Raw genomic sequence first — 57,671 nt, forward strand, 5'->3', positions numbered from 1 at the left:
ATTTTCTAGACAAGCTACTTCCATGGAACCCACAGGTTCAGGCAGCATGCAAGTCGAAATAATAGATAATAATGGCGGCCATTTGGCCGCCATTATTTATTGGTACATGTTATTAAAAGACGCTTACCATTAAAACAATGGTCCTTGTTATCTTGCAGTATTTATTATTATAAAAAGAAAAGCATACTGCTAATTTACTAGATAAACAGTGTGCTTTGTAAAGTATATATATTTTACTATGGTTTACAAATACCGCAAGGATTAAATCCTCCATTTATTGCTGTGTCTCTTGAAGATAGATTAACAACATTGTCAGGATTCATTTTCTTTATAGCTGAACAACCGGATTTATGAAATTTCTTAGTATTCGCATTGCCAACATAAGAAGCAGTAACTTTGCTATTTGCTTCACCATTATAAGTAGATTTAGGTGGTGCAGATGATGTTGATTTTTTAGTATTTGATGTAGTTGTACTTGGAGCTTTTTTATTCGAAGTAATTGTATTTGTTTTATTTGAAGTAATTGTCTTTGTTGATTGCTTACTTGATGAAGCTTTATTAGTATTGGAGCTTGCTTGCTTTGTTACAGTTGTTTTTTCTGTTTGAATAGGTGAGTTAACAGCTGCAGTTGATGTATTTTCTTTCTTTGGTGTAGATGTAGATTTTTTTTCTTTATTTGTATAATTTTCTTTTTCTTCATATTCAATTGCTTTTTCTTCTTTGTTTTGGGCCTTTTCTTCCTGCTTATCATCTGGTTGTTCTTCACTTTGATTCTTGTTTTCCTGCTTCCCGCTGGGTTGCACTTGGCTAACGGATCCATTAATTTTATCTTGGTTTTTAATGGAACTTTGGGGCAAGGATGAATTAGATTGATCAACTGTATCCGGAGTAATTGAACCTAAGGCAATAAACATTAAAATAGCCGGTGCTATAAAAGCTATTAAAGCCTTAGCAGAAGAAATTGATTTTCGCTTATGGAATGCTAAATTGATAAATGAAAATTACTACAAATGGTCCTACAAAAAGAAATGAGGCTGCTGCTAGATCCCCAAATAGGGATATAAAAGCTAGTAAATAGTAGAATGATGCCAAGATCTTTTTCCACAGGATATTACTCCTAAATCCTGGAATAAACCTAAAGAACTTGTCCAATAATATAACCTCCTTTATATCTTAAATAAACTTTTTATAAACAACCAATGGACTAAAACATATCGTATATTCCCCTATAGTATGAGATAAACCATAAATCCCCTTAAAGTGATCTATTGCTGTTTCAATAAAATTTTCAGTTACCCCCAAGAACTCCGCTAGTTCTGCTCTGTTTTGCACGCCAGCATCAAAAGCATCTATAAAGTCTTCAATCCGTATTAGCTTATCTACCGCCCATCTACGTGCCTTTAATTCTTGCTTTCTGTTTTCGATCTTAGATTGATCTAATATGTCACCCGCAGTAGTATGATAGTGCCCTAGTTCTTCGGCTAAAACACAAGCCTTTTCAGTATATGTATTAATATTTTTATTTATTGCTATTACATTATCGGCATATAAGCCTTTTAAATCCCCTTCTAAAGGAATTTCTATTACTTCAACATCTTTATTTTCTAATAGTTTTAAAAGTGCTTCGTATTTCATATTTCGTCCCCCTTTTATGCCTTATTTATTGTTTTTATTTTTTCTTTTCATTCTCAAAAACTCCTTAAACTCCTTAATAGATTGAAGTTCTTCTTCGGTAAATTCGTCCCCGTCATGATGGGCTGCTATAGTTTCAGGCTCGTAGGGGTTGCGGATGTCGGTTCTGCCCAATAGATAGTCGGTGGAAACATCCAGTACATCAGCAATTTTTCTTATTTCTTCATCCCTTACGGGTCTTTCACCAGACTCAATCCTATTCATAACACTATAATTTATATGAATTTTGTCTGCTAATTCTTTTTGAGTCATATCTTTTTGCTCTCTTAAACTTTGTATTCTTTTTCCCACATTCATTTATATACCTCCAATTCGTATTTCTAAATCAGAAACAATTTAATTATATACTTTTTCTATAATAGAAATAAGTCCTTTTTCTAAAATAGAAATAAATTACTAAAATATGCTTGACATTTCTGTTATAGAAATATACAATAAGCTTAGAAACTTTCTAAAGTAGAAATTTAATTTGAGTTATTACAGGGGGTGTAAAATGAAACAGTTAAATCTGGCTTATATAAAGGAACGACGTATAAAATTGAATCTATCTCAGCAGGAACTAGCTAATAAGTTAGGTTTTAAAAATGCTTCTACTTATTTAAAATATGAAAATGGCGATTATTTGTTTAAGGCAGAAATGCTGCCAGAGCTATCAACGATATTAAAATGCAAAATAACAAATTTTTTTACCAACTAAATTTCTAAAATAGAAATAAAATATTTAAGATTTATAGATGAAACAGTAAAGAAAGAGATTAAAGAAGATATGAGTGAGGTGCCAGCGGAGGATACATTTATAGAGGCTGAAGGGGAAGTACAAGGAGAACAGTAGCAAAAAACAAAATAAGGTGAGCGGTCCCCTAACCATAACTCACCTTATTTATGTATATAAAGCGGTCAAAAGGGGGACTAAAGACCGCTCTAATTATAGTATTACCAAGAATTAATATTTTATACATGAAAAAGTAGGTGAATTAATTGTCCCAAGGCTATATAAAACTTTATAGGCAGATAGTAGAGAGCGATATATACCAGATGCCACCTCTTTATCTTAGGGTTTGCGAAAGACTTATGCTTGAAGCTAATCACCAAGACAATGAAATTCCTTATCAAGGAAAAAAGAAACTTATAAAAAGGGGTGAAAAGCTGACATCAATAAGAAAAATTTCTGAATGGGTAGGTTGGTATGAAAGAGGGATTTTTAAAACCCCAAATCCTAAAACAATCAAGAAAATATTAGATTGGCTGATAGAAAATAAGATGCTAGAAATATATGACGAAGGGAACAGAAGGGAAACACACTATAAGGTGCTAAATTATGAGGTTTACCAAGGATATGACGGGGACGAAAGTAACGCTAAGGTAACAGTAGGTGGGCACAAACAAGAAGGTAAAGAATTATATACTACTACTATTACTACTACTATTACTACTGGCCAACCAGAGGAAAATATTCCTGTCGCCGATATGGATGCCGACTCCGTACAACAGGATCCTGTACTGGACGAAGGTGCTGACCCTTCACCATGTGCAATTGTAGAAAAACATTATGCCGCTAATGTCTTAAATAGAGCTGTGGTAGGCAGTACTGATTTAAAAATCATTTTTGATACCTGCAACCTTTATCCTGTGGATTTTATTCTAGAGACCATGGACATCACTGTAAAGGCAAACAAAGAGCGTAATGGGAAATGCACCATTAAGTCATTTAATTACTTCATGCCTGTTCTTGAGGAAGCATGGGAGAAAAGACAGTTTAAAAGCAAGCCGTTAAAACTAATAAGAGAGAAGGGGAATATCCATGGATTCAATAAACAATCTAATAGAAAGAGTAAATATTCTGAAGAGCAGCTCAGAAAATTCAGAGCCTTCTAAGTTTGAATGCAATAGGTGTAAAGATACTGGCTTTACCATGATTGAAGAAAAAATTGTGGGTTTTTGTGAGTGCAGAAAGTTAAAAGAAGCTAATAACATGTTAGAAAAATCCGGCATAGCCAAGTCCTTTAGAGATAGGACTTTTGAAAACTTTAAACCTATAAACAAGGTATTCTTAAATGCTAAAAAGACCGCCATAGAATACATCCAAAACTTTGAACGAATAGCAGGAGAGAGAAATCATTCTATAGCTTTTTTAGGACAAGTAGGAGCTGGAAAGACCCATTTGTCTATAGCTATAGGTAATCAGCTTATAGAGTCTGGCATACCAGTAATTTACATGGAATACAGAAATGCCATTACAGCACTCAAGCAAAATATGCTAGATGATGTTTACTATAGGGGGCAAATTAGCAAATATCAAAATGCTAAGGTGCTCATCATAGATGATCTATTCAAAGGGCGAATCACAGAATCAGACCTGAATATTATGTTTGAAATTATTAACCATAGGTACTTTAACGGGTTTCCCATAGTGATATCCAGTGAAAAAACAGAGTTGGATCTTCTGGACATAGATGAGGCAATCGGGAGTAGAATCTTAGAGATGTGCAAAGGGAGAATGATAATTTTTGAAGGTCCTGAACTGAATTATAGATTGAGAGGCTAATCAAATCAACCCAAAGGAGGAGAATTAAAATGTTTATGTCGGTGTTGAAAAAAGATGAAAATTTAAGGACTATGTACAATTTCTTACGTAGGGAAGTAACTGAAGTTAAACAAGCGATATTACAGTATATGATTTCAGGGAGTTCAAAGCATAGAAAGAATGATAGAAATAGATATATTGTAAAAAAGAAAACATCCAAAAACAAATATAAAAACAAAAAGACTATGATTGTTGGTATTAACTTTGATAGCAAAATGGAGGACTTTGGACCCTACTGGTAAGCGACTAAATATGCTTAATTTAAACGCGTTAAATAGGAGGTTGAATAGATGTTTAGATATATTTGTGGAGAGTACTCTAGGCAAAAGAAAAAAAGTGAAGGGAGAATTGTATGAGTTATACGCTTAAAGACTACAAAGAGGAAATAAAGATAAGAAAAAACTTAATTAGGTTAGCACAAAAAAGAAGGGATAAACTAGTAAAATTATTAGGACCAAAAGGATATAGTTCAGGAAGATCTTATGTAGATGCAGATAATATTCATGGAGACAAAACAATGGATTTAAATGAAGTTATTGAAAAAATAAGCAGAATTGATAATGAAATATATCTTCATGAATGTGATATTGAGTATAATACTAACAAAATAAAAGAAATAGAAGAATGTATAGGGGGCTTAAAAGGTTTAAAATGCAAAGTAAAGAATATGCAGATGATCGAAGGGAAAACATTAAAGGAAATAGCGGATGAGCTAGGATATAGTTATGATTACATAAGAGAAATTGCAGTGAAAAATAAATAACCCACAATTCCCCCACAGACAAAAGTAATATTTCATGTTTTAATGATAGTAAGGAGATTTATGTTAAGGCACTCTAGCAGATGGAATGAGATTTCATTGCAAAGAGTGTTTTTTCATAATAGGTTTTATTATACTAAACATTGTGAAACTCTGAAGAATGCATTATCTACTCCATTATGGGACCCTAAAGAGATACGACCAGTTAGGTTAGATGATGGGACTAGTGATATAGATACACTAGATGGATTTGAATATAGTTTTGAGAAGTTTACTAAAGTACTACAAAGGTAGGTGATGAAATGGATAAAAAGACAATAAAATTAGTAGAGGATAGGTTAAATGGGCAAGAAACATTCGCCACTGGTGCAAATAATTACAAACTATGGTTAGATATGTATAGGGATGAATCGCCATGGTTAGGATCAGAAACCTTAAGCATAGGGTTACCTGCTTCTATAGCTAGTGAACTAGCAAGATTAACAACAATAGAAATGAAGTCAGAAATTGCTAATGATGAAGAATTAGATGAAGATTATCAAAATGTAGTTGATTATGCTAGAATGTTTACAGAATATGGATTAGCCTTAGGAGGATTGATTCTAAAACCTTATATTGACAGAGGCAAGATAGTTATTGATTATGTGACACCAGATTTATATATTCCAATAAGCTTTAATGGAGCAGGAAATATAGATCATATAGTATTTATAGATGAATATCAAGAAAGGGATACAATCTATAGAAGGATAGAAGAGCATGATCTTACAGGAGGTAGTTATATAATCAATAATGTTGCTTTTAGAACAAAAGTTGAAAGCACATTAGGAAAAAGAATAGAGTTACATTCAGTTGAAAGATGGGCTTCGCTAGCAGAAACTGCAATTATAAATAATGTAGTTAAGCCATTGTTTGGGTACTTTAGGAATCCTCAGGCTAACAACTTAGATTTAACAAGTCCATTAGGGGTTAGTTGCTATTCAAGAGCTACAAGTTTAATTCAGGATGCAGATGAACAGTATTCTAGGATTATATGGGAGTATGAAGGTTCAGAACTAGCTATAGATGCGGATATAACAGCTCTAAAGAATAGTAATGAATTACCCTCGAGAAAAGAAAGGTTATTCAGAAATCTTGGACTAGATCAGAACGATGGATTTTATGAAGTCTTTAATCCACCTATCCGTGATGAGTCTTTATTTAATGGATTAAATAAAATTCTTATGAGAATAGAATTTGCATGTGGATTAGTATATGGAACATTATCAGACATGCAAATAGGTACTAAAACAGCAGAGGAAATAAAGGCTAGTAAACAAAGGTCTTATTCCACTGTCGTAGATATACAAAAAGCCTTAAAGAAAGCTTTAATTGATACGATAGATGCAATGTCGATACTTAGGAATTTCTATTTAAATAAGCCTATTATAGAACCTGAAACAAGCTTTGATTTTGATGATAGCTTGATTGTAGATACCGCAACAGAACAGACAATAAAGATGCAAGAGGTTGCAGTAGGATTAATCAAACCTGAGAAATATTTAGAATGGCGTTATGGTGTTACTGAAAGCGAGGCTTTAGAGATGTTACCTAATCAGAATAATCCAAACTCTAAAGATAATGGAATTGAGTAGGTGATATAGAAGATGGAAGATGATATATGAACAGAACCGAAAACAATAATTATAAACTGCATTGACCTAGATATGTCATTAAAAGGTCTATTTTTAATGCCTAAAATTCGTGTGCTAAGACGATATATTAGCAAATCGAGTCAAAGCAACTGACGTAAATCAGCGTAGATTGAAAGGAGATAGTTATGAAAAGAGAGTTTTTAAAAGAGTTAAGGCTAGAGGAAGAAACAATAAACAAGATTATGGCTGAGAATGGTAAAGATATTGAGAAATACAAGACTTTATCTGAAACGAAAGAAAAAGAAGTAAAAACCTTACAAGGACAATTAGACACAGCCAACAAAGAAATTGAAAGTTATAAAGAGATGGATATTGAATCAATTAAGCAATCGGCAAGGGATTTCCAAAAAAAGCTTGAAGACACTCAAGTTCAAGCTAAGGCAGATATAGAGAAACTCCAGTTTGACCATGCATTAGAAAAGGCTTTAGCAGGTGCTAAGGCTAGGAATGTAAAGGCAGTAAAGGCTTTGCTTGATTTAGAAGGACTTAAGCTTAACAATGGTGAGTTAGTCGGGATCAATGAGCAACTAGAGAAGATAAAACAGGAGAATAATTATTTGTTTGAAATAGAAGAACTAGTTGACAAAACACCAGGCATTACCACTAAGATTAACAAGAATAATTCTGAATGGTGGTGCTAAAATTGCTGGGGGTAGAGGTGAGAAGAAGTGATTATAGAAAAAGTAAGAGAATATTTCTTAAATTGTCCTCTGCTGAATGAAATTGCAAGGCTAAACGTAGACTTTTTAGGAGTGGAACCAACAGAATACACTATTGATAGCCAACCTACCACAGGTATTATTAAAAGATATGTAGATGGCGGGGTTTTGAAACAATATGTATTCGTGTTTGGATCTAGAGAATATTATGGAGCTGATGTTTTACAAAACTTAGAAAATAGTGAGTTTTATGAAGAATTTAGCGATTGGTTAGATGAACAAACAGAAAAGGATAATTTACCACTATTAGAAGGTAATAAAAAAGCTATTGGATTAGAAGCACTAACAACAGGTTATTTATTTGATGTTAGTGAGGATAATGCAAGATATCAAATACAATGTAGGTTAATTTATTATGAAAATTAGGGAGGTTATAAAATGTTTACACCAAGAAATAAGAAAGTTGCTTTTTTAGATGGAGAAGCTGGTACATTTAATAGAATGAAGGGTTTTACGGCTTTATCTACTAACAAAAACCCAAAGGAATATACAAGACAATATATAGATGAAGCTTTTGAAACTACAGATGTAGTCGCAATATCTACTTCAATTGATTTCACATTTGACCAAATGCAGAACGATCCAGTGCACGAAAAACTAGTAGACATTATAGACAAGGAAAAAATCGGTGATGGAGCTATGGTTACTCTTGCAGTAGTAGACCTTACGCAACCGGGAACCACAGAAAATAGCTTTAAAGCAGTAAAAAGAGACTTTGTAGTAGTGCCTGGAACTGAAGGCGATAATGTAGATGCCTATACCTATGGCGGTACATTTAAAGTAAAGGGGTCACGAATAGAAGGGGAAGCCACTTCAACTGATGGCTGGGAAACTTGTACATTCACTAAAGATGATGAAGCAGGAATATAATAAGGAGGTTTAAAGCCTATGGCAAAGAGATTTGAATTTAAGAATAATAATTTAAAACTTGATATATCAGGACATTTATTTGAGTTTGATACAACAAATCCTGAACTCGTAAAAAGAGTGTTGACCTTTTCAGAGGATGCACAAAAACTAAGCAATGAATTGACAAAAAGAGAAGACTATGTTGTAGCTTTAGAGGAGACAATAGAGTTCTGCATTAAAACACTTGATTCCATATTAGGTGAGGGAGCTAGTAAAAAGATATTTGTGGGTAGGGAAGTAGGCTTATTTGACTGCTTAGACATAATAAACTATCTAATGGATGAAGTAAAGGCAGATAGAGATACTAAATTTCAAGCATATTCCCCCAACAGGCCCCAAAGGCGTGCTAAGAAGTAAGAATGAATATCCTGATAGATCTAGTACCAGAAACAGTGGTTATTGATGATATAGAGTATCAACTCAATACAGATTTTAGAATTAGCATACTGTTTGAACTATTAATGCAAGATAATACCCTTGTAGACAATGAAAAAATAGATATAGCTTTAAATCTATATTATCCAAAATTACCCCATGATCCTATACAGGCTATAGAAAAAGTATTGTGGTTTTATAGTTGTGCGAGAGAAAATGATGAAGGTAGTAATGGTGCAAAAGATGAACCAACCAATAAAGTAGAGGTGATATATTCATTTGAGTATGATGATGAGTATATCTATTCTGCTTTTTTAGATCAGTATGGAATAGATTTGCAGGACGTAGAATATCTTCATTGGTGGAAATTTAGGGCTCTATTTAAAAGTTTAAAAGAGGATAATCTTATATCCAAAATTATGGGTTATAGAGCTATTTCAATTGATAATGATATGAGTGAACAGGAAAAGAAATATTATAGAAAAATGAAAAAGATATATGCTCTACCAGACAATAGAACACAAGAAGAGAAGGAAAGAGATTTTAATAGTGCTATATTTAATATGCTTTAACCTTGTGCATTATTTATTTATCTGGTATATTATGGATAAATACTGAATGAGGGGGTATCGTTATGATTTGTCCTAAATGTAAGAGTGAAAATGTTAATGTACAGGCTGTTACACATGTTAAAAATAAAAGGCATGGCATTCTATACTGGATATTCATAGGCTGGTGGTTTGAGCCGGTTATGTGGGTATTTTTAACTCTACCATGGTTAATCATTAAAATATTCAAACCGAATAAAGTAACAAGTAGAACGCATAGTCAAGCAATTTGCCAAAGCTGTGGAAAGAGTTGGAAGGTATAGATTTTAGCATCCTAAGGGATGCTTTTTTAATGCAAGAAATGAGGTGGTTATATTGTTTTAAAAATAAAAGTTGGTTTAAATGTCCCTACTGCGGACAAAAACTATTGATCTATGAAAGTCAGGCTAAAAGCCAAAATATATATATAAAATGCAAAAAATGCAAAAGAGAAGTTGAGATAAAGATTGAATAATTAGTGAGCCTTTGAGCCGTTATTCAACATTCGTGAAAGCGAGGTGGAATAATGGCGTATGATGAAGATTTAATATTTAATATTAAGATGGATCAAAAAGATTTTGAAACAGGGATAAAGAAGCTTGGTAGTGTTGCAGGAAAAGCCTTAAAAACAGTAGAAACAGCCACAGTCTCTGCAGGGACTGCACTTTTAAGAATGGGAATAGCTGCTACTAAAGTAGGAATGGACTTTGAAGCAGGCGCTGGGGAACTGGCTGAAACCCTAAACGATAACTTAAAAGGGAAAATAGAGAGCCTGAAAAGTGCCTTAGAGGAATTGGGAATATCCGTTTATAAAGGCTTTGATAACCCTCTTAAAGATGTTGTAGAAACCCTTACAGGGTACGTGGAGAGATTAACCAATGTTTTGAACTTTAATGAAAACCTACAAGACAGTATGGAAGAATTAGGTGTAAGGGCTGAATACTTTGGTGATGGATTAGAAAGTATTCCTAAAGGGTTTGAAGGTGCAGTACAGGTCCTAGGTGAAATATTTGCAGATATGATATCAAAAGTAGCTGAATATGCCCCCACATTATTGCAAGCAGCAGGCAATATGCTTATGTCCTTTATACAAGGAATAAGGGAAAATCTCCCTAATATAGTGGAATCAGCCTTATCGATTGTGCAAACCTTGATTACAACTGTATTAGAATTGCTACCAGAAATCATTACACTTGGTGCAGAACTTTTGATATCTTTAATTACCGGTATAGCTGAAATATTGCCAGATCTAATCACCCAAATAATAGATGCCGTAATAATGGTAGCAGACATAATTATTGATAATCTACCTTTATTAATAGATGCAGGGATACAATTAATGATGGCATTGGTAGAGGGGATTATAGAGAATCTACCAAAACTAATAGAAGAAGTTCCAAGAATAATAAATGAGTTTTATAATGCCATTTCCGAACAGCTACCACAGATATTAAAGATGGGCATTAAAATCTTATTAGAATTAATAAAGGGATTGATAGATTCTATTCCCACGCTTATAGAAAATATCCCAGCCATAATTATGGCGATAGAAAATGCCTTTACATTGTATGATTGGTGGAACCTAGGAAAAGGTGTTATTACTAAATTAAAAGATGGTTTAGTTAGTATGGTTGAAAACCTAGGAAGTTCAGCCAAGGGACTTGCAGATAATGCAATTCAAGCCATTAAAGATGTGTTTTGGGATGCTCCTAAGATTGGAAAAGGATTGGTAGAACATCTTATTACAGGTGTTCAGATACTAGTAGAATCCTTAGTAACGACTGCAAAAGGTATGGGGATAAAGGTTATAAGCAGTATAAAGGACGTATTTGGTGGTGCTAAAGATATTGGAAATAACCTAGTACAAGGCATTTGGAATGGAATTAACAATGCTAAAGATTGGGTCTTAGGCAAGATAGAAGGTTTTGGAAATTCTATAATGAAGAGCATAAAAAGTATATTTGGAATCAAGTCTCCATCTACTGTAATGAGAGATGAAGTTGGGAAAAACCTTACCCTTGGTATTGGTGTAGGGATTGAAAAGGGTATGCCGGAGCTTGAGAGAGATGTAGACAATGAACTTTCAAAGCTAACTAGAAAAATGAAAGCTATGGTTGATTTTGAATCTAGTAGCATTGGAAATAAAATTATAGCCGGAAGTGAAAAAAATGGGGTTGAAAGAATAGTGGAAAATCATGATGATTCTGATAATAGTACCACTATTACTGGCAATACGTTTGTGATTAGACAGGAAAGTGATATTGAAAAAGTAGCCCAAGAATTAGATAGATTAAGAAAAAGAAAAGGAAGAGGAATGGGGGTAGCGACAATATGATATTCGGTAGTATAGATTTAAGACAGTATTTTAAAATTAAAAATATTAAAAAAGGCATGCTGCCTCCTATAGAAAATATTACACAACAAAGACCAGGGAGAGATGGAGTGACTCTCAGAAGAACAAAAATAAAACCAAGGTCAATATCGGCAGAGATTGAGATAAAAGGATCTAGCAAAGAGAATTTAAATATTATTATAAGACACTTGGCTAATACGCTATATACTCCAAATCTTAATGAATTAAGATTCCCCGATGAGTTAGACAAGTTCTATATGGCCAAATTAGAAGGGGATACGGACTTAGATGAAATATTGTATTATGGAAATACTATGCTTAATTTTATATGTCCTGATCCTATCGCCTATGGTCAACTTAGAAAAATACAATTTGAAAATAGACTAAAAGCATACAATAAGGGTACTTATCAATCCCTTGGTATAATTATCGTTGAAATAATAGAAAATATGGACCATCTAAAAGTAACTCTCCTAAACACAGGGGAGTTTTTATATTTGGAAGATAATTTTATATCGGGAGATATTGTAGTGATTGATTTAGAAGAAGAATATATTGCTAAAAATGGATATTCTCTAATGTCAAGGCTATATCTGGAAAGTGACTTTTTCCCTATACCTGTAGGAGAGTTTGAAATACTAGTATCTAGTGGTAACGTTACCTTGGAATATAGGGAGAGGTGGCTGTGATGAAATTTCTATTATTTAATAAAGAAGAAAAACTAATTGGAACATTAAAAAATATATTAGAAGCCAAACATACAGAGGAAATAAACGGGGAGGATACTCTAGGACTAATTACCTTGGATCAAAATATTCAGAAAGGTTATAAAGTTACCTATAAGGACAAATATGGCAATTGGCAGGAGTTTATCGTCAACGAGATAGAAGAATCACATGCAGAAGTAGGAATAGAAAAGAATTTATTTTGTGAAAGTAGCTTTTACGAAACCCTAGGAGACTATATAGAAGATGAAAGGCTATATAATGTAACTGCTAACGTAGGCCTTCAAGTAGCATTGGAACCTACACGCTGGGAAGTAGGTATTGTTGATGATTTAGGCATAGCGAGTATAAACTTTAATCATATATCTTCCAAAGAAGCAGTGCAAAAGGTGGTAGAAGCTTGGGAAGGTGAAATAAGAACAAGGGTAATAGTTAGCGGAAACAAAATAACCCATAGATATGTGGATTTACTAGCTCAAAGAGGACAGAACTTAGGTAAGAGATTTACTTACACTAAGGACTTAGAGTTTATAACGAAAACAGTTCATAAGGAAGATGTAATAACCGCTCTATACGGCTATGGAAAAGGCGAAGAAGTAGGTGAAGGATATAGTAGAAGGATGGATTTTAGCGAAATTAATAATAACAAGGCATATGTAGAAAACAACGAGGCTAGATTAATTTGGGGAAGACCGAAAGGAAATGGTGCAAAAGCTCATGTTTTTGGCAAAGTAGAGTTTGATGACTGTAAGGATCCTGGGGAGCTTTTAGAGCTTACTAAAAAGAGGTTAGAAGAAGTATCTTATCCTCTTGTGACCTATGAGGTTAAGATAATAGATCTAGGTGGGGCAGAACTAGGGGATAGTGTAGCGGTAATAGATAAAGAATTTACTCCTGAGTTAAGATTAAAGGCTAGAGCAGTGAGGATAGTAAGGGATCTTTTAGAAGAAGAAAACAACGATATAATTCTAAGTAATTTCTTGCCTAATATATCCGATTTTTTAAATAAACAGCAGAAATATATAGATAACTTTAGGGATAGAGCTGGCGTATGGGATAGAGCTCAGGTTATTAATCAAGATGGCACAATCAACGCACAATTTCTAAATGATCTTGTGGATGAACTAAATACTAGAATGAATTCCCAGGGAGGATATGTTTTTATAAGTGAAGAAGGTGGAGGGCTAATCACCTATGATAAGCCTAATCCTGAAGAAGCCACAATGGCTATACAGTTACTAGGTGGAGCATTCAGAATAGCAGGCAGCAAGAAATCGAATGGAGAATTTGATTTTAGAACGTTTGGAGATGGAAAAGGGTTTATAGCAGATGCTTTTGTAGGCGGGTTGCTAAAGGGAGGAAAAGTACACTTTGATCTTACAAATGGTACCCTTTTAATAGGGAATAGTCCTAATGATTATTCCCTGTACTGGAATGGTAGCACTTTAAGCCTTAACGGAGGGAACTTTGTATTAGGCGGTAAAAGTGGTGATACCGCAACTCACACAAACCAATATTCAAGATATAATCATTCTGATGGTAGCTACACGAGAATAAGCAGTGCAGGAATGGAAAGGTATGTGTCAGGCTCAGGAAAAACTTACCACCATTTAATCCACATGGTAGGGTTTGTAGTGGGATCATCTTCTGTTCGCTGGATAGACCTACCAAGTGAGTTTAGAGGAAAGAAATTTACTGTATATGTAGCATTTGCAGATAGTTTGCAAGCACCAGGAGTAAATTGGAACTTGCATAGAGTAGTGGTTACAGGTCATCCAGATTATGTGAATGATTATACTAGAGCTAGAGTGCCTTTGGTTGGATATAAACTATGTGTACATAAAGACAGTAGGAATTTAGAAATGAGTAATGTTCAAGGATTACTTATTGCAATTTATTAGGGAGGTGGATTTATGCAATTTGATAAACTAACACTATTTTACAACAAAAGGACAAGTATAATTAAAGAATTATGTACAGGAGAGCAAGACATGAACTGGTTTGGAGAAGAAAAGCAAGATTACGAGCAGATATTTGACTATATTATAGTAGACTACGATGGCTATATTATGCAAAGTCCCCATCATTTTATAGTAAAAAATGGCAAACTGAACATAAAAGAAGATTTTATTCCTACAAAATATTTATAAGGAGGTGATATAGATGGACTTAAAAGAATTAGGTGGTCTGCAAAAGATTCAGTTTAATATAAATGAACAAATTGGTGTAGTTGAATATTTAATAGGGAAACAAGGGGATTACAAGACTAGAGGGTTAGAGATACAGTTACTATGCAATAATATGGTGGTTGATGCAACTGGCATAGAATGCGAATTTTATGGAAAACATCATAAATCAGAAGATGTATATATGGTAATTGCTACAAATAAAGATGTTGAGCAAGGGATATACGAAATTCTTTATCCTTCAAAGCTAATGGAGCACGAAGGTATACTTAATGCAGAAATAAGATTTACTAAAGATGATAAGATCCTTTCAACTCACATATTCAATGTTGACGTTAAAAAGACTCTGATCACAGATGATATTATTGAGGGGATAAATGAACAACGTCTCATTGATATTTTGATAGATGCCGCAAAAAGTGAGGAAGAGAGAGTACAAAATGAAAAGGTAAGGAAATCTGATGAAATCATTAGAAAAGAAAATGAGGATAATCGGATTGTGGAAGAAAATACTAGAAAATCAAGTGAAAATATCAGAGTTGAAAATGAAGACACTAGAAAGCAGAATGAAGATCTGCGAAAGACAGAAGAACAAGAAAGAAAAAATGCAGAAACGAATAGATTGTCAGAAGAAAATATTAGAAAAACAAATGAACAGTCTAGAGTTTTAAAAGAACAAGAGAGAAATTTTAGTGAAGCTAGTAGGATATCAGAGGAAAATATTAGAATTTCCAATGAAAACACTAGAAAGTCAAATGAGTCAGATAGAAAAAACAATGAGTCTATAAGGATATCAAAAGAACAAGAAAGAGTTTTAGCAGAAGGCGATGAAACAAGTGGTCGAATCAAAGGGGAAATTGATCGAAATAATGCAGAGCAAATTAGAATAACCAATGAAAATACTAGAAAAGATAATGAGATTATAAGACAACAAAATGAAACAGAGAGAGAAAAGTTTAAGCATAATCATGACAATAAGCCCGTGATAGACAATTTGGATGAAAATGAAGAAGGTTTCTTGACATACAATGGGCAAGAGATTTCAGGAGATGTTCGTGTGGCTAATGAGGCAGAAGAAGTTTCTCTCGAGGATAGAATATTTATAGGTGATACTAGGGAAATAGAGAGACAGTTAGAAGAAGATTACGCCACTAAAGAATACGCAAGAAACTATACAGATAGTCAAATTACATTAATTACTGAAACGGGAATACCTAAGCTAAGTGTATTTGAGTATAAATTTAATTCTATACCATCAGGCACTAAAGAGTTTGGCATACCACTAGACACATTTGACAAGCAAACAGATACAGTAAAATTATATATTAATACGGTCTCTAGAGACTCAGATTATTTTACCGTATCAGAAAGTGGACTCATCACTCTTACGAAGGCATTAGAAGTGCAGTCAAGGGTAGTTATTGAAGTTTGGAAGAACATACCTATAGGAGAAGATGGTTCAGTAAGCGGGAAGGTCATTGCTATTGATAGTTTACCGAGTAACAGAGTACAGGGGTTGGGAAGCATAGTAAGTCAAGATTATGAGGAAGGAACTTTTACGCCAGAACTACATTTCGGAGATAGTAAAGAAGGAATAGTTTATGCTGGTACCCAAAATGGTGTATATACAAGGATTGGGAATATTGTTTATTTTAAGATCAGGCTTAGTTTAGCCAGCAAAGGAACAGCAATAGGGTTTGCTACAATTAGGGGCTTGCCTTTTGTGTCTAGTGATTCACCGCTTGTTTATAATAGCGTTAGTCTTGGGAACTATTATCGCTTAAATTATGCTGACAATCAACAGCCTATAGGACTCATTGTAGGTAGTAAAGATGAAATATGGCTAAGACTAAATGTACCAGATTCAAATTATGGTACTTTAACTAATGAAGAATTCAAAGATAATACCCAATTTTATGGTATTGTTGGGTTTTATTATATCTAAAAAATGGCGGTATAAATATGATGAAAAATAACTCTAGAAAAGTAGATCTACCAACAGAACAGTACAAGTGAATGGAGAGGTGATTATATGAGTGACGGAATTACAAGGCAAGAGCTTAGTGAAGAGTTAAAAACATCTATTGCTATGGGTTCAATAGTGGAGAAAGGAAGTAATGATAATGGGGTGTATGTAAAATACGCTGATGGAACTATGTCATGTTATATCAAAAATTTAGAAATTATAGGTGCAGACAATGTCTATGCACAAAACTACTGGACTTTTCCCGCCATTTTTACCTATATTCCTGTTGTGATTCCTGTAGCAACTATCAAACAGATAAATGGTGCTGGTAAAAGTACAACACTACATTCCCTATACGTTGTCAATTTATCACAATCTGGGGGCAATGTAAGGGTTGTAGAAGGGGGAATTTTTGATGATAAAACGTTATACAGGGTTAGTTGTCATGCTATTGGAGAATGGAAATAAAGAGAGGTGATTAGATGCTTAAAAAAATGAGAGGTGCGATAGTTGACTACCTAGAAGATAAGTATGGCAATTATCTTTTCCCCCGTACCATCACAGAAGCAGTTGCAGATAAAGATTCAGGCAAAAATTTGAATCAGATGTTAGATGGCATTGTAAGATGTGCAGGGGATGAAACGGAATATATAGAGGATTTAGAGGAACATACTGGGGAAGTATTGACTAGGCATGATAGAGAGATAAAAAATTTAGAAAGTGCGAAAAATGAGCTAAGGCAAGAAGTTGATGAACATAAGGCAGAAAGTATGACGCAACTTGTTGGGACATCTGTTATTTTAGCTAATATATCATCTGGTTCAAAGACATATATAGGACCTTTCCAAAAACCACCAAAAAGAATATCAATAATGGCACGTATTAATGATACGCCGTCTGCAAATTGGGGGGAAATTATAGAATCAAATGCACAATATCGGATGAGTCAACATTCATCCGGGATAATGACAGGGGGAAGCACTAACTTAATAAGCTTGAGTAATACTACAGGTGGCTCTGTGCTAGCTGTAGGAAGTATTGAGCCAGACGGCAGGTTGGAACTTACATGGCAGAAAACTGGGACAATCACAGAAGCAGCGATAATATATACCACAGCGATGTTCCATGGAGGTGAATAAAAATGATATTAGTATTAATAGATAACCATACAGATAAAGAAGTGATGGCAATGAGTATAACTGAAAATGATAAGGAAAAAATTAAAAAAACTTTGATGGATAATGCGCAAAATCTTGGAATAACCAATTATGAAATTGTAGAAGAAGACAGAGAGCTTTAAGGCGTATTCGAATATTAATGCGTCTTAACCCAATAAAACAGAATCTTCAAAGAGAGGTGATTTAATGGCACTGATAGATACATTTAAAGATAGATTTGGTAGATTTGTCTATCCTAAAACAGTCCCAAAGGCTATCATAGATCCCGACACAGGGGAAAGTTTAGATAAGTTTTTTGATAGAGAATTCTATGAGAAAATAGGTGATCCTTCATTTTTAGAAACAATAGATAAATCAACTTTAGTAAGTGCTATTAATGAATTGAAAACTAAAGACGATTTACATCTGGCAGAAACTATGCAGCAAAGTGGTGGGGTGCATGGACTAGAAATTGAGAGAGGGTCATGGAGTGCCGAGCTGTCTACTACTAATGGAGATGGGGTGGCAGATTACGGAAGTTACGAGAGATTTGGAACTTATGTTAGAATAGGCGATTTAGTCTATATAACATTTAGGATGAATGTTGAATCTTTTACTAACTGTACGGGCTATTATATTATAACTGGACTTCCGTTTTATTCGAGTGGCTCAGATAGGTACAGATATATAGTAGCACCATCTAACCTAGATGGCGCTACTGATTATGCAAGCATTAGGGGTACAGATATACGAGTGCGTTCGTCACCCCAAGCTATTGCACAAGCTGTGCCATTCACAAGTACTAAATATATACATGGTAGTGGTGTTTACCATATAGGATAATTAAGGAGGCGTAAGCATGATAGAAAAAATAACTTTAGATATGCTTAATGAAAATAGTGTAAGTGTTAAAAAACAACAATATATAAATCATGAAGGCATGGAATATCCCATAGGACAGCCCCATAGGAGAGCATATGTAAATAGTGTTAGAGGTAGACAGGAAGTAGAAACAGAATTACCTGAACAGCAAAGAAATGCTATCTTGTCGGTATGGGGGGGGAAGCCAACAGTAGACGAGAGCACTGTAGAATAGAAATAAATGCATCAAAACTCAGCACCTAGAAGGGTGTATTTTTTATGCCCTTCTTTTGAGATATCTTATGAGTCCTCTTTTTTATTATTTGTCACAACATAACCAAAGAAATATTTCTTTAAAATCCCCCTATTAATCGATAAGATATGTGAGTATATTTAACAATAAATATGTAATAATTACCACTTTATGTTATAATCAACATAAAACAAGAATAGGACAAGATATATAAGGGGGAATGAAATTGGCAAAACTAATGACTTTTATGTATGCAAATGAAACTAGAAATGATTTTATTAACGGACAAAATATTCAAACAATTAATACACCTTTACTTTCATTAAAACCAGCCTTTGTACCAGGTCAATTATCGTTTTCGGTAATATTTGGGATTAATGAGTTTGATTTTGCTAAAGAGCATGCTTTTCAGTATAAATTGATGGATCCAGATGGGAATATAGTTGTAGATACTGGAATCATACAAATTCCACCAAATCCTAACAAGGAAAATATTCCAAAAATAGATGGCTTTGTTGGCGATTTTGATTTAAGGAATGTAGTATTTATGAAGGAAGGAAAATATAAATACGAAGTAATATTTGATAATACTAAGCTAAAAGATGATTATATAATAGTCAAAGGGGCTGGTATTAATGGAAACAGCAGTAAAGCTTAATATTAACAATATGTTTCAAGTGCCTTGCCCATCAATAACACCAAATAAATTTACTTCAAGACCTTCCATAAATAGTGTTATAAAACAGCCGATTATAGTTAATAATTCTTCTACACATATAACGCTAAGAAGAACCATAGAGTATAATAAAGTTAGCAGTTATATTGAAGGGAAGGTAATAGATATGAATGCTGAAATTAAATCAGAAATAAACAAAATATTAAAAATCCAAAGGAATGTTTACCTAGGATTATTTGCATCTTCCGTTTTGATGATAATTCTTAGCTGGATTCCATCTCTTTTCACAGAAGATGTTAGCATAGTTCTGAAACCACTATCAATAGCATTTTCTTTCATGATAGCATTAAACTATCATTTAAGGAGGGCAAAATAGTGGAGGAGATTATCAAGAAAATACCGTGGAAAAAAGTTACTGCCCCTATGATACCTTTACTGCTAGTAGATGGTATTTTGAGTAGGTTTATGATAAAACTACATTCTCTTAATTTAACACATGGCGTGACAGATAGATTTCCAACCGATAAGGCTTTTTACACGCTTTTAATGGGTAATTTGTTTATTATGTTTGTATACTTAGGGATTAGCGCATTTGGCCATATCAATCAAGAAATAGTAAACCATTCAAGGGCAAAACTAGAATTAAGCCCTGCAAAAGAAATATAGATCTATGTTCAACTTCAATGTTTGAAATTTGAGCATCAATATAGAAAGTACAGCTAAGAGATCCCCAAGGGGTCTCTTTTTATTATGAAAAGAAAGGAGAGAAAGGATGGAAACTATAAAGAACTTTATATTAGAAATGTTTGGTTACAGTAGGACAGAATGGAGTATTGGCGGAATAATAGGATTTGTAGGAGGTGTTTTCGGGGCCATGGTGGGAGGATACGACTTATTTATTAAATTACTACTGTTCACTATGGCGTTCGATATTGTCACCGGGCTAATGAATTCTAAGAAACATAAGAGTACAAGCTCTGAAACAGGTATAAGAGGTCTTAACAAAAAAGTAGGGATATTGATAATGATAGCCTTTGCGAATATTGTGGACCAAGCCCTTGGCCAAACTGGTAGCATAAGAACAGGGGCTATTTTATTTTATTTTTCTATGGAGGGGTTATCCTTACTGGAGAATCTTACAGCTATGGGAGTACCGCAATTTCAACCTTTGGCCGAGTATCTTATACAGATTAAGGAAGGTAATAAGAAAGGTCCTAGTAAGCTTATAAAAGAAGAGGAGGAAAATTAAATGGTTAAAATAGCAATAGATGCAGGTCATGGTCTTAATACGGCAGGAAAAAGAACACCAGATGGAATGAAAGAATTTGAATTTAATGTTAAGGTTGCGGAATACTTAAAGAATGAATTAATGAAGTATGAAAATGTAAATGTGCTATTTGTTCATGATCCTACGGGAAAAAGAGATGTTCCATTGTCAGAAAGGACAAAGAAAGCCAATGATTGGAAAGCAGATTTATATTTATCTCTACATGCTAATGCCTTTGGAAATGGAGGGTGGAACACTGCAGGAGGAACAGAGACTTATATCCATCCTATAACCCCACAGAGAACAAAAGATATAGCAAATATTATTCATGGGGAAATTATAAAAGCAACAGGATTAAGAAATAGGGGAGTGAAAACAGCAGATTTCCAGGTGTTAAGGGGGACAAATATGAGTGCGGTATTAGTAGAGCATGCCTTCATGACGAATAAAGAGGAAGCTAAACTATTGAAGGATGATAAGTTTAGAAAAGATTGTGCAAAATCCCATGCCACTGCCATTGCTAGTTATTATAAATTGAAGAAAAAGCCTGAAACAAAACCAGAACTGGTGAAAGATGATGGTAAATTATATAAAGTGCAAATTGGGGCATTTGCACAGAAGGAAAATGCTGAAAAACTAAAAAAAGAAATGCAGGCATTAGGATATAAACCGTTTATCAAGATAGAATAAAAATAAATTTAAAAACTAGAAAAACAACTTAAATACTCAGTTAAATTCAGGGAATTCCAATATGAACTGTACATTTACAGATGGTAAAGTGGATCCAAAAGCTCAATTTGGTTAGAGTAATATTGGTGCACAAAGGGTGTATAAAAGAAAATAAGTCATATAGAAAAGATATTAATCAGAATTAATTCTGATCTTCTTTATTTTAAAAAAAATCCTATTTCTAATGAAGGATTTACGATTTCTATGTCAAACATATAACAATATAGTCAAATTTTATATTTGTTAGGAGGTTGATTATGGAACTTCAATATTTAAAAGAACTTGAAGATATAATATATACTTTCCTAAATCTAGCTGAAACTTTATTAAGAGATGGAGTTATAGATACAAAAACTTATATGGATATTACCATTAAAAAGAAAGAGTTTTTAAAAGGTATTCATAATATATGAGTTTAGCGTCAATTGCAGCCCTAAATTAATTCCTCTGACGATATGTATCCTTTTGTGCCAATAGCAGCAGTGTTCCACTTTGGACACCATTGCTACTCACACTATTAAGAGGTACACGAATGGTGTACGAAAGAAATTAAATTATAAGAAAAAATATATCAAACTAGATTCAAAGTGAGTGAATGAAATACTTATAGCCATTAAATCATAGTAAAGGAAATCAGATTTAATATAGAACAAAGCTCTTCAAAATCAGTTGTGGAGCCTTAGGATCAGTCTGGGTAGGGTGGATTCCCACATATTCCCGCCAAAATAGAATATTGTATTTTACATAGAAAACAGAGAATTTTGATCATTTTCTGTTTTTTTTTTGAATTTTTGTATGTTTATCCTCTCTTAAGGGAAAATAAGAACAAACAAAGGAGGAATAGACATGGCAGAGACAAAAAAAAGATTGAATTTATTAGTTTTCAGTGGAGAATATGATAAAGCTTTAGCAGCTTTGATTTTGGCCAATGGTGCCAGCGAAATGGGAATGGATGTCACTATGTTTTTTGCCTTCTGGGGACTTTTGGTGTTAAGAAAAGAACAGGAAAATGAAGAGCTTGAAAAAAGCTTTTTAGAAAAAGCCTTTTCCCTATTTACCCCTAAAGAGGCCGAAGAACTGCCTCTTTCCCGTATGAATATGGCGGGTATGGGACAATTTATGTTAAAGAAAATGATGGAGGAAAGCAACAAGCCCCAGTTAAAGGATTTTCTAGAGGGAGCTAGAAAAAAAGACATCAAATTCTATGGTTGTAAATTATCCATGGAAGTCATGGGTTTTAAAGAAGAAGAATTAATTCCTGAACTAGAGATAAAAGAAGTATATGAGTATTTAGAAGATGCTCTTAGTTCAGATATACAATTATTTATTTAGAAATAAAAAATATACACTTCTTTCCCATAAAAATATCGCAATTTAGATTATGAAAATTATAGGAAAAGGATAGAATAATAAAAAACAGGGAAGGGAGTTTTTTATATGTTCAATAGTATAAGGGAAACAAGAATGCAGGGAAATGGAATGACAAATATGAGTTTAGAGATGAATGAGAAGGATTTTTTCACCATTTATAATGATTTGTCCCAGGAGGTTGCCTCTGATATTATTGGTCAATATTTGATTTATAGAGGTGATGATGGGAGAGCAAAAAACGTTCAAATCTCTCACGACCCAAATCTACAAATTGTTAATATTTCAGCTAACCTTCAGTATTTAGGAAATGACAAAACTGACTATCCTTCCAGTCGACATAATATATAGGGACGCATAAGAACCCTAACTTGAATCATCTTTTTAAAAGGGATATAATGGTCTGAGACTAATTTAGGGGGGACAACCTTGAAAAAGACGATTATATTTTTTTTAATTTTTATGTTAATAATTCTATCACCCATTGTGACGTTGGCTGATGAAAATGATAGCGATATAGATGAAAATCAGCAAGGGGATTTATTAGATGGTACGATGGAAGAATCGGATAATTTTACAGAAGATACTGTGGAATTGCCTACGGATTTCTATGAGGCAAAAGTGCTCAAAATAGAAGAGAGGAAATTAGAAAATGCAGACCTAGAAGCCCAAGGTTTTACAGATACAGTACAAATAGTTACTGTGAAAATCCTCGATGGAAAATTTAAAGGACAAGAAAAAGTCATTGAGAATATGAATACAGGTAATGCTGCCTATGATATCTGGGTAGACAAAGGGGATAAGGTTTTATTATATGCGGAATTAACGGAGGATCAATCAGAGATTGAAAATATATTTATTTCAGATTTTGTCCGATGGCCCAATTTAAGAAATTTAACCCTTTTATTCATTATTCTTCTTATATTAATAGGAGGATGGCAAGGAACAAAAGCCTTGGTTTCCTTAGGAATCACAGCCTTTGCCATAGTACAATTTATGTTGCCTATGATGCTGAAGGGGCATAGTCCCATTATACTAGCTATTTTAGTTTGTCTATTTACAACAGTGGTGACGATAATTATCATTACAGGTTTTAGCATTAAATCCCTGTCCACCATCTTGGGCACCCTTAGTGGTGTGTTAATAGCGGGGGTATTGTCCTATATCATGGGAAATATTGTTCATTTAACAGGATTAAGTGCCCAGGAAGCTCAGATGCTATTGTATATTCCCCAAGGTATCTCATTTGATTTTAAAGGATTGCTTTTTGCAGGAATTATCATTGGAGCACTAGGAGCCGTTATGGATGTAGCTATGTCAATTTCTTCAGCCATGGATGAAATTAAAAATACCAATCCCTCCATTACAGTAAAGGAATTGGTACAATCAGGCTTTACTGTGGGGAAAGATATCATGGGGACCATGTCCAACACCTTGATTTTGGCCTACACTGGTAGTGCTATTCCTCTACTACTACTTTTCATGGCCTATGAAACCTCTATGCTGAAGGTCATTAATTTAGATTTAATTGCCACGGAAATTGTACGAGCATTAACAGGGAGCATAGGTCTTTTGGCATCCATTCCTATTACGGCGATTGTCTATGGTGTGCTACAAAGAAAAAAGATAAAGTCATAGAGCAATAGGAGAAGCTGGTAAGGGGAATCCCAAACCAGCTTTTTTATGGTATAAGAAAGTTTGTCTTACCAGCAAGGGAGCAAACTATTCTATGTCATTCAATGGAGGACAGCCGCCTTCTTGTCATACGCTTTCTGCCCCAGTCGTTACCGTAAGATTTTTTCCATTTTATATGATGAGAAATAGCAGGATTAAGATCATTCATCTAGAATATATGAAATAAGCAACAGGAAAATAGGATTTTATTCATAGGGTGATGAGATGAAACGGCCGCTTACTGTATCATTGATCATATATATGCTGGGGATAATTCTGGGAAAAGTGCAAATTTTTTCCCTTCTACTCCTACTTATATTTTTATTTCTAGTGGTTTTCTATTTTTATCCTTCTAAAAGAATGGGACTTTTTTTCATCATCATTTTTTTATTGCTAGGATATGGTATGAGCAATGTAGAGATCAATCAAACCTCTAAACTATCCTCCTTTGATGAACAAAACATAAAACTAAATGCTTATGTCATGCAACCACCTGTTGAAAAAGAAAATAAAACAGAAATGATATTAAAAGTCAATGAAGCATATGTGCAGGAAAAGAGTTATATTATAGAGGAGAAAGTTTTGGCCAATGTCTATAAAAATGAAAATACTTCAAATATAGACATAAAAGCAGGAGATTATTTAAATCTTCAGGGAAAAGTGCGTATCCCTGATGGTATTCGCAATCCTGGAGGATTTGATTATAGCCTATATTTGAATACCCAGAAAATTTATGCTACGATTAACATTTCATCTGGAACCATAGAGAAACTAGGCTATGATTCCCCCGGAATTATCAAGAATTTCATCTATGGTCTTAAAGGATATGTGAGCCAAATCATAGAACAAAACCTAGTACCCGATCATGCAAATTTACTGAAGGGAATCCTCTTTGGTGATAAAGAGCTTAGCAGCGACATACGAGACAATTTTGTACACTCAGGTATTGCCCATGTATTGGCTGTATCGGGTTTACATGTAGGCTTTTTAATTACATTTGTTACTTATACAACTAATCTGTTTTCCATAGGGCGTAAGGGCAGTCTTTGTATTTTGACATTTTTTCTTATTGTATACATTTTGCTGACAGGGGCATCGCCCTCTGTTATCCGTGCCAGCATTATGGCTTTTATCTTTTTGCTGTCTAAAATGATAAACAAAAAATATGACGGAATTAGTGCCCTTTCTTTGGCTGGATTGTTGGTTTTATTACAGAATCCTCTAATACTATATACTGCAAGTTTTCAACTTTCATTTACAGCCGCCCTTTCCATTATCCTGTTTTATCCGGTCATTTCAGGATATTTACAGAAAATAAAATACATACCTAAGAGCGTAGGTAGTCTTTTGTCCGTAACCTTAGTAGCTCAAATAGGAACCTTACCAATATCTTTGTATCACTTTAACCAAATATCTCTGATATCGATTATTACCAATTTGTTTATTGTCCCTTCTTTGGGGATTTTACTTCTTGTTTCTGTTATAGCTATATTATCCTGGATGATTATACCTTTCCTCGGAGAATTTTTATTCTTTTTATCAGGATTATTATTTCAGTGGATAATCTATATCGCTTTTATTTTTTCATCCTTTAAATTTTCCTATATATTTATGCCCCCTTTTAAAGGGCAGAATATATTATTGTATGGAATTGTTTGCCTTAGTCTAGCAGGTTACATTCCCCTACGAATAAAAAGGATAAAGATATTTATCACAACTATTCTAATTCTATTACTCTCTTTTAGTGGGATACAATACTTCCTGCCTCAACCCTTAAAGATTACTTACTTAGATGTAGGGCAAGGGGATAGCGCATTAATAGAAACGCCCAGTGGAAGAACCATATTTATTGATGGAGGGGGATATCCATCTTTTCAGGAAAATACCAGGGAAATATCTGAAGATGTATTGTTACCTGCCATATATTCTAAGGGAATAAGAACAATAGATTTGGCAATAGTTTCTCATCCCCATGACGATCATATTAAGGGGATTAAAGAATTAATAGGTAAAATCCCTATAAAAGCTATTGGTATTTACGATATAAAAAATGATATTATGGTGGATATGTTGGCTTTAGCTAAAAAAAATAAAATACCAATAAATTATTTAACATCCGGGCAGACAATCAAACTTGATAAAGGTATAATCATGGAGATCCTTTCCCCAGAGGGAGTGGTTCCTCCCGGTAATGGCCAAAATGAGGTAAACAATTACTCTTTAGTGGCAAAAATAAATTTTGATGAAATTTCCTTTTTATTTACTGGTGATATTGAAAAGGAGATGGAAGAACGATTGGTTGCACAAGGTGTGGATGTAGATGCAATGGTTTTAAAAGTTGCTCATCATGGTAGCAATACCTCCTCAACGGAAGACTTTATCAACAAGGTCAATCCCCAAGTTTGTATTATCTCCGTAGGTAAAAATAACAATTTTGGACATCCCGATCCTGAAATTATCAAAAGGCTAAAAGAATATACACCCTACATATACAGAACAGATGAAAGAGGGGCGGTGGAGGTTATCTCCAATGGCAATGGATTAAAAATAAAACCATATCTTAATAAAAAGTATTTGGAGAGTGAATGATGAATTATAATACCCTAATAAAAGAAATCAAAGCTGGTGAACTACATAATATTTATCTTTTCTATGGACAAGAACAGTATCTATGTGAAAACATTATAAAAACACTAAAAGATACTCTGATTGGTTCTGCCTTTGGAGATCTAAATTATGAATATATGGAAGGCGCCGGCATCAGCATTAAAGGTATTGAGAATGCCTGTGAAACCCTACCTTTTATGGAGGATAAACGATTGGTCATTGTAAAGAATCTTATCTACTTACAGGGGGGGAAGAACCCAAAAGAGGAAGAAGATTTACAATCCCTTATGGATTATCTTAAAAAAGTACCCAATAGCACTTGCTTGGTTTTTTGGCAATCCCAGGAGATAGATAAAAGAAAAAAGCTTTTTCAAGCCATCAAGAAACATGGGAAAGTAATAGAATTTGAACAATTAAAAGGTTTAGCGTTGGAAAAGTGGCTAGAAAAGAATATAAAACAGAGAGAGAAGCTTATTAAAAAACCTACACTACAATACTTGATCAACCAAAGTGACTACTTATCCAAAAATAGTGCAAAAACTCTAGGAGATATAGAAAATGAACTGAATAAGATCATTGATTATATAGGAAACAGAGAGGAAATTCTACAAGAAGATGTAGAAAAAATCCTTCCCCGAAGATTAGAAAATGATATATTTAAAATGGTTGACGCCATTGGCAAAAAAGAAAGGGAAATTGCCCTAAGGTTACTCAATGATATGTTGGAAGAAGGGGAAAATGAAATCATGATTTTAAGTATGATATCCAGGCAATTTAGAATCCTAATACAATCCAAAGAGCTAAAAAACAGAGGCTATTCACCCAATGAAATTGCGAGCAAACTTAAAATGGCACCTTTCATCATACAAAAAGGCATTACCCAGGGCCAATATTTCTCTATTCATTCCTTAAAAGAAATACTATATTCTACTTTAGACATAGACGAAAAAATTAAAACAGGTAAAATAGACCAAAGACTGGCTTTGGAAATGCTGATTTATCAATGTACAAAAAAACTGTAATCTAAGGATTACAGTTTTTTTGTACATTGATGATTGATTTTCTCTATGATCGGGTGTAATTTCATCAAAAAATCATAAAAGCGCACACCATTGTACGCTTCATAGATATGTGATTACATAACATTTAACTTTTTAGATAAAGAGCTTTTTTTACGAGCAGCAGCATTTGGATGTAGAATACCTTTAGCGGCAGCTTTGTCCAATTTCTTTGTTGCAGCAACGAAAAAGTTTTGTGCAGTATCCTTATCACCCTTTTCAACTGCTTCATTGAACTTTCGCATTGTAGTTTTTAAATTTGTCATAGTCATTTTATTTCTACGGGTTTTAAATTCAGCGACTTGTACTCTTTTAATAGCTGATTTAATATTTGCCATTTCTTCACCCCCTCAAATCCAATTACAAGATAGCGGATAACACCGCACCTGTGGTATGAAAAAGCTTAATCTATTGCAAGCAAGATACGCTTTCCCATGCCATAACAAAAGTAATTTTATCATGAATACATACAAAATGCAACACAAACAAATTTACTATGATCTCTATGAAAAACGAAGCATAATTATCTAGGTTTTGCTGTTATATCTATTATACCAAAATATGGTTGATCTATTCTATAAAAAAATAATGAATGATAAATCAATTGATGAAAATACTAAGGCTAGGAGGTGGAAAAATGAAAGATATAAACAAATTTAGCAATGTTAGAACAGACTTAGCTATAGAAAGTCGAGAGATGGTGCGGGAAGATCAGAAAAGAGAAGTCCCAGGAGTAGAAGTAGATGTAGAAGAAATTAAGGGAATGAAAATCACAAGGGTAAACATAAAGGAGGAAATAGGACAAAAGATCATGGGGAAACCCTTAGGCAATTATATTACCTTTGAAATACCCAAGATACGGGAAATGGAAAAACAGGCTCAAGAGGAAGTGGCCCAGGAAATGGCCAAGGAATTAAGAGATATTGTGCAAGACAAGATTACCAAAGATGATACTACCTTAGTAGTGGGCTTAGGAAACTGGAATATCACACCAGATGCATTGGGACCTAAGGTTTTATCTCATTTAATGGTTACCAGACATCTTTTAGAACATATCCCGGACTTTGTAGATGAAGAAGTAACGCCAGTTTGTGCTATTGCTCCTGGGGTTTTAGGACTGACGGGTATTGAAACCAGTGAAATTATTCGAGGGGTAGTGGAAAGGATAAAACCCAAATTAGTCATAGCGGTGGATGCCTTAGCATCAAGGAGAATGGAAAGGTTAAATACCACCATACAAATAACCGATACAGGGATAAGTCCTGGTTCTGGAGTGGGTAACGAGAGAAAGGCCTTAAACCAGGAGACTCTGGGAATACCAGTAATTGCTATAGGTATCCCTACGGTAGTAGATGCTACTACTTTGGCCAATGATACCATTGATCTCATGTTAGATGCAATGATTGCTCAAGCCCCGAAGGGAAAAGAATTTTATAACATGTTAAAGGACATCAATAGAGAAGAAAAACTTCAACTTATTAACGAAATTTTGCATCCCTATGTAGGAAATTTAATGGTTACCCCTAAAGAAGTGGATTTAATTATGGACGACATTTCAGTGGTAGTAGCCAATGGTCTTAATATTGCCCTCCATCCAGGGATAGATTTAGAAGATGTTAATAGATATGTTAATTAATTAAATTAGTGAAAAAATGAATAAATGGAAATCCCTTTGAATAATTTATAAGGATAGACAAACAGAAGAGGGGTGAACCTGTGCACATCAAATGGAAAAACATAGTTTATGTACTGGTTGTGTGCCTTTTGGTTTTTGCTGTTGTTCAACAGGTGGGCATATTGGTAGGGAATATAAGAAATGTTACTGCCTTTACAGAAAATGATGAAGCAACCAAAGAGGAAATAGCAGAGGAAGAAGTCTCTAAAGAGGAAGGAAAAGCAGATAACAGCAATGACAAGAAGGTTTTTAATAATGAGTTTTTCAAAATAATTATGAAAAAATCTATTCCAGCAATGGAATTAGGGTATAAAAAAAATGGTGAAGAAAAGGGTGGTTTATTATCCGCAATCTTTGCTGCCACTACCAAAATTAATATGAAAGATCCAAAGACTTTGTTAAGTTCTCAGATACCTATGCTGGAAAAATATGAACCCGATGATGTAGAAATAACCGTAGAGGAACAAAAGGCTTTTAATGAACTAACCCAAAAACCGATGAATGATGAAAAAACTGAAGTAGCTACAACAATGCCTTCAAGAGCAAAACTTGATAATAAGGAACCTTTAGTACTGATATACCATAGCCATGCCACCGAAAGTTTTATGGAAAGTGATCAAACTAAAATTGAATATTCCAGTCCTTATCGTACTTTAGATAAGTCTAAAAATATGGTGAAAATAGGAGAAGAAATAAAAAATATTTTAGAAAAACAATACGGAATTAAAGTGATCCATGATACCACTCTACATGATTATCCTGACTATAATGAATCCTATTCCCGTTCTTTAAAGACTGTTGAAAAACAGGTGAAAGAAAATCCCTCTATTAAATATGTTTTTGACTTGCATAGGGATGGATTAAATGATACTCCTAAAAATAGGGAAAAGACTGTAACTGTTTTTGGAGAACAAAAATCCGCTAAAGTATTCATGGTAGTGGGAAAGGATAATTTTAATGCACAACAAAATATGCAATTTGCACAAAAAATACAAAACAACCTAAAGAATAAGCAACCCGAACTTACCCAGCCTATAGTTGCTAGAGAGAATAGAAAGTACAATCAATTTGTATCTGATTATGCCGCTTTGATTGAAGTAGGGTCAAATTTAAATACCCTAGAAGAAGCACTGCAAGCTTCTGTACCCTTGGGACATGTTATAGGTGAAGTGATTGTAAATCAAGAAAAAAAATAAAATAGTATAATTTTCTAAAAGTTGTCAAAAATAGATAACAAAAGAAAATAGGAGTGGCTGGCAATGCAATCAAGGGTAGAACGAAATAAGACGTATAGGAAGAGCAAAAGAAAAATACGACTGTTTGTGGTACTTGCTGTTATACTAGTCATGTTTTCTTTGTATCAGGTAAATCGTTCCTATAATGCTCTTGTAGGGGAGGAGGAAGCCTCACAAATTATAGGTGTACAAAGGGATGAAGAATCTATGAAAATCATAGTGTTGGGAGAACAAATAAAAATACCACAGAATTATATCCATCAAGGCAAGGAACTTATTAGGGATACCCCTCAAAAAATAGCTGAATTAGTGAAAAGTATCATAGAAAAAGTCGGTAATAATTAATTATTACTGGCTTTTTACTTATATAAAAACCATTTGATCCGTTAGAATGGCGGATACAATCCTATGGAATAAAGCATAATAAATTTAATCTTTTATCATAGTCAAAGTCTTATACTAGAATGAAAAACCCGGTTGTGTTATAATACCATGTAGATTTTATTAAGAAAACTTGTCATTATGATATACTGAATAGATAAGATGAAAATAGGGAAAAACGTATAACACTGAGGAGGAATAATTTTATGACACTAGACAAACAGCAAAGGATTAGAAATTTTAGCATCATTGCCCATATAGATCATGGGAAATCTACCCTTGCTGATCGATTAATTGAAAGTACAGGACTACTTTCACAAAGAGAGATGTCCCAGCAAATCCTAGACAATATGGATCTAGAACGGGAAAGAGGAATCACCATAAAACTCCAGGCAGTTAGACTAGTATACAAGGCAAAAGATGGGGAAGAATACTTTTTGAATTTAATTGATACTCCGGGACATGTGGACTTTACCTACGAGGTGTCTAGGAGTTTGGCTGCCTGTGAAGGTGGCATATTAGTAGTTGATGCGGCACAGGGAATTGAGGCGCAAACGTTGGCAAATGTTTATCTAGCCGTAGACAATGACTTAGAAATTTTACCAGTAATCAACAAGATAGACCTCCCCAGTGCTGATCCCGATAGAGTAAAAGAAGAGATAGAAGATATCATAGGGGTAGAAGCCACGAATGCTCCACTTATATCTGCAAAAGAAGGAATTGGCATTGAGGATGTATTAGAAGCGATAGTTGAGAAAGTCCCAGCTCCTCAAGGAGATAAAGAGGCTCCTTTAAAAGCTCTGATTTTTGATTCTTATTATGATTCTTATAGAGGAGTTATCGCCTCAATTAGAGTAAAAGAAGGTACAATGACAAAGGATACCAAGATAAAGATGATGTCCACTGGAAAAGTTTTTGAAGTAGATGAAGTAGGTTTGTTTTTAAAATCCCTCGTACCTGTGGATGAATTATCAGCAGGAGAAGTTGGCTATGTAGTTGCAGGCATAAAAAATGTAAAGGATAGTCGTGTAGGGGACACCATTACTGATGCCGATAACCCAGCCAGTGAACCACTACCAGGGTATAAAAAAATTAATCCTATGGTATATTGCGGAATATATCCTGCAGATGGCGCAAAATATGAGGATTTAAGAGAGGCCTTGGAAAAACTTCAACTAAATGATGCAGCTCTACAATTTGAACCCGAAACCTCTGTAGCCCTTGGATTTGGCTTTCGTTGTGGCTTTCTTGGATTACTACATATGGAAATCATGCAAGAACGTCTAGAAAGGGAGCATAATCTTGATTTGGTTACTACTGCACCTAGTGTTATTTATAAGGTAGTAAAAACCAATGGGGAAATCATTTGGGTAGACAATCCAACCAATTTACCCCCAGCAGTAGAAATAGATTATATGGAAGAACCCATTGTCAAAGCTTCTATAATGGCCCCTACAGAATTTTTAGGATCAGTAATGGAACTGTGTCAAGAACGTAGAGGGATTTATAGGACAATGAATTATATAGAAGAAACAAGAGTAGTTATAGAATACGAATTGCCCTTAAATGAAATTATATATGATTTTTTTGATGCATTAAAGTCTAGAACAAAGGGCTATGCATCCTTTGATTATGAATTGAAAGACTATCAAAGATCCTCCCTTGTAAAATTAGACATTTTATTAAATGCAGAGGTGGTAGACGCTTTATCCTTTATTGTGCATAGGGATAAGGCATATAATAGAGGTAGGGCAATTACAGAAAAGCTAAAGGAAGTTATTCCCAGACAAATGTTTGAGATACCCATTCAAGCAGCCATCGGTGGTAAAATTATTGCTAGAGAAACAATAAAGGCAATGAGAAAAGATGTCCTTTCAAAATGTTATGGAGGAGACATTTCTAGAAAGCGTAAACTTCTAGAAAAACAAAAAGAAGGGAAAAAGCGTATGAGGCAAGTTGGAAATGTAGAAGTACCCCAAGAAGCTTTTATGGCAGTATTAAAACTCAATTAGGGGGATCAACATGAATACATTTGGATTATATATTCACATCCCCTTTTGTCAAAGTAAATGTCTTTATTGTGATTTTCCATCCTATTGTAACCTAGATTCTTTCATTACACCCTATATAGATGCACTAAAAAAAGAATTAGAGATGAGAGCTTCACTATATGCACAGGATAAAATAAGTTCTATTTTTATAGGTGGGGGTACCCCCACCTATATTCATTCCCGAGGGATAAAGGAAATCTTAAAAAGTGTAAGAGAGAATTTTTCCATATCTCCAGGAGCAGAAATTTCAATAGAGGCAAACCCGGGGACCTTTGACATAGAGAAATTAAGGGATTACAAAGAAATAGGGATCAATCGTATGAGCATTGGACTACAAGCTTGGCAAGATTCATTTTTGAAACAATTGGGCAGAATTCATACTCAACAAGAATTTATAGAGGGTTTTAAAAATGCAAAAGATGCGGGGTTTGAAAATATAAATGTAGATCTAATTTTTGGTTTGCCACGACAGAGCTTAAAGGATTGGCAGGAAACCTTAGAACAGGTTGTTGCTTTAAGGCCTACCCATGTATCCTGTTATGGTCTTATTATAGAAGAGGGGACTCCCTTTGATGCTTTACAAAAAAAGGGGATGCTGCACATTGATGAGGATTTGGAAAGAGAGATGTACTATTTAGCGATTTCCTATCTGAAATCTTTTGGTTATCATCATTATGAGATATCCAATTTTGCTCAACCAGGGTTTCAGTGTAAACATAATTTAATTTATTGGGATGTGAAACCCTATTTGGGAATAGGCTCTTCTGCCCATTCTCATATGAATAACAAGAGATTTTCCAATACTTCCTCTGTAAGTGAATATATAAAAAATATTCAGGAAGGTGCTTTGCCCATAACTGAGGAACATCCATTGACTGCAAAAGAATACATGGAAGAATATATGTTTTTGGGATTGAGAAAAATAGAAGGTATTTCTAAAGAAGAGTTTTTCCATATCTTTCATAAAGAAATAGAAGAAGCATATGGAAATATACTAAAAAATCTACAAAGACAAAAACTGATTAATATAGATGAAAGAATTTGCCTTACTTCAAAAGGTTTAGATTATGCCAACTATGTCTTTCAATCTTTTTTACAGGATTAAAATCAGGCGGAAGATGTAAGGATCTATGTGAATAGGAAGAAGAGCTAAAAATAAAATAGCAATGGGTATTGACAAAATAAAAAAGTAATGATATTTTAAAGTCAGGTTTAGCACTCACTCTTATAGAGTGCTAACAAAGTGAGGTGATATTTTGGGACTAAAGGAAAGAAAACTAAAAATTCTCCATGCCATAATTCAGGACTATATTTCTACTGCTGAACCCGTGGGTTCTAGAACGATTGCTAAAAACTATAACCTAGGGATTAGTTCAGCGACAGTAAGAAATGAAATGGCTGATTTAGAGGAAATGGGTTTTTTAGAACAACCTCATACCTCGGCTGGACGAATACCTTCTGATAAAGCTTATCGTCTTTATGTAGATCAGCTAATGAGAGTAGATAAAATTAATAAAGCGTTAGAACGAAATATTCTTAGAGAATACGAAAATTACATGGGCGAATTAGAGAAAATAATACAGCACACATCCAAAATACTATCCCATTTTACTAACTATACGTCTCTAGTGTTAACCCCACAAGTATATGAAAGTTCCATAAAACATATCCAGTTAATGCCCCTACAAGAGGATAAGATTTTAATGGTAATCATCACCAAAGAGGGCATGATAAAAAATATAGTCGTAAAAGTAAATACATCAATAGATAGTCACATATTGGTGCAAATAAGTAATATACTCAATAAATATTTACAAGAATTTAGCATTGCCCAGGTACAAGAAGAGATTCTACCTCAAATCAGAGAATTAAGTGTGCAAGGAAGTAAAATATTAGAACAATTGATTCCTCTTATCCGGGAATCTCTAGTGAATTATGAAGATACAAAGGTATATTTTGATGGCATCACCAATATCTTTAATTTTCCAGAATTTAAAGATATTGAAAGGGCAAAGGAATTTATTGATCTTTGGGAGAGGAAAAACCTATTGGTGGACTTACTTTCTCCTAATGCTCAGGATGATCTTCATATCTCCATAGGAGCAGAAAATCAGCTTCATGAAATAAAAGATTGTAGTTTGATTACCGCAACCTATAAATTAAATGGAAAACTATTAGGAACAATAGGAGTGATAGGTCCTACCCGAATGCAATATGGAAAAGTAGTTTCTATCATGAATTACCTAACTGGCCAATTAGATGATATGATAGGTAAGGGAATTAAGGATTAAAATAAGAGGGTAGAAGATCCTCTTATACATAAGAATATGGATAAAGGGTGAGAAAATGCTACAGAATAATAAGGAAAATATGGAAGATTTACTAGAAAATCAAGATTTAGAAACAGAGGAACAGGAAAAAGACCAGCAGGAAAAAGGTAAATCAATAGAACAAGAAAAGCAAGCTGAGGAACAAGATAAGCAGGAGGATGTAGAATTAAAGATGCAAGAGAAAGTCCAAGAATATGAAGAAAGACTAGTTCGCTTACAAGCAGAATTTGAAAATTATAGGAAAAGAACAGTTAAGGAAAAAGAAGATATCTATAAATTTGCATCAGAAGACTTGGTAAAAAACTTACTACCTGTGTTGGATAACTTCGAAAGGGCTTTAGATTCTATGAAAGAAAACCAAGAATCCAATGAAGGTTATCAAAAGGGTATTGATATGGTATATCAACAGCTAATACAGGCTTTAGAAAAAGAAGGGCTAGAAGAAATCAAAGCCCTTGGGGAACCCTTTGATCCCAATTACCATCATGCAGTATTTCAAGAATCTAATGAAGACTATAAGGACAATACCGTTATGGAAGTATTTCAAAAAGGATATACCCTAAAGGATAAAGTAATTCGACCCAGTATGGTGAAGGTATGTATTCACTAATAAAACATTTAAATAAATATTAAAAATTATAGTATTTAAAGGAGGAAAATAAATTATGAGTAAAGTAATAGGAATTGATTTAGGTACTACAAATTCATGTGTTGCAGTAATGGAAGGGGGAGAACCAGTTGTTATTCCCAGTAGTGAGGGAAATCGTACAACTCCTTCTATTGTAGCATTTTCAAAAGACGGTGAAAGATTAGTTGGTCAGGTTGCAAAAAGGCAAGCTGTTACCAATCCAGATAAAACTATTTTATCTATTAAAAGAGAGATGGGTTCAGACCATAAAGTAAAAATTGATAATGACAACTATACACCTCAAGAAATCTCTGCTATGATTTTACAAAAATTAAAACAAGATGCTGAAGGTTATCTAGGACAAACGGTGACCCAAGCAGTTATTACAGTACCTGCCTACTTTAGTGATAGTCAAAGACAAGCCACAAAAGATGCAGGAAGAATAGCCGGATTAGAAGTTTTAAGAATCATCAATGAGCCTACTGCCGCTTCCTTAGCCTATGGATTAGATAAAGAGGATAATCAAAACATTCTCGTTTATGATCTAGGAGGAGGAACCTTTGATGTTTCCATCTTAGAGCTAGGAGATGGAGTGTTTGAAGTACTAGCGACTAAAGGAGACAACAAACTAGGTGGCGATGATTTTGATCAAAAAGTTATTGATTACTTAGCAGAAGAATTTAAAAAAGAAAATGGAATTGATTTAAGATTGGACAAAATGGCTCTACAACGACTAAAGGAAGCGGCTGAAAAAGCTAAAATTGAACTTTCCAGCGTAATGAATACCAATATTAATCTTCCTTTTATTACAGCAGATGCCAGTGGACCAAAACATTTAGATATCAACTTAAGTAGAGCAAAGTTTGAAGAACTAACCTCGGATTTAGTAGAAAGAACCCTTGGACCAACTCGAGATGCATTAAAAGATGCAGGATTAGATCCTAGTGAAATAAACAAAGTAATTTTAGTAGGTGGTTCTACAAGAATTCCAGCAGTACAAGAAGCCATAGGAAAAATCACTGGAAAAGAACCTCATAAAGGAATAAACCCTGATGAGTGCGTTGCCCTTGGAGCAGCAATACAAGCAGGAGTTTTAACTGGTGAAGTCAAGGACGTTTTATTACTAGATGTTACTCCATTATCTCTAGGCATTGAAACTCTTGGAGGAGTATTTACAAAATTAATTGAAAGAAATACCACCATTCCTACTAAAAAGAGTCAAATATTTTCCACTGCTGCAGACAATCAAACCAGTGTAGATATTCATGTTCTTCAAGGGGAAAGGGAAATGGCATCCTATAATAAAACCTTGGGAAGATTCCAATTAAGCGGTATAGCGCCAGCACAAAGAGGAATACCACAAATTGAAGTTACCTTTGATATAGATGCCAATGGTATTGTGAATGTATCCGCCAAGGATCTAGGAACAGGAAAAGAACAAAAAGTTGTAATTAAATCGACCACTAACCTGAGCGATGATGAAATTGAAAAGGCTGTACAAGAAGCAGAAAAATTTGCAGCAGAAGATAAAAAGAGAAAAGAAGAGGTAGAAGTTAGAAACAACGCAGATTCTCTAGTATATCAAACAGAAAAAACATTGAAAGATTTAGGCGATAAGGTTTCCGCCGACGAAAAACAAAAAATAGAATCTGAGCTGGAAAAAGTGAAAAAAACATTGGAAGGCAGCGACATAGAAGCCATCAAAAAGGCTACAGAATCTCTTACAGAGGCTTTCCACTCTGTTTCTCAAAAAATGTATGAACAAGCAGCACAACAGGCACAAGAGGCCCAACCTGAAGACAAAGCACAAGATGACAATGTAGTGGATGCTGACTATGAAGTAGTAGATGATGAAGAAAAATAGGATAGAACAAAACCAAAGTCTGTTAGACTTTGGTTTTGTTCCGATAAGATAGAGATTGGTGAAAGTGGTGAAAAAATGAGTAAAAGGGACTACTATGAAGTGTTGGGTGTGGATAAAAATGCACCGGAAGCAGATATTAAAAAGGCATATCGTAGACTTGCTAAAAAGTATCACCCCGATTTAAATCCAGATGATAAAGAAGCTGAACAAAAATTTAAGGAAGTAAATGAAGCCTACGAAATACTAAGTGATCAAGAAAAAAGATCAAACTATGATCGCTTTGGCCATGCGGGAACTGATCCCAATGGCTTTGGAGGAGCCGGTGGTTTTGGAGGAGCTGGTGGTTTCGAAGATATATTTGATATGTTCTTTGGCGGCTCAGGTTTTGGAGGGGGATCCCGAAGACAAGGGCCTCAAAAAGGTGCAGATATTCGGGTAGACATAGAACTCAAATTCGAAGAAGCTGCCTTTGGTTTAGAAAAAGATATTGAGGTGACCCGTCATGAAGAATGCCACACCTGTGGTGGGACAGGAGCTAAGCCAGGGACAGGTGTAAATACCTGTGACAAATGCCATGGCTCAGGACAAATCCAGTACACCCAAAGTACACCTCTAGGTAGATTTGTCAATGTAAAAACCTGTGATAAGTGTCATGGAGAGGGCAAAACCATAGAAACTCCTTGCTCTACTTGTCGTGGAAGCGGCCAAGAACAAAAGACAAGAACAATTCATATCAACATACCAGGAGGCGTAGATAATGGCTCGGTACTTCCCCTTAGGGGAGAGGGTGAACCAGGCACAAAAGGCGGGAGAACAGGAGATCTATACATTTATATCCATGTAATGCCTCACCCTATTTTTACTAGGGAAGATAACCATATTTACTGTGAGGTACCTATAACCTTTGTGCAAGCGACCCTGGGAGCTGAGCTGATGGTACCCACCCTAGATGGCAAGGTGAAATACAATATCCCCGAGGGGACCCAAACGGATACAGTCTTTCGTCTGAGGGGGAAAGGTATTCCCAATGTAAGAGGATATGGGAGAGGAGATCAATTTGTAAAGGTTAAAGTTGAAGTGCCCAAGAAGTTAAATAAAGAACAAAAAGAATTGTTGCAAAAATTTGCTGAAATTAGTGGACAGGAAATTCATGAGCAAAGTAAAGGCTTTTTTGATAAGGTAAAGGATGTTTTTGGGGTATAATATAGAATGAATATATAATCACTTCGCAATGAAATTTGTGAAGTGATTCTTATATAATTTTATAACCATATATTTTCCAATAGAAATATACCCAGGTAGAAAAAGAGGAGGAAAAATCATGAAATGGATAGAAGTGAAAATTATTACTAGCCATGAAGCTGTGGACAGCATATCAAATATTCTTCATGAAGTTGGTGCTGGAGGAGTAGTGATTGAAGATCCCCAAGACCTTGAAATATTCCAAAAAGAAAAGGGAAATTGGGACTATATTGATGAATCTCTACTAAAACTAGAAAATGAAACAGTAATTATAAGGGGATATTTATCAGAAACCCCAGATTTATTGGAAAAAATTAATCTAGTGCGGAAAAGAGTAGAGGAAATATCCCAATATGATATTAATTTAGGTAAGGGAGAAGTGACGACTACAGAAGTTCATGAAGAAGATTGGGCAACAGCTTGGAAACAGTATTATAAACCTACCAAAATTGGGAAACATATTGTGATCAAACCTACCTGGGAAGAATATGAGAAAAAACCTGATGAAGATATTATTGAATTAGACCCGGGCATGGCCTTTGGAACAGGAACACACGAGACAACCCAACTCTGTGTAGAGTTCTTAGAAGAACATATTCAATCAGGCAATAATGTGTTAGATATAGGTACGGGAAGCGGCATCTTAGGTATTGCTGCTGGAAAGCTAGGAAGCAGTAAGGTTGTAGCAGTAGATTTAGATCCTGTAGCAGTGCAAGTGGCAAGGAAAAATATTACCCTCAATGATCTAGATCATGTTGTGGAAGTAAGAGAAGGAAATCTATTTGATGTCATTCATGAAAAGGCGGATATTGTAGTGGCCAATATCATTGCAGATATCATTATAAGTCTATCCAAAGATGTGCATAAATTTTTGGTAGATAAGGGAATATTTATAGCCTCCGGTATTATTTTAGATAGATTAGATGATGTAAAAGAGGCGCTAGAGAAACAGAATATTACCATTCTTTCCATAAAAAAGATGGGGGAATGGGCAGCCATCTGTTGTACAATATAGTAAGGAGGATATTATGCACCGTTTTTTTGTTGAACCCAATCAGATAGAAGATATAAATAATCGCATCATTATTCTTGGAGAAGATGTTAAACACATAGATAAGGTATTACGCCTCAAAGAAGGAGAAGAAATTGAAGTATGCGATGGCAGGGGCACCGATTATAGAGCGATTATTCAACAAATGAAAAAAGATGAAGTTATTGCCAAGGTGGAGGAAAAATTTCCTTCCAAGGGTGAGCCTAATATAGAAGTTACCCTATATCAGGGATTGCCTAAATCTACAAAGATGGATTTTATTCTACAAAAATGTATAGAGCTAGGAATAAAAAAAATTGTTCCTTTAAATACAGAAAGAACCATAGTGAAATTAGAAAATGAAAAAGCACAACAAAAAAAATTAGAACGATGGCAACGAATTGCCTATGAAGCTGCTAAACAATCCAAGCGAGGAAGTATTCCTGAAATTACCCCAGTAAAAGACCTAAAAAATATCTGGCAAGAGCTTAGTGAAAATGATTTAAATATTATAGCTTATGAAAATGAGGATACTCAAAAGATAAGAGATCTATTAACAAAGGAAAATCCATGGCCAAAAAAAATCGGTGTTATTATAGGGCCTGAAGGTGGATTTGAAGAAGAGGAAATTAGACAAGCTATAGATAAGAAGGTTCTACCGGTATCCTTAGGATCAAGAATATTGCGCACTGAAACAGCAGGAATAGTGGCATTAACTATTTTAATGTATGCTTTAGGGGAGATATAGGAGGTAAATCATTGAAAAAAGTTGCGTTTTATACATTAGGTTGTAAAGTGAATACCTATGATACAGAAGCATTGGCAGAAATATTTGAAAAGAGCGGTTACCAAGTTGTTGACTTTGAAGAATTATCTGATGTTTATGTTATTAATACATGTACAGTAACCAATCTAGGAGATAGAAAATCAAGACAAATGATCAGAAGGGCTAAAAAGACCAATGAAAATGCTGTTATTGTGGTAGCCGGTTGCTATGCTCAGACAGCATCTGATGAAGTCATAGAAATCCCAGAAGTAAATCTTGTTATTGGCAATAAAGATCGAAAAAAAATTGTAGAATGGGTAGAAGAAATACAAAGGAATAAAAAACAAAAGATTAATGCTGTAGGCAATATTATGCAGGAAGTTGATTTTGAAGAATTGTCTGTCTTTGAAATGAAGGGAAAAACTAGGGCTTTTATAAAAGTTCAGGAAGGATGCAACCAATTTTGCTCCTATTGCATCATTCCTTACGCTAGAGGTCCTATTAGAAGTAGAAGACCTCAAAGTATTTTAGAGGAAATAGAAAAACTAGTGGCTTTAGATTATAAAGAAATTGTGCTCACAGGCATTCACGTTGCATCCTATGGCAAGGATTTAAAAAATATTACGCTTATAGATCTTATCCAACAAATACACCAGATAGAAGATGTCAAGAGGATAAGGTTAAGCTCCTTAGAACCTACTCTGCTAACCATGGACTTTTTAGACTCCCTGAGCAAGCTACCAAAGTTTTGTCCGCATTTTCATATTTCCCTGCAAAGTGGATCAGATACCACATTAAAGGCCATGAAAAGAAAATATACGACAACCCAATACAAGCAGTATGTAGATAATGTAAGACATTATTTTAAAGACGCCTCTATCACTACAGATATTATGGTGGGCTTTCCAGGAGAAGGAGAAAAAGAATTTGAGGAAACCTATAACTTTGCTAAGGAAATAGGATTTAGTAAAATTCATGTCTTTAAATATTCACCTCGAGAGGGAACCCCCGCAGCTCAATACCCCAACCAGGTAAATGGTGAAATAAAAGAGGAAAGAAGTAAAAGACTAATTAAATTAGCTTCTACCATGGAAAAAAACTATTATCAAAGATTTGTAGTCAGCAAAAGAGAAATTTTATTTGAGCAAGAAGATAGTAGACGTAAACATTATTTTGAAGGACTAACGGATAACTATATTCGAGTTTTTGTTCCTTCAAAAGAGGATATTAAGGGGCAGATTAAATCTGTATTATTAAAAGATGTAAAGGAAGAATCTATGGAAGGGTACATCATTTAATGAAAAAGAAAGAAGGATTTTTTGTTTAAATGTGGAAATAGACTATAAAACAAGTTTTTCTATCAAGAAGAGGGGGTGAGATAAAGATGAAGGAATGCTTATTTTGCAAAATAGCCAATAAGGAAATTCCCAGTGAATTTTTATATGAAGATGATAAGGTAGTTGCTTTTAAGGATATAGACCCCCAAGCCCCTGTTCACATTTTAATTATACCTAAAGCTCATTATGATTCTATTTTAGATATCGTAGATAAAGAAGGAGATCTTGTAGGACATATTCATAAGGTAGCTACAAAACTCGCAAAGGATTGGGGAGTGGCAGAAAAAGGTTTTAGACTAGTAAATAATTGCGGGGAAGATGGTGGACAATCGGTAAAACATCTTCATTACCACCTATTAGGGGGACGAAACTTACAATGGCCTCCAGGCTAAATATTGTTAGAAAAGGAAATATATTGACATGCCCGCTTTGAGTAATATATAATAAATATTGTGTTTAATGCTAATGCATCCCACGTACCAATCCAGTAATCATTAGATATTAAGTGTTACTGTTATAGCGGAGGGAGGGAAATAAATGTCAGAAATCAAAATTGGAGATAATGAATCTTTAGAGAGTGCACTTCGTAGATTTAAGAAAAAGTGTTCTAGATCAGGTGTTTTATCTGAGGTAAGAAAAAGAGAACATTATGAAAAACCAAGTGTAAAACGTAAGAAAAAATCTGAAGCTGCTAGAAAAAGAAAAAGAAAATTCTAATAAAGTTGAGGTGTTTTTATGTCCCTAAAAGAGAGGCTTTTAGCGGATTTAAAGCAATCCATGAAAGAAAAGGATGCCATCAGAAAATCTACCATTACAATGGTGCGAGCAGCTATATTACAGGTTGAAAAAGATAATAAAGTTGAGCTAGATGATGAAGAAATCATCGGAGTTATTGCAAAACAAGCTAAACAACGTAAGGATGCTATCAAAGAATTTAAAATGGCTGATCGCCAAGATCTAGTAGAGCAGAATAATAGAGAAGTTGAAATATTATCTGCGTACCTTCCCCAACAATTATCCGAGGAAGAAGTTGACCAAATTGTAGCTGATACAATTTTGGAAGTGGGAGCTAATTCCATGAAAGATATGGGAAGGGTAATGAGCGCCATTATGCCCAAAGTAAAGGGTAGAGCAGATGGAGCATTGATAAATAAATTTGTCAAACAACATTTACAAGGATAAAGAAAACATGAAGCCTGAGTACTCAGGTTTTATGTTCTTTTTTTGTCTATATAAGACTTGGACTAATTTTAGAATAATAGATAAAGGGTAGAAGAGAATAATATATAGAATAAGAAGTCAATGAATACAATAAAATGCTTATAGGGGAATAAAAAGGGATATAAATCTATAATAAGGGTAAATAGATAGAGAAAAGAGGTGATCTAAATGAAAAAGTGGATACCCATGGTGCTGAGTATTTTTCTCATCATTATTTTTATTGGGGCAAAGGATGTTCAGGCAGCTGATAGCAAGGTATATGTCATTCCCATAAAAGGGGAAGTAGGAAATGCCATGGAAAAGTTTGTACAAGAGGGGATTAAAGAAGCTGAGACCAATGGTGGAAGTGCCATTATTTTTGATATTGATACTCCTGGTGGTCAGGTGGATAAGGCGGTAAATATTAGCGAGGCTATTTTAGATTCTACAATACCTACCATAGCCTATGTTAATGGAGAGGCCATATCAGCAGGGACCATCATTACCATATCAGCAGAAAAAATAATTATGTCTCCTAGGGCAACCATAGGTGCGGCAGAGACCAGACCCAATGAGGAAAAATATATTAGCTATTGGACAGGAAAATTAAGAAATGTTGCCCAAATAAGGGATAGAGACCCCATGTTGGTGGCTGCGATGGCCGATGCCAACATTGAAATACCCAATGTGGTAGCAAAGGGAAAGTTATTAACATTGACGACTCAGGAAGCCATGGAACTTCATTTTATTGATGGAGTAGAAGACAGCATCCAAGGAGTGATGCAAGAGTCAGGTTTAGCAAAGCAGCAATTGAAGGAATTATCTCCATCTTTTCAATTAAGATTGGCATCTTTAACAACAAGTGTAGCAGCAACTTCCCTATTATTAACTGTAGGATTTATAGGAATGATTATTGAATTGCTGACTCCAGGCTTTGGGTTAGGAGGTGGAATAAGTTTGGTAGCCTTTGGATTGTATTTTGGAGGGGTTTTATTAGCGGGATATAGTACAGGAATGATAATGGTATTATTTTTGCTAGGTCTTGTTTTTCTACTGGTAGAGATCTTTGTGCCAGGATTTGGAATACCAGGAATATTAGGAATGATTTTATTAGTATCCAGTATTATCATGGCTTCTTCTTCCTTGGAGCAAGCTATTATTTCCTTAATCATTACCGCTATACTCACCTTAATTGCCTTTTTTGTACTCATTAAGTTTATGCCTAAAAATAAGTTCTTCGATAAATTGACTCTACCCACATCCTTAGATACTGTTAGCGGATATGTGGGTTCAGAAAATTTTAAAGAATATAAAGACAAAACAGGTGTAAGCGTGACTCCTTTGCGTCCTTCTGGTAGTATATTAGTAGAGGGAAGAAAATTAGATGCCGTTTCAGAAAATGCTTTCATTGAAAAAGGGGAAAAGATTCACATTATCAAAACTGAAGGAAGAAGAATTATCGTAAGGAAAATTGATTAAAGGAGGCTGATGAAATGCCACAATTATTAGGATTAATTGTAATTGTAGGTTTGATTTTTGTATTAATAGCCATATTATTTACTTTTGTACCAGTGGGTTTATGGATTGCTGCTTTAGCTGCAAGGGTGCCTATTGGAATATTTACTCTAGTAGGGATGAGATTGAGAAGGGTTATTCCTAAGAGAGTAGTAGATCCTCTTATTAAAGCCAGCAAAGCAGGACTAAATATCACAGTAAATCAACTAGAGGCTCATTACCTAGCCGGAGGAAACGTAGATAGAGTAGTAAATGCTCTTATCGCAGCTCAAAGGGCAGATATTGAATTAAGTTTTGAAAGAGCGGCAGCCATTGATCTTGCAGGTCGAGATGTGCTTCAAGCTGTACAAATGAAAGTTAACCCACGGGTTATTGAAACTCCAGTTGTTGCAGCAGTAGCAAAAGACGGTATAGAAGTAAAAGCAACGGCAAAGGTCACTGTACGAGCTGATATAGATAGATTAATTGGTGGAGCCGGTGAAGATACCATCATTGCGAGGGTAGGAGAAGGTATAGTCACTACAGTAGGTAGTGCAGAGAGTCATAAAAGCGTGTTAGAAAATCCAGATTTAATTTCTAGAAGAGTTTTAGACAAAGGATTAGATGCAGGGACTGCCTTTGAAATACTATCTATTGATATAGCTGATGTAGATGTAGGTAGAAATATAGGTGCAGCATTACAGACTGATCAAGCAGAAGCTGACAAGAGAATAGCTCAAGCTCGAGCAGAAGAAAGAAGAGCCATGGCGGTAGCCAAGGAACAAGAAATGAGAGCCGCTGTAGAAGAGATGAGAGCTAAGGTGGTAGAGGCTGAGTCCGAAGTGCCTAAGGCTATGGCTGATGCCCTAAGAGAAGGAAATATTGGAGTTATGGATTACTACAATATGAAAAATGTTTTGGCAGATACCGACATGAGGGACTCTATTTCCAAATTAGGTAAAGGAGAGTCTCAAAAAAAGGATAAGAATAAATAATTGCCTCTAAGGCGGTGAAAAAATGGAGTTTATATTAGAGAATTTACTTCCCCTTTTGATTTTTATTGCTATACCTATTGTAAAGGGGATAAGTAATAGCAATAAACAGAAAAAAGAAGATGAAGAAAATCGAAGAAAAGTAAGCTACAATCCTTCATCTAAACCTATCCCTAAATCTACCTCTCAACCTTTGGGAAATATATTTCAAGAGTTAAAAAAGGATATAAAGGGCATCTTTGAAGAGGAAAATATACAAGAAAGTCCTCAAACACCTTTAGAACAGTATGAAAAAGATAGGGAGAAAATCTCCTATACTCAAACAGCATCTAATAGAGAAAAAGATTATGGGACATCTTATAGGGGTATAGAGGGAAATATAGCTATGGACCCCCCAGTTGAAAATACTTTTCATCATAGCCTAGGAGAAAAAGAGGACGAAAACCCAAAGGTATCTCTAGAGTTTTCCCAAGATTCGGTTTTACAAGGGATTATTTTTTCTGAAATATTAGGTCCTCCAAAAGCCAGGAGAAAATAGTATAAAAACTAATCATAGAAAAAGAAACAACCAAAACAGTGTTTTGGTTGTTTCTTTTTCTATGAGGTATTTTGCATAGTAAAAATAAAGGGCGCATAGATATAAATATGGAGGGAAGGTGATAAAATGGGAGAAAAATTAACAAATATTAAGACGAATGTAGCAGAAGTTTTAGAGCTTCCCAAGGAAATTATGCTGGATTTGCCAAAGATTACTTCAATTGGCAATATACAGTTAGTCATTGAAAATCATAAGGGAATTATTGAATATACCCTTGAACAAATTAGAGTAAGTACCAATTCAGGAATGTTAAAAATTCAGGGTAAAAATCTTTATATAAAAACCATTATAAAAGAAGAAATTATTATAACGGGTAATATCTCCTCCTTTGAATTTATTGTATAAAAGAGGTGTAAACAGTGCTAATTGTTAAAATGTGGCATTATTTTAAGGGTTATGTTATCATTAAAATTGAAGGTTTTGCATTAGAAAAATTTTTAAATCTAGTGGTCAAAGAAGGAATTTTCACATGGGATATCTTTCGTGAATCCAATACCGTTTTGTATATTAAAGTCAGCAAGCATGATTTTAAGAGGATGAGAAATATCATAAAAAAGGCATCCTGCAGACTGGAAATCATCGATAAACGGGGGTTACCATTTATTCTAGGAAAAATGAGAAAAAGAAAGTTTTTCGTTGGAGGAGCGGTTATTGTACTGGCTCTTATATATTTTTTGACTTCTTTTATCTGGACTGTTGAAGTAAAAGAGAGTAAAAGCATTTCCAAGACGGAAATCCTAGGGCAATTGAAAGAGTTGGGATTACAAAGAGGCACATTAAAATATAAATTTGATGAAAAAGAAGTAGGAGAAAAATTACTTTTAAATAATCCCAAATTATCCTATGTAAATATTGAAATAAAAGGTACTAAGGCTGAAATAGCAATTATAGAGAAAGAACAACCACCTGAAATGATAGATGTTACCACCCCTACCCATGTTGTTGCAAAAAAAGATGGAATTATACACCAAATATTGGTTTTTGGAGGAGAAGCCGTAGTAACAGAAGGACAATTGGTAAGAAAAGGGGATGTGCTGATTAGTGGAGAGTTAACCGTAGGGGAAGAGGAAATTCAAAGAGTACATGCTAGAGGAGATATTTTTGCCAAAACTTGGTATGAAGAAATTGTAGATATCCCTACTGAAGTTGCCCCAGCAATAGAGACTAAGGAAATGGCCACCGAAAACTTATTGGTAGTAGGGAAAAAAGAATTTGCCCTAAAAAAAGCGAATATATCCGATGAAAAATATGATAAAATAATAGAGACCATACCAGATTTTAACAAGTTAAAGTTTAAATTCCCCCTATATATAAAAAAGATTAAATATTCTCCCAAGCAAGAGCAGAAGGTGTTAACAGAATCGGAAATAAAAGAAAAAGCATTAAAGCAGGTAAAAGAACATATAGAAGAGGAAATAGGGGAAAATATACAAGTAAGCAAAAATACAGTTGAAATTATCAGTCATAAAGAAAATACAGCAAGGGTTAAAGTATTTATTGAAGCTATTGAAAAAATAAGTATCATGAAAGAAATTAACTAGCAAAGGGAGGAAAAATATTTGGAACAACAAAAAGAAGAAAAAATAGATATAGAACATCTAGAATATCAAATGCAGCTTTTTGGAAATTATGATGAAAATATTAAAATTATAGAAAAACATTATCCTGTAAAGATTTTATCCCGAGACAATTCCATTAAAATAATCGGTAATGAGGAGGATGTATCTCGGGTAAAAAGTATACTAAATCAATTATTGGCAAGTATTAAACACAATGAGCCCATCACAACACAAAGTGTTGAATATATAGTAAACTTAGGAAAAGAAGGAAAGGAAGAAAAGTTTTCTTCTCTTTCGGATGTGATTTGCTATACAGCTAAAGGCAAACAAATTCGTAGTAAAACTTTAGGACAAAGAAAATATGTTCAGGCCATTAAAAAAAATGAAATTATCTTTGGGATAGGTCCAGCTGGGACAGGAAAAACCTATTTAGCTATGGCAATGGCTGTGGCATCCTTTAAAAGAGAGGAAGTAAGTCGTATTATCCTCACAAGACCTGCGGTAGAAGCAGGAGAAAAATTAGGATTTTTACCTGGTGATCTTCAAGAAAAAGTAGACCCCTATCTTAGACCTTTATATGATGCCCTTTATGACATTATGGGCGTAGATATCTATCAAAACTATATAGAAAAAGGCATTATAGAGGTTGCTCCTCTGGCCTATATGAGAGGAAGGACTTTAGATGATTCCTTTATTATTTTAGATGAAGCCCAAAATACCACTCCTGAACAGATGAAAATGTTTCTAACACGTTTAGGTTTTGGATCAAAGGTGATTGTCACTGGGGACATTACCCAAATAGATTTACCTAATGGAAAAAATTCAGGATTGAAAAAAGTGACAAAAATATTAGAAAATGTTCCAGGCGTTGAATTTATTTATCTCACTAAATCTGATGTCGTGCGCCACCCCTTAGTACAAAAAATTATTGAAGCCTATGAAGTTTACGAAAAGAAAGAGTAAATTTAGATATCTCTTTAAAGAGATATCTAAATTTATCTATAGTGGTTTTGGTTATACTAAAATTAACTATCTTTTCACATATTTTTACTAGACATCAAGGTTATTTAAAGGAGAAGAAAGGAGAAGTTTGAGATGAGTGTATTTTTTGATAATAGACAGCAGGAAAAGGATATAGATTCCCATTTTGAAAAACAATTAGAGAGGGTAATCAATATAGCCTTAGAACTAGAAGGTGTAATTGTGCCAGTGGAAGTCAGCATCTCCTTTGTGAGTAATGAGGAAATACAAGAATTAAATAGGGAATACAGAAATAAAAATACGCCCACAGATGTTCTTTCTTTTCCCCTTGTTGAAAGAGAAGATTTAGATAATATGGTACAAGCCCAAGAAGAAATCCTACTAGGGGATATTATCATTTCTATTTCTAAAGCTCTAGAGCAAGCCGAAGAATACGGACATTCCTTCAGTAGGGAGCTTTCCTATTTAACTGTTCATGGGATATACCATCTTCTTGGCTATGATCATATGACCCAAGAGGAAAAAAAGGCCATGAGAGAAAAAGAAGAGGCAGTTATGGAGGCATTACAAATTAATAGATAATTTTATTAGGTGGAGTGTTATGATGAAAGTAAGAAAAATAATAGAGAGTTTCAACTATGCTATTTCTGGTTTGATCTACACTTTAAAAACCCAGCGGAATATGAGGATACATTTTACTATCGGATTATTAGTTATATTGACGAGTCTTTTTATGGATTTAAGTAGAGTAGAAATTATCATTCTTTTTTTTACCATATGCTTAGTAATCATTTCCGAGATGATCAATACAGCTATTGAAGCAACGATTGACCTATATACTTCTACATACCATCCTTTAGCTAAAATTGCAAAAAATGTTGCAGCAGGAGCAGTGCTAGTTTCGGCTATCAATTCGGTGATTGTAGCCTATGTATTATTTTTTGATAAATTTAGTCCAATGACAAAGAATGTAATCCATAAGGTACAACAATCGCCAGGTCATCTCACCTTTGTCAGCCTAATCCTTGTAGTCGCAGCTGTTATTGCCATAAAATCCAGATTTAGTGAGGGGTCATACATGGTGGGAGGGATGCCCAGCGGGCATAGCGCTATCTCCTTTTCTTTGGCTACAGCTATCACTTTTATCACGGAAAATATGTTAGTAGCCACCTTAGCCTATTTATTGGCATTTTTGGTATCCCAAAGTCGTATTGAAGGAAAGATCCATGATTTTTATGAGGTGATTGTGGGATCAATTTTAGGACTTTTAGTTACTATTTTAATTTTTCAGCTTATTTATTAGCATAATAATAGATAAAGGAGGGATAAAAATAGAATAGGATTAATTTTATTAGCTATGCCAAGATATGCATGGTAAAAAGTTATCAATAGTATTTTGAATGAATTAGGGGAGGCTTTTTATATGCCCATTGAAATATATATACAAATAGCATTACTTATTATATTTATATTATTATCATCTTTTTTTTCCAGCGCTGAAACATCCCTATCTTCTATGAATGCCATAAAAGTAAGGCAATTAAAGGAGAAGGGACTAAAGGATGCAGACATTGTACGTCGATTATTAGGAAAATCTAATAGAGTACTTCATACCATATTGATAGGAAATAATATTGTAAATATTGGGGCGACGGCTATAGCCACAAAATTGACCGTGGATTATTTAGGGGGGAGCACGGTTTTAGTCACACTCATTATGACCCTAACCATTCTTATCTTTGGAGAGATTACACCGAAAACTTATGCGGCACAACAACCAGATAAAGTAGCTATTTTTGTTGCACGCCCCTTAGAAATGCTCTCAGTGGTTTTATCACCAGTAATCAGAATTTTAAGCTATATTACAAAAATATTTATTAGAATAATGGGAGGTAATATACGGGAGAACATTCCTTTTGTTACGGAAGAAGAAATAAAGACCTTGGTCAATGTGGGGCAAGAGGAAGGATTATTGCATCAAAGAGAAACAGAGATGATAAAAAGTATATTTGAATTTGATGATATTACAGCTAAAGAGGTTATGATACCAAGGATTGATATAACCGGTCTAGAAGTCACTAGTTCACTGCAAGAGGCTATGGAAACTATTGTAGAAGCAGGCTATTCAAGGATTCCTGTTTATTATGAGAGTATTGACAACATTATAGGAATAATATATGCTAAGGATTTGCTGAATTATTCTATTGAAAAGGATAAAACAAAAAATATTAGAACACTAATGCGAAAGGCTATATATGTTCCAGAAAGTAAAAAAATAAATGACCTGTTAAAGGAATTACAAAAAAACAAGGTGCATATGGCTATTATTTTAGATGAATATGGTGGTACAGCGGGATTGGTGACCATAGAAGATCTATTAGAGGAAATTGTGGGTGATATATTTGATGAATTTGATGAAGAAGAAGATGAAATACAAATTCTTAATGAGAGAGAATTAATTGTTACTTCTAGGGTATCTATTGAAGAGATAAATGAAATTTTAAATACAAATTTCCCTGAGGATGACTTTGAAACCATAAGTGGATTTGCCTTTAACATGTTGGGTAGAATACCAAAAGAAGGAGATATCATTGATTTTGAAGATGTTCTCATCAAAGTATTAAAAGTATCTCAAAGAAGAATTGATAAAATAAAAATTCAAGTAAAAGAAAAGTAGAGGAGGATAAAATTTGAAGATAGATGAAGGCAAGAGAGAAACCTTACTAAAGAAGGCTAAGCAAGCTATGGAAATGGCTTATGTACCCTATTCTGACTTTCCTGTAGGCGCGGCCCTACTGACGAAAGAGGGAAAAATCTTTACAGGATGTAATATTGAAAATGCGTCCTATGGTGCTACCAACTGTGCAGAAAGGACAGCATTTTTCAAAGCCATATCAGAAGGATATAAGCAGTTTGTAGCCTTAGCAGTAGTGAGCAAGCACCCAAGCTATACATATCCCTGTGGTATCTGCAGGCAGGTGATTCAAGAATTTGCTAAAGATATTGAATTAATCTTTCAAAACAAAGAAGGTAAAGTTTTGACTCTGGAAATAAAAGATTTACTACCCTATGCTTTTGATGATGAAGATTTAATGGTTACCAAGGAGGCAAGAGCAAATGAATAAAGATTATCGATCGGGATTTGTATCCATTATTGGCAGGCCCAATGTAGGGAAATCTACTTTGCTCAATCAAATTATGGGTGAAAAACTTGTCATAATATCCAATAAACCCCAAACCACTAGAAATGCCATAAGATGTATTTATACCCAACCAGATTACCAAATGATTTTTATTGATACTCCAGGAATGCATAAACCAAAAAATAAGCTTGGTCAATATATGGTAGAGGCAGCTAAGCAGACTTTAAATGAAGTAGATGTTATTTTGTTTTTGGTAGATGAAAGCATGTATATAGGAACTGGCGATCAATATGTTTTTGATGTCCTGAAAGAGGTAAACACGCCAGTGATTTTAGTAATCAATAAAATGGATTTACTCACCAAGGATCAATTATTAGAAAAAATCAATTTATATAAAGAGATTGAACAAATAGAGGATATTATTCCCATTTCAGCTCGCAATAGTGAAAATATACAAAATTTAATCCACTTAATTTCAAAAAAAATGCCCCAAGGACCCCAATACTTCCCCGAGGATATGATCATTGATCAACCAGAGCGTATGATTGTTGCCGAATTAGTTAGGGAAAAGGCTTTGCAGCTTTTACAACAAGAAGTACCCCATGGCATTGCCACTGAAGTCATTTCCATGCAGGAAAGAGACGGAAAGAATCTTTTAGATATTGATGTTAACATTTATTGCGAGAGAAACACGCACAAAGGAATTATTATAGGCAAACAAGGGAAAATGCTAAGGGAAATAGGCACCAGATCTAGAAGAGATATTGAAAACTTATTAGGTAGCAAAGTCAATCTGCAATTATGGGTAAAAGTAAGACCTGACTGGAGAAATAAACTTCGGGAATTAAAGGATTTAGGATATCAATAAATGAAATGATTGTACTTGTTGAATGAAGGATTTGTCTCGATAATTCAACGAGTATAATAGATTAAATTAGAAAAGATCTCCTAGTTAGTCACAAAATGAAAGGAAAATACCAAATAATACAGGGTATAGATTTAAAAGCACGGGTTACCCTAATTTTATGAAATGTGACTAAAAGGGAGGCGACATGATTATGAAAAAAGTATTTTGGGAATCATTTTATGAAACAGGAAAAATTGATATGTATATGCTTTATAAGGAGTTCGGCCAAGAAGAATTTGGTCAAGATGAAGATATAGACATTCCCGTTGGAAAGGAAAACCCGAAAGAGTCTCTCGAAAGTGTCCCTTGGGAGGAACCATTAATATAAGGATGATATAATATGGGATTATACAAAACATCAGGAATTGTAATAAAACAAGTGAATTATGGAGAAGCGGATAAGATATTGACTATATTGACAAGAAAATATGGTAAAATCCAAGCCATTGCTAAAGGTGCAAGAAAAACAAAAAATCGTTTTTTAGCCTGTACTCAACTGTTTTGTTATAGTGATTTTATTTATTACCAAGGTAGGAATATGGCCCATATTAATCAATGTGAACTAAGAGAATCCTTTTTTAAATTAAGAATGAATTTAGAAAAACTAACTTATTCTTCCTATGTTATCGAATTAATCAATGCAGCTACACAAGAAAACGAAAAAGAAGAAAAACTTTTTTTATTACTTATACACACCTTAAATTACTTAGCAAATAACAGTCAAATAGATGCAGATCTTATTGTACTAACCTTTCAAATTAAATTAATGGCTCTAACAGGATATGCACCTCATTTAACAGATTGCGTCTCCTGTGGAAAGGAATTACAAGGGAATTTTAGAATGAGTAATAAACTAGGAGGATTAATTTGCCCAAACTGTATGAAGATGGATCCCTATGCCATGACCATAACAAAGGAAGGACAGGAAATTCTTTTCTTTGGGCTGCATCAACCCTTATCAAAGTTGGCCCAATTACAAAAAAGCAAGAATACCATACAACAGTTACAAAGAATAATGAACCATTATGTATCCACATATTTAGAAAAGACATTTAACTCTTTAGATTTTTTGAATACTATAAATAGTAGGGAATATATTCCTAAGAAAGGAGATGATATCAGTGGATGAGTTCATGGAGAAGATCGACATATTAAGAGAACGAGCTGGTGTGACCTATAAAGAAGCTAAAGAAGCCTTAGAAAACACCAATGGAGACGTATTAGATGCTCTGATTTATTTGGAAGAAAATAGGACTGTCTGGACAGAAAAGATTAATGTTGCAGGTACAGATGTTGTTGAAAAATTAAAAGAAATTATAAAGATGGGGAATGTAAATCGCATTAAAATAAAAAAAGGTAACGACCTGATCTTAGATATTCCCATCACTGCTGGAGCTGTTGGAGCAGTATTTATGCCTTATATAACAGCTTTAGGTGCTGCCGTTGCCTTTGTAGCAAAATGTACCATAGAAATTGAAAGACCCTATAAAGATAAGATCAATATCAATGAAGAAGTGGAAGATATGGTTAAAATGGCTGAAAAAAAGGCCAAGGAATATTTTAATAAAGAAAACGATGCAGAAAATATAAACAATAGTTGACAAAACCAATTTTTTTTGATACTTTAATTTAAAATACAATAATGTGCTATGAAAAAGAAGAGTAATAAAAGAAACTTTATTTAGCGAGCTAGAGAGGGTGGAAGCCTAGCAAAAGACTTTTATGAAGGGCGCTTTGGAGTACAACCATGAAGTGGGTCATCAGGCCAACAAGGGTGGAACCGCGGAAGAAACCTTTCGTCCCTTATTTAGGGATGGAAGGTTTTTGTTTTTTGTTTTTTTACATATAAGCAAGGGAGGAAAAATGATGAGTACAGAGATTACAATGAATGACGTTGTTAGTTTAGCCAAAACTAGGGGATTTATATTTCCAGGATCAGAAATATATGGGGGGTTAGCAAATACATGGGATTATGGCCCCTTGGGAATAGAGTTAAAAAATAACGTGAAAAAAGCTTGGTGGAAAAAATTTGTTCAAGAAAGCCCTTATAATGTGGGCCTAGATTCTGCTATTCTAATGAATCCTGAAGTGTGGGTTGCATCTGGCCACATTGGGGGGTTTAATGATCCATTGATGGACTGTAAAGAATGCAAAACCCGTTTTAGAGCAGATAAACTCATTGAGGACTTTATGCACGAGAAGGAGAAAGACATCGTTGTTGATGGTTGGAGCAACGAAGAAATGCTAAAATTTATTGAAGATAAACAAATCCCCTGTCCTAAGTGTGGCAAAAGGGACTTTACCGATATAAGACAATTTAATCTAATGTTTAAAACCCATCAGGGGGTAGTGGAAGACTCAAAATCAGACATTTATCTAAGACCTGAAACTGCCCAGGGCATATTTACCAACTTTAAAAATGTCCAAAGAAGTTCACGGAAAAAAGTGCCCTTTGGAATTGCCCAAATAGGCAAATCTTTTAGAAACGAAATCACCCCAGGAAACTTTATTTTTAGAACGAGAGAATTTGAACAGATGGAATTAGAATTTTTCTGTAAACCTGGAGAAGATTTAGAATGGTTTACCTATTGGAGAGACTTTTGCAAAAACTGGCTAGTTGACCTAGGATTAGATGAGGAAAACCTTCGATTAAGAGATCACAGCCAAGAAGAACTTTCCCACTATAGTAATGCTACTACAGATATAGAATATAAATTCCCCTTTGGGTGGGGAGAACTTTGGGGTATTGCCGACCGTACAGATTTTGATTTGAAACAACATCAAAATCATTCGGGACAGGATATGTCTTATATGGATCCTACTACCAATGAAAAATATATTCCCTATTGTATAGAGCCATCAGTAGGAGTAGACAGGGTGCTTTTAGCATTTTTAGTGGATGCTTATCATGTGGAAGAGTTAGAAAACAACGATAGCCGTAATGTGCTAAAATTCCATCCTCAATTGGCACCTATCAAAGCGGCTGTACTGCCTTTAACTAAGAAACTTAAGGATAAAGCCCAAGATGTTTTTGCAATGTTAAGTAAAAACTTCATGATACAATATGATGAAGCAGGAAGTATTGGAAAGAGGTACAGAAGACAGGATGAAATTGGTACTCCCTACTGTATAACAGTGGATTTCGATACCCTAGAGGATAATAGCGTAACCATAAGAGACAGAGATACAATGGATCAAATTCGTCTCTCCATAGATGAATTAGAATCATTTTTAATGGAAAAAATAAAATACTAAATAACAAACCCCTTACTCAAGAGTAAGGGGTTTGTTATTTAGAGATAGAAAGTGAAAAGAAAAACAAAAAAATGATAATTATCTTGCATGTGATGTACACTATATAGTATAATCTTTTTAAATAGTATAACACATATCAAATAAAAGCTATATATATGAGCTTTAAGGGGGTGAGTATCATGGATTTATCTAGTCGCCAAAAAGAAATTATTGAAATGGTGAAGGAAGATCAGCCTATTACCAGTGAACAGATTGCAGAAAAGCTTAGCTTAACTAGGGCAGCCCTAAGGACTGATCTAGCCATATTAACCATGATAGGCATTTTAGATGCTCGCCCTAAAGTAGGGTACTTTTATTCAGGAAAATCCATTTTAAGTTCCATTGGTAGCTATATGAAAAACTTAAATGTGGAAGAGGTTAAGTCACTTCCAATAATTGTATTTGAAGAGACCACAGTATATGATGCCATTGTAACCCTATTTTTAGAAGATGTAGGCACCGTTTTTGTACAAAATCAAGAAAAAAATTTATCGGGGATAATATCCCGTAAGGACTTTCTAAAAATAGCTATAGGCAATCATGATATACAAAAAATGCCAGTAGCTATGATTATGACAAGGATGCCAAATATCGCTTATGTTTATGCCGATGAATCCCTTTATGATGCAGCGGTAAAAATTATTAATCACGAAGTTGATTCTTTGCCTGTAGTAGAAAAAAAAATAAATGACAATGATAATGAAGGACTAAAAATAATAGGTAAAATTTCTAAAACAACCATTACTGAAGTACTTGTAAAAATT

General features: G+C 34.4%; 67 protein-coding genes (1 of these 67 running past the window's edge). 63 read left to right on the top strand and 4 right to left on the bottom strand.

Going from position 1 to position 57,671, the window contains the following annotated elements; all coding sequences use genetic code 11:
* Window positions 1–236 precede the first annotated feature (236 nt).
* The 3 genes from NSA47_RS02220 to NSA47_RS02230 all read right to left on the bottom strand — a co-directional run bounded on the left by NSA47_RS02220 (window position 237) and on the right by NSA47_RS02230 (window position 1,989).
* A complete protein-coding gene (locus NSA47_RS02220) occupies window positions 237–914 on the bottom strand; it encodes a hypothetical protein (protein ID WP_257529249.1) in 678 nt (225 codons plus the stop codon).
* A gap of 259 nt (window positions 915–1,173) precedes the next feature.
* Window positions 1,174–1,635, bottom strand: coding sequence for an ImmA/IrrE family metallo-endopeptidase (locus NSA47_RS02225; protein WP_257529250.1), 462 nt, complete (start codon window positions 1,633–1,635; stop codon window positions 1,174–1,176).
* Between the two features lie 21 nt (window positions 1,636–1,656).
* Window positions 1,657–1,989 (bottom strand): helix-turn-helix domain-containing protein, encoded by a 333-nt coding sequence (locus NSA47_RS02230; protein WP_257529251.1) that lies wholly within the window; start codon window positions 1,987–1,989, stop codon window positions 1,657–1,659.
* 196 nt (window positions 1,990–2,185) lie between these two features.
* Between NSA47_RS02230 and NSA47_RS02235 the strand changes: the two genes are divergently transcribed.
* From NSA47_RS02235 to holA, 32 genes are all read left to right on the top strand, one after another.
* On the top strand, window positions 2,186–2,389 hold the full coding sequence (locus NSA47_RS02235; RefSeq protein WP_257529252.1) for a helix-turn-helix domain-containing protein: 204 nt from the start codon (window positions 2,186–2,188) through the stop codon (window positions 2,387–2,389).
* Window positions 2,390–2,670: 281 nt separating this feature from the next.
* On the top strand, window positions 2,671–3,567 hold the full coding sequence (locus tag NSA47_RS02240; RefSeq protein WP_257529255.1) for a hypothetical protein: 897 nt from the start codon (window positions 2,671–2,673) through the stop codon (window positions 3,565–3,567).
* Entirely contained in the window at window positions 3,494–4,237 is a 744-nt protein-coding gene (locus NSA47_RS02245) for an ATP-binding protein (protein WP_257529256.1), read from the top strand. The genes NSA47_RS02240 and NSA47_RS02245 overlap by 74 nt, the downstream gene beginning before the upstream one ends.
* Window positions 4,238–4,266: 29 nt before the next feature.
* Window positions 4,267–4,518 carry a hypothetical protein gene (locus NSA47_RS02250; protein ID WP_257529257.1) on the top strand — a complete coding sequence of 84 codons (252 nt, stop codon included), beginning with the start codon at window positions 4,267–4,269 and terminating at the stop codon, window positions 4,516–4,518.
* A 110-nt stretch (window positions 4,519–4,628) separates the two neighbouring features.
* On the top strand, window positions 4,629–5,039 hold the full coding sequence (locus NSA47_RS02255; protein WP_257529258.1) for a hypothetical protein: 411 nt from the start codon (window positions 4,629–4,631) through the stop codon (window positions 5,037–5,039).
* A gap of 299 nt (window positions 5,040–5,338) precedes the next feature.
* Complete coding sequence (locus tag NSA47_RS02260) at window positions 5,339–6,670, top strand: phage portal protein (RefSeq protein ID WP_257529259.1); 1,332 nt, start codon at window positions 5,339–5,341, stop codon at window positions 6,668–6,670.
* 185 nt (window positions 6,671–6,855) lie between these two features.
* Window positions 6,856–7,371: a phage scaffolding protein gene (locus NSA47_RS02265; protein ID WP_257529260.1), complete on the top strand. Its 516-nt coding sequence runs from the start codon at window positions 6,856–6,858 to the stop codon at window positions 7,369–7,371.
* A 27-nt stretch (window positions 7,372–7,398) separates the two neighbouring features.
* A complete protein-coding gene (locus NSA47_RS02270; protein WP_257529261.1) occupies window positions 7,399–7,815 on the top strand; it encodes a chloramphenicol resistance protein in 417 nt (138 codons plus the stop codon).
* Window positions 7,816–7,827: 12 nt separating this feature from the next.
* A complete protein-coding gene (locus tag NSA47_RS02275; RefSeq protein WP_257529262.1) occupies window positions 7,828–8,319 on the top strand; it encodes a hypothetical protein in 492 nt (163 codons plus the stop codon).
* Between the two features lie 18 nt (window positions 8,320–8,337).
* On the top strand, window positions 8,338–8,715 hold the full coding sequence (locus tag NSA47_RS02280) for a DUF6673 family protein (RefSeq protein WP_257529263.1): 378 nt from the start codon (window positions 8,338–8,340) through the stop codon (window positions 8,713–8,715).
* 2 nt (window positions 8,716–8,717) lie between these two features.
* Window positions 8,718–9,305: a bacteriophage Gp15 family protein gene (locus tag NSA47_RS02285; RefSeq protein WP_257529264.1), complete on the top strand. Its 588-nt coding sequence runs from the start codon at window positions 8,718–8,720 to the stop codon at window positions 9,303–9,305.
* Window positions 9,306–9,846: 541 nt separating this feature from the next.
* A complete protein-coding gene (locus NSA47_RS02290; RefSeq protein WP_257529265.1) occupies window positions 9,847–11,655 on the top strand; it encodes a phage tail protein in 1,809 nt (602 codons plus the stop codon).
* Complete coding sequence (locus tag NSA47_RS02295; protein WP_257529267.1) at window positions 11,652–12,362, top strand: distal tail protein Dit; 711 nt, start codon at window positions 11,652–11,654, stop codon at window positions 12,360–12,362. The genes NSA47_RS02290 and NSA47_RS02295 overlap by 4 nt, the downstream gene beginning before the upstream one ends.
* A complete protein-coding gene (locus NSA47_RS02300; protein ID WP_257529268.1) occupies window positions 12,362–14,299 on the top strand; it encodes a phage tail protein in 1,938 nt (645 codons plus the stop codon). The genes NSA47_RS02295 and NSA47_RS02300 overlap by 1 nt, the downstream gene beginning before the upstream one ends.
* Before the next feature lie 12 nt (window positions 14,300–14,311).
* Entirely contained in the window at window positions 14,312–14,548 is a 237-nt protein-coding gene (locus NSA47_RS02305) for a hypothetical protein (protein ID WP_257529269.1), read from the top strand.
* Window positions 14,549–14,561: 13 nt separating this feature from the next.
* The gene (locus NSA47_RS02310) at window positions 14,562–16,529 is read left to right on the top strand and encodes a BppU family phage baseplate upper protein (RefSeq protein WP_257529270.1); all 1,968 of its coding nucleotides are present in this window, start codon (window positions 14,562–14,564) and stop codon (window positions 16,527–16,529) included.
* Window positions 16,530–16,616: 87 nt separating this feature from the next.
* Complete coding sequence (locus NSA47_RS02315; protein WP_257529271.1) at window positions 16,617–17,018, top strand: hypothetical protein; 402 nt, start codon at window positions 16,617–16,619, stop codon at window positions 17,016–17,018.
* 14 nt (window positions 17,019–17,032) lie between these two features.
* Window positions 17,033–17,689: a hypothetical protein gene (locus NSA47_RS02320; protein WP_257529272.1), complete on the top strand. Its 657-nt coding sequence runs from the start codon at window positions 17,033–17,035 to the stop codon at window positions 17,687–17,689.
* Between the two features lie 2 nt (window positions 17,690–17,691).
* Window positions 17,692–17,850 carry a hypothetical protein gene (locus NSA47_RS02325; RefSeq protein ID WP_257529274.1) on the top strand — a complete coding sequence of 53 codons (159 nt, stop codon included), beginning with the start codon at window positions 17,692–17,694 and terminating at the stop codon, window positions 17,848–17,850.
* Window positions 17,851–17,914: 64 nt separating this feature from the next.
* Window positions 17,915–18,550, top strand: coding sequence for a hypothetical protein (locus tag NSA47_RS02330; protein ID WP_257529275.1), 636 nt, complete (start codon window positions 17,915–17,917; stop codon window positions 18,548–18,550).
* A 16-nt stretch (window positions 18,551–18,566) separates the two neighbouring features.
* A complete protein-coding gene (locus NSA47_RS02335; protein ID WP_257529276.1) occupies window positions 18,567–18,803 on the top strand; it encodes a hypothetical protein in 237 nt (78 codons plus the stop codon).
* 244 nt (window positions 18,804–19,047) lie between these two features.
* Complete coding sequence (locus NSA47_RS02340) at window positions 19,048–19,479, top strand: DUF6941 family protein (protein WP_257529277.1); 432 nt, start codon at window positions 19,048–19,050, stop codon at window positions 19,477–19,479.
* On the top strand, window positions 19,457–19,873 hold the full coding sequence (locus tag NSA47_RS02345; protein WP_257529278.1) for a hypothetical protein: 417 nt from the start codon (window positions 19,457–19,459) through the stop codon (window positions 19,871–19,873). Before NSA47_RS02340 ends, NSA47_RS02345 begins: the two co-directional genes overlap by 23 nt.
* Window positions 19,873–20,163, top strand: a complete 291-nt coding sequence (locus tag NSA47_RS02350) for a hypothetical protein (RefSeq protein ID WP_257529280.1) — start codon at window positions 19,873–19,875, stop codon at window positions 20,161–20,163. Before NSA47_RS02345 ends, NSA47_RS02350 begins: the two co-directional genes overlap by 1 nt.
* A 106-nt stretch (window positions 20,164–20,269) precedes the next feature.
* Window positions 20,270–20,746 (top strand): phage holin family protein, encoded by a 477-nt coding sequence (locus NSA47_RS02355; RefSeq protein WP_257529281.1) that lies wholly within the window; start codon window positions 20,270–20,272, stop codon window positions 20,744–20,746.
* Complete coding sequence (locus NSA47_RS02360; protein WP_257529282.1) at window positions 20,747–21,454, top strand: N-acetylmuramoyl-L-alanine amidase; 708 nt, start codon at window positions 20,747–20,749, stop codon at window positions 21,452–21,454.
* 296 nt (window positions 21,455–21,750) lie between these two features.
* Entirely contained in the window at window positions 21,751–21,906 is a 156-nt protein-coding gene (locus NSA47_RS02365; RefSeq protein WP_257529283.1) for a hypothetical protein, read from the top strand.
* 433 nt (window positions 21,907–22,339) lie between these two features.
* On the top strand, window positions 22,340–22,825 hold the full coding sequence (locus tag NSA47_RS02370) for a DsrE/DsrF/DrsH-like family protein (protein WP_257529284.1): 486 nt from the start codon (window positions 22,340–22,342) through the stop codon (window positions 22,823–22,825).
* A gap of 105 nt (window positions 22,826–22,930) precedes the next feature.
* Window positions 22,931–23,212, top strand: a complete 282-nt coding sequence (locus NSA47_RS02375) for a hypothetical protein (RefSeq protein ID WP_257529285.1) — start codon at window positions 22,931–22,933, stop codon at window positions 23,210–23,212.
* Window positions 23,213–23,290: 78 nt separating this feature from the next.
* Complete coding sequence (locus NSA47_RS02380; RefSeq protein ID WP_257529286.1) at window positions 23,291–24,499, top strand: YibE/F family protein; 1,209 nt, start codon at window positions 23,291–23,293, stop codon at window positions 24,497–24,499.
* Window positions 24,500–24,796: 297 nt separating this feature from the next.
* Window positions 24,797–27,124 carry a DNA internalization-related competence protein ComEC/Rec2 gene (locus tag NSA47_RS02385; RefSeq protein WP_257529680.1) on the top strand — a complete coding sequence of 776 codons (2,328 nt, stop codon included), beginning with the start codon at window positions 24,797–24,799 and terminating at the stop codon, window positions 27,122–27,124.
* A complete protein-coding gene (holA, locus tag NSA47_RS02390; protein WP_257529287.1) occupies window positions 27,124–28,164 on the top strand; it encodes a DNA polymerase III subunit delta in 1,041 nt (346 codons plus the stop codon). Before NSA47_RS02385 ends, holA begins: the two co-directional genes overlap by 1 nt.
* 113 nt (window positions 28,165–28,277) lie before the next feature.
* On the opposite strand, the gene rpsT is transcribed toward holA, so the two are convergent.
* Window positions 28,278–28,538: a 30S ribosomal protein S20 gene (rpsT, locus tag NSA47_RS02395; RefSeq protein ID WP_257529288.1), complete on the bottom strand. Its 261-nt coding sequence runs from the start codon at window positions 28,536–28,538 to the stop codon at window positions 28,278–28,280.
* Between the two features lie 299 nt (window positions 28,539–28,837).
* Between rpsT and gpr the strand changes: the two genes are divergently transcribed.
* The 31 genes from gpr to ccpN form a co-directional block, all read left to right on the top strand.
* Entirely contained in the window at window positions 28,838–29,836 is a 999-nt protein-coding gene (gene gpr, locus NSA47_RS02400; RefSeq protein ID WP_257529289.1) for a GPR endopeptidase, read from the top strand.
* Between the two features lie 80 nt (window positions 29,837–29,916).
* The gene (spoIIP, locus tag NSA47_RS02405; RefSeq protein WP_257529290.1) at window positions 29,917–31,071 is read left to right on the top strand and encodes a stage II sporulation protein P; all 1,155 of its coding nucleotides are present in this window, start codon (window positions 29,917–29,919) and stop codon (window positions 31,069–31,071) included.
* Between the two features lie 63 nt (window positions 31,072–31,134).
* On the top strand, window positions 31,135–31,455 hold the full coding sequence (locus tag NSA47_RS02410) for a sporulation-related protein NgaS (RefSeq protein ID WP_257529291.1): 321 nt from the start codon (window positions 31,135–31,137) through the stop codon (window positions 31,453–31,455).
* Between the two features lie 242 nt (window positions 31,456–31,697).
* The gene (lepA, locus tag NSA47_RS02415) at window positions 31,698–33,503 is read left to right on the top strand and encodes a translation elongation factor 4 (RefSeq protein ID WP_257529292.1); all 1,806 of its coding nucleotides are present in this window, start codon (window positions 31,698–31,700) and stop codon (window positions 33,501–33,503) included.
* 10 nt (window positions 33,504–33,513) lie between these two features.
* Window positions 33,514–34,647 (top strand): radical SAM family heme chaperone HemW, encoded by a 1,134-nt coding sequence (hemW, locus tag NSA47_RS02420; RefSeq protein WP_257529293.1) that lies wholly within the window; start codon window positions 33,514–33,516, stop codon window positions 34,645–34,647.
* 151 nt (window positions 34,648–34,798) lie between these two features.
* Window positions 34,799–35,833: a heat-inducible transcriptional repressor HrcA gene (gene hrcA, locus NSA47_RS02425; RefSeq protein ID WP_257529294.1), complete on the top strand. Its 1,035-nt coding sequence runs from the start codon at window positions 34,799–34,801 to the stop codon at window positions 35,831–35,833.
* Between the two features lie 55 nt (window positions 35,834–35,888).
* Window positions 35,889–36,482, top strand: a complete 594-nt coding sequence (gene grpE / locus NSA47_RS02430; RefSeq protein ID WP_257529295.1) for a nucleotide exchange factor GrpE — start codon at window positions 35,889–35,891, stop codon at window positions 36,480–36,482.
* Between the two features lie 55 nt (window positions 36,483–36,537).
* Entirely contained in the window at window positions 36,538–38,364 is a 1,827-nt protein-coding gene (gene dnaK / locus NSA47_RS02435) for a molecular chaperone DnaK (RefSeq protein WP_257529297.1), read from the top strand.
* 75 nt (window positions 38,365–38,439) lie between these two features.
* Window positions 38,440–39,567 (top strand): molecular chaperone DnaJ, encoded by a 1,128-nt coding sequence (dnaJ, locus tag NSA47_RS02440; RefSeq protein WP_257529299.1) that lies wholly within the window; start codon window positions 38,440–38,442, stop codon window positions 39,565–39,567.
* Window positions 39,568–39,685: 118 nt separating this feature from the next.
* Window positions 39,686–40,621 (top strand): 50S ribosomal protein L11 methyltransferase, encoded by a 936-nt coding sequence (prmA, locus tag NSA47_RS02445; RefSeq protein WP_257529300.1) that lies wholly within the window; start codon window positions 39,686–39,688, stop codon window positions 40,619–40,621.
* Window positions 40,622–40,634: 13 nt separating this feature from the next.
* The gene (locus NSA47_RS02450; RefSeq protein WP_257529301.1) at window positions 40,635–41,384 is read left to right on the top strand and encodes a 16S rRNA (uracil(1498)-N(3))-methyltransferase; all 750 of its coding nucleotides are present in this window, start codon (window positions 40,635–40,637) and stop codon (window positions 41,382–41,384) included.
* Between the two features lie 11 nt (window positions 41,385–41,395).
* Window positions 41,396–42,700, top strand: coding sequence for a tRNA (N(6)-L-threonylcarbamoyladenosine(37)-C(2))-methylthiotransferase MtaB (gene mtaB, locus NSA47_RS02455; RefSeq protein ID WP_257529302.1), 1,305 nt, complete (start codon window positions 41,396–41,398; stop codon window positions 42,698–42,700).
* Window positions 42,701–42,786: 86 nt separating this feature from the next.
* Window positions 42,787–43,131: a histidine triad nucleotide-binding protein gene (locus NSA47_RS02460; RefSeq protein ID WP_257529303.1), complete on the top strand. Its 345-nt coding sequence runs from the start codon at window positions 42,787–42,789 to the stop codon at window positions 43,129–43,131.
* 145 nt (window positions 43,132–43,276) lie between these two features.
* Window positions 43,277–43,456, top strand: a complete 180-nt coding sequence (gene rpsU / locus NSA47_RS02465; RefSeq protein ID WP_257529304.1) for a 30S ribosomal protein S21 — start codon at window positions 43,277–43,279, stop codon at window positions 43,454–43,456.
* A gap of 18 nt (window positions 43,457–43,474) precedes the next feature.
* Complete coding sequence (locus tag NSA47_RS02470) at window positions 43,475–43,921, top strand: GatB/YqeY domain-containing protein (RefSeq protein WP_257529306.1); 447 nt, start codon at window positions 43,475–43,477, stop codon at window positions 43,919–43,921.
* A gap of 207 nt (window positions 43,922–44,128) precedes the next feature.
* Window positions 44,129–45,418, top strand: coding sequence for an NfeD family protein (locus NSA47_RS02475; RefSeq protein ID WP_257529308.1), 1,290 nt, complete (start codon window positions 44,129–44,131; stop codon window positions 45,416–45,418).
* Window positions 45,419–45,432: 14 nt separating this feature from the next.
* Entirely contained in the window at window positions 45,433–46,428 is a 996-nt protein-coding gene (floA, locus tag NSA47_RS02480; protein ID WP_257529309.1) for a flotillin-like protein FloA, read from the top strand.
* Window positions 46,429–46,450: 22 nt separating this feature from the next.
* On the top strand, window positions 46,451–46,963 hold the full coding sequence (locus tag NSA47_RS02485) for a YqfB family membrane protein (RefSeq protein ID WP_257529310.1): 513 nt from the start codon (window positions 46,451–46,453) through the stop codon (window positions 46,961–46,963).
* Window positions 46,964–47,089: 126 nt separating this feature from the next.
* Entirely contained in the window at window positions 47,090–47,368 is a 279-nt protein-coding gene (gene yqfC, locus NSA47_RS02490; protein ID WP_257529312.1) for a sporulation protein YqfC, read from the top strand.
* 14 nt (window positions 47,369–47,382) lie between these two features.
* Entirely contained in the window at window positions 47,383–48,564 is a 1,182-nt protein-coding gene (yqfD, locus tag NSA47_RS02495) for a sporulation protein YqfD (RefSeq protein ID WP_257529314.1), read from the top strand.
* An 18-nt stretch (window positions 48,565–48,582) separates the two neighbouring features.
* Window positions 48,583–49,545 carry a PhoH family protein gene (locus NSA47_RS02500; protein ID WP_373370297.1) on the top strand — a complete coding sequence of 321 codons (963 nt, stop codon included), beginning with the start codon at window positions 48,583–48,585 and terminating at the stop codon, window positions 49,543–49,545.
* Window positions 49,546–49,677: 132 nt separating this feature from the next.
* Window positions 49,678–50,145, top strand: a complete 468-nt coding sequence (gene ybeY / locus NSA47_RS02505; protein WP_257529315.1) for an rRNA maturation RNase YbeY — start codon at window positions 49,678–49,680, stop codon at window positions 50,143–50,145.
* A gap of 22 nt (window positions 50,146–50,167) precedes the next feature.
* A complete protein-coding gene (locus NSA47_RS02510; protein WP_257529682.1) occupies window positions 50,168–50,866 on the top strand; it encodes a diacylglycerol kinase in 699 nt (232 codons plus the stop codon).
* 120 nt (window positions 50,867–50,986) lie between these two features.
* The gene (locus NSA47_RS02515; protein ID WP_257529316.1) at window positions 50,987–52,240 is read left to right on the top strand and encodes a hemolysin family protein; all 1,254 of its coding nucleotides are present in this window, start codon (window positions 50,987–50,989) and stop codon (window positions 52,238–52,240) included.
* Between the two features lie 13 nt (window positions 52,241–52,253).
* On the top strand, window positions 52,254–52,688 hold the full coding sequence (locus NSA47_RS02520) for a cytidine deaminase (protein WP_257529317.1): 435 nt from the start codon (window positions 52,254–52,256) through the stop codon (window positions 52,686–52,688).
* Window positions 52,681–53,574 carry a GTPase Era gene (era, locus tag NSA47_RS02525; protein WP_257529318.1) on the top strand — a complete coding sequence of 298 codons (894 nt, stop codon included), beginning with the start codon at window positions 52,681–52,683 and terminating at the stop codon, window positions 53,572–53,574. The genes NSA47_RS02520 and era overlap by 8 nt, the downstream gene beginning before the upstream one ends.
* Before the next feature lie 190 nt (window positions 53,575–53,764).
* A complete protein-coding gene (locus NSA47_RS02530; RefSeq protein ID WP_257529319.1) occupies window positions 53,765–53,941 on the top strand; it encodes a YqzL family protein in 177 nt (58 codons plus the stop codon).
* A 12-nt stretch (window positions 53,942–53,953) separates the two neighbouring features.
* Complete coding sequence (gene recO / locus NSA47_RS02535; RefSeq protein ID WP_257529320.1) at window positions 53,954–54,742, top strand: DNA repair protein RecO; 789 nt, start codon at window positions 53,954–53,956, stop codon at window positions 54,740–54,742.
* Window positions 54,743–54,746: 4 nt separating this feature from the next.
* Window positions 54,747–55,214 (top strand): DUF4342 domain-containing protein, encoded by a 468-nt coding sequence (locus tag NSA47_RS02540; RefSeq protein WP_257529321.1) that lies wholly within the window; start codon window positions 54,747–54,749, stop codon window positions 55,212–55,214.
* Window positions 55,215–55,479: 265 nt separating this feature from the next.
* Entirely contained in the window at window positions 55,480–56,868 is a 1,389-nt protein-coding gene (locus tag NSA47_RS02545; RefSeq protein ID WP_257529322.1) for a glycine--tRNA ligase, read from the top strand.
* Between the two features lie 179 nt (window positions 56,869–57,047).
* On the top strand, window positions 57,048–57,671 hold the 5' portion of the coding sequence (gene ccpN, locus NSA47_RS02550) for a transcriptional regulator CcpN (RefSeq protein WP_257529323.1). Its footprint extends 12 nt past the window's final position; only the first 624 of its 636 coding nucleotides appear in the window; it begins with the start codon at window positions 57,048–57,050; its stop codon lies beyond the right edge, outside the window.

This window comes from Irregularibacter muris, from assembly GCF_024622505.1.
GTDB lineage: Bacteria > Bacillota > Clostridia > Eubacteriales > Garciellaceae > Irregularibacter > Irregularibacter muris.

Coding starts and splice junctions, on each gene's coding strand:
- grpE (WP_257529295.1), top strand. CDS start 35,889: ATGCTACAGAATAATAAGGAAAATATGGAAGATTTACTAGAAAATCAA.
- NSA47_RS02275 (WP_257529262.1), top strand. CDS start 7,828: ATGTTTACACCAAGAAATAAGAAAGTTGCTTTTTTAGATGGAGAAGCT.
- NSA47_RS02375 (WP_257529285.1), top strand. CDS start 22,931: ATGTTCAATAGTATAAGGGAAACAAGAATGCAGGGAAATGGAATGACA.
- NSA47_RS02255 (WP_257529258.1), top strand. CDS start 4,629: ATGAGTTATACGCTTAAAGACTACAAAGAGGAAATAAAGATAAGAAAA.
- NSA47_RS02475 (WP_257529308.1), top strand. CDS start 44,129: ATGAAAAAGTGGATACCCATGGTGCTGAGTATTTTTCTCATCATTATT.
- rpsT (WP_257529288.1), bottom strand. CDS start 28,538: ATGGCAAATATTAAATCAGCTATTAAAAGAGTACAAGTCGCTGAATTT.
- NSA47_RS02320 (WP_257529272.1), top strand. CDS start 17,033: ATGCTTAAAAAAATGAGAGGTGCGATAGTTGACTACCTAGAAGATAAG.
- NSA47_RS02260 (WP_257529259.1), top strand. CDS start 5,339: ATGGATAAAAAGACAATAAAATTAGTAGAGGATAGGTTAAATGGGCAA.
- NSA47_RS02245 (WP_257529256.1), top strand. CDS start 3,494: ATGGATTCAATAAACAATCTAATAGAAAGAGTAAATATTCTGAAGAGC.
- NSA47_RS02360 (WP_257529282.1), top strand. CDS start 20,747: ATGGTTAAAATAGCAATAGATGCAGGTCATGGTCTTAATACGGCAGGA.
- NSA47_RS02540 (WP_257529321.1), top strand. CDS start 54,747: ATGGAGAAGATCGACATATTAAGAGAACGAGCTGGTGTGACCTATAAA.
- NSA47_RS02300 (WP_257529268.1), top strand. CDS start 12,362: ATGAAATTTCTATTATTTAATAAAGAAGAAAAACTAATTGGAACATTA.
- era (WP_257529318.1), top strand. CDS start 52,681: ATGAATAAAGATTATCGATCGGGATTTGTATCCATTATTGGCAGGCCC.
- NSA47_RS02450 (WP_257529301.1), top strand. CDS start 40,635: ATGCACCGTTTTTTTGTTGAACCCAATCAGATAGAAGATATAAATAAT.
- NSA47_RS02515 (WP_257529316.1), top strand. CDS start 50,987: ATGCCCATTGAAATATATATACAAATAGCATTACTTATTATATTTATA.
- NSA47_RS02335 (WP_257529276.1), top strand. CDS start 18,567: ATGATAGAAAAAATAACTTTAGATATGCTTAATGAAAATAGTGTAAGT.
- NSA47_RS02325 (WP_257529274.1), top strand. CDS start 17,692: ATGATATTAGTATTAATAGATAACCATACAGATAAAGAAGTGATGGCA.
- yqfC (WP_257529312.1), top strand. CDS start 47,090: ATGGGAGAAAAATTAACAAATATTAAGACGAATGTAGCAGAAGTTTTA.
- hemW (WP_257529293.1), top strand. CDS start 33,514: ATGAATACATTTGGATTATATATTCACATCCCCTTTTGTCAAAGTAAA.
- NSA47_RS02385 (WP_257529680.1), top strand. CDS start 24,797: ATGCTGGGGATAATTCTGGGAAAAGTGCAAATTTTTTCCCTTCTACTC.
- NSA47_RS02330 (WP_257529275.1), top strand. CDS start 17,915: ATGGCACTGATAGATACATTTAAAGATAGATTTGGTAGATTTGTCTAT.
- gpr (WP_257529289.1), top strand. CDS start 28,838: ATGAAAGATATAAACAAATTTAGCAATGTTAGAACAGACTTAGCTATA.
- NSA47_RS02295 (WP_257529267.1), top strand. CDS start 11,652: ATGATATTCGGTAGTATAGATTTAAGACAGTATTTTAAAATTAAAAAT.
- NSA47_RS02370 (WP_257529284.1), top strand. CDS start 22,340: ATGGCAGAGACAAAAAAAAGATTGAATTTATTAGTTTTCAGTGGAGAA.
- NSA47_RS02220 (WP_257529249.1), bottom strand. CDS start 914: ATGTTTATTGCCTTAGGTTCAATTACTCCGGATACAGTTGATCAATCT.
- NSA47_RS02230 (WP_257529251.1), bottom strand. CDS start 1,989: ATGAATGTGGGAAAAAGAATACAAAGTTTAAGAGAGCAAAAAGATATG.
- prmA (WP_257529300.1), top strand. CDS start 39,686: ATGAAATGGATAGAAGTGAAAATTATTACTAGCCATGAAGCTGTGGAC.
- dnaK (WP_257529297.1), top strand. CDS start 36,538: ATGAGTAAAGTAATAGGAATTGATTTAGGTACTACAAATTCATGTGTT.
- NSA47_RS02315 (WP_257529271.1), top strand. CDS start 16,617: ATGAGTGACGGAATTACAAGGCAAGAGCTTAGTGAAGAGTTAAAAACA.
- NSA47_RS02410 (WP_257529291.1), top strand. CDS start 31,135: ATGCAATCAAGGGTAGAACGAAATAAGACGTATAGGAAGAGCAAAAGA.
- NSA47_RS02510 (WP_257529682.1), top strand. CDS start 50,168: ATGAAAGTAAGAAAAATAATAGAGAGTTTCAACTATGCTATTTCTGGT.
- recO (WP_257529320.1), top strand. CDS start 53,954: ATGGGATTATACAAAACATCAGGAATTGTAATAAAACAAGTGAATTAT.
- NSA47_RS02290 (WP_257529265.1), top strand. CDS start 9,847: ATGGCGTATGATGAAGATTTAATATTTAATATTAAGATGGATCAAAAA.
- NSA47_RS02265 (WP_257529260.1), top strand. CDS start 6,856: ATGAAAAGAGAGTTTTTAAAAGAGTTAAGGCTAGAGGAAGAAACAATA.
- rpsU (WP_257529304.1), top strand. CDS start 43,277: ATGTCAGAAATCAAAATTGGAGATAATGAATCTTTAGAGAGTGCACTT.
- NSA47_RS02485 (WP_257529310.1), top strand. CDS start 46,451: ATGGAGTTTATATTAGAGAATTTACTTCCCCTTTTGATTTTTATTGCT.
- NSA47_RS02355 (WP_257529281.1), top strand. CDS start 20,270: ATGGAAACTATAAAGAACTTTATATTAGAAATGTTTGGTTACAGTAGG.
- NSA47_RS02345 (WP_257529278.1), top strand. CDS start 19,457: ATGGAAACAGCAGTAAAGCTTAATATTAACAATATGTTTCAAGTGCCT.
- NSA47_RS02305 (WP_257529269.1), top strand. CDS start 14,312: ATGCAATTTGATAAACTAACACTATTTTACAACAAAAGGACAAGTATA.
- NSA47_RS02365 (WP_257529283.1), top strand. CDS start 21,751: ATGGAACTTCAATATTTAAAAGAACTTGAAGATATAATATATACTTTC.
- NSA47_RS02235 (WP_257529252.1), top strand. CDS start 2,186: ATGAAACAGTTAAATCTGGCTTATATAAAGGAACGACGTATAAAATTG.
- NSA47_RS02530 (WP_257529319.1), top strand. CDS start 53,765: ATGAAAAAAGTATTTTGGGAATCATTTTATGAAACAGGAAAAATTGAT.
- NSA47_RS02460 (WP_257529303.1), top strand. CDS start 42,787: ATGAAGGAATGCTTATTTTGCAAAATAGCCAATAAGGAAATTCCCAGT.
- NSA47_RS02545 (WP_257529322.1), top strand. CDS start 55,480: ATGAGTACAGAGATTACAATGAATGACGTTGTTAGTTTAGCCAAAACT.
- floA (WP_257529309.1), top strand. CDS start 45,433: ATGCCACAATTATTAGGATTAATTGTAATTGTAGGTTTGATTTTTGTA.
- NSA47_RS02470 (WP_257529306.1), top strand. CDS start 43,475: ATGTCCCTAAAAGAGAGGCTTTTAGCGGATTTAAAGCAATCCATGAAA.
- NSA47_RS02280 (WP_257529263.1), top strand. CDS start 8,338: ATGGCAAAGAGATTTGAATTTAAGAATAATAATTTAAAACTTGATATA.
- NSA47_RS02285 (WP_257529264.1), top strand. CDS start 8,718: ATGAATATCCTGATAGATCTAGTACCAGAAACAGTGGTTATTGATGAT.
- NSA47_RS02310 (WP_257529270.1), top strand. CDS start 14,562: ATGGACTTAAAAGAATTAGGTGGTCTGCAAAAGATTCAGTTTAATATA.
- dnaJ (WP_257529299.1), top strand. CDS start 38,440: ATGAGTAAAAGGGACTACTATGAAGTGTTGGGTGTGGATAAAAATGCA.
- lepA (WP_257529292.1), top strand. CDS start 31,698: ATGACACTAGACAAACAGCAAAGGATTAGAAATTTTAGCATCATTGCC.
- NSA47_RS02225 (WP_257529250.1), bottom strand. CDS start 1,635: ATGAAATACGAAGCACTTTTAAAACTATTAGAAAATAAAGATGTTGAA.
- holA (WP_257529287.1), top strand. CDS start 27,124: ATGAATTATAATACCCTAATAAAAGAAATCAAAGCTGGTGAACTACAT.
- ybeY (WP_257529315.1), top strand. CDS start 49,678: ATGAGTGTATTTTTTGATAATAGACAGCAGGAAAAGGATATAGATTCC.
- NSA47_RS02250 (WP_257529257.1), top strand. CDS start 4,267: ATGTTTATGTCGGTGTTGAAAAAAGATGAAAATTTAAGGACTATGTAC.